Source organism: Mixta sp. Marseille-Q2659 (genome assembly GCF_940807255.1).
Lineage (GTDB): Bacteria > Pseudomonadota > Gammaproteobacteria > Enterobacterales > Enterobacteriaceae > Mixta.
The window spans coordinates 1-44,797 of record NZ_CALNWY010000031.1 but is presented as its reverse complement, the minus strand read 5'-3'; the positions used below and the strand labels follow the sequence as shown (position 1 = coordinate 44,797).

Sequence of the window (44,797 nt, the reverse complement as noted above, 5' to 3'; positions counted from 1 at the left end):
GCGCAAACCGGTCAGAATCTCCGGCAGCGCGCCGGGCAAGATCACCAGCCACAGCAGCTGCCGGAGATTCTGACCGGTTTGCGCATTGGGCTTGGCGTCGGCTGGTCAACGCTGGCGGCGGCGGAGCTGATAGCCGCCACGCGCGGACTGGGTTTTATGGTGCAGTCTGCCGGTGAGTTCCTGGCAACCGATGTGGTACTGGCAGGCATCCTGGTGATTGCGTTAATCGCCTTTGGTTTAGAACTGGGTTTGCGGATGCTACAGCGTCGGCTAACGCCCTGGCATGGAGAATCGCAATGAACGAACGTCTGGATATTACCGCTCTGGGGCCTTATATCGGCGCCCGAATTGATAACCTCGACCTTTCCCGTCCGCTGAGCGACAGTCAGTTCGAGCAGTTGTGGCACGCGCTGATCCGTCATCAGGTGCTGTTCCTGCGCGATCAGCCGCTGACGCCGCATCAGCAGCGGGCGCTGGCCGCGCGCTTCGGCGATTTACATATTCATCCGGTCTATCCGCATGCGGAAGGCGTGGAGGAAATTATCGTGCTGGATACGCATAATGATAATCCGCCCGATAACGATAACTGGCACACCGACGTCACCTTTATCGAGACGCCGCCGGCCGGCGCGATCCTGACGGCGAAACAGGTGCCAGCGCAGGGTGGCGATACGCTGTGGGCCAGCGGTATTGCCGCATTCGAGGCGCTTTCCCAGCCGCTACGCGCATTGCTAAGCGGTTTGCAGGCCGAGCATGATTTTACCAAATCCTTCCCGGAACATAAGCATCGCGCCACGCCGGAGTTACATGCGCGCTGGCGTCAGGCGGCGGCGAACCATCCACCGCTGCTGCATCCGGTGGTGCGCACTCATCCGGTTAGCGGCAGGCAGGCGCTGTTTGTTAATGAGGGATTTACTACGCGTATCGTCGATCTGGCGCCGAAAGAGAGCGATGCGCTGTTGAGTTTTCTCTTCGCACATATTACGAAGCCGGAATTTCAGGTGCGCTGGCGCTGGCGAGCCAATGATGTAGCCATCTGGGATAACCGGGTTACACAGCATTACGCTAACGCCGACTATCTGCCTGCGCGCCGTATTATGCAGCGCGCAACGATATTAGGAGATAAGCCGTTTTATCGGCCTTCCTGAGTATCAGGCAATAGTTTCAAGTCGGGCTGGCTGGCCGGTCAGCCAGCCCTGAACATAATCCACGCCCAGCTCGGTCAGCAGCGCTTTTTGCGCCTCGTTTTCCACATATTCCGCCACCACCGAGATACCTTTTTCCTGGGCAATGTCGCAGATGGATTTGATAATGATGCGATCAAGATTGTCGGTCAGGCTGTTTTTAACGAACAGACCGTCAATCTTAATGATGTCGGCGTTAAGATCTTTTACCCGCTCGTAGTTGGCAAAGCCGGAGCCAAAATCATCCAGGGCAATGCGGAAACCGGCCTGACGTAGCGCCATAATGGCCTCGTGCGCCAGCTGGTTATTGATAAACGTTTGCTCTTCGGTCACTTCAAAAATCACTGCTTCCGGCGGCACGGCAAACTGCCGGAAAAGCGCAATGAACGTGTCGGCGATATTAGGCTCGGTTAGCGTGACCGGCATCAGGTTGATCGCCAGACAAGGCGGCGGATTGTTTTCCGACCGGCGGCGGTGGATAAAGGCTACCGTCTCTTCCGTGACCAGCTTATCGAACGCCACGCCCAGCCGGAACTCAGCAATCAATGGCAGAAAGCGGTCAGGCGTCAACAGCTCGTGATCGGTGGTCAGGCGAGCCAGCACTTCGTAGTAACGCTTATCGTTTTTACAGGCGACAATGGGTTGGGCAAACAGCAAAATATCGCGCTGCGCAATCGCCTGTTTAATTTTCTGCAACAGCAATACCCGTTCGGATACCTGGCCAATTAAGCGGGCATTATCGTTATCCAGTAGCAGTACGCCACCCGCCGCCAGCGCCTGTTCCGCCAGATAGCTAAGCTGCGTGAGCAGATGATAAAGATTGCTTTTCCCGGTGATCAAGCGGCTGGCGATAAAAGCGTAATCGATATCGATCAGCTGCTGATGCCAGAAAATGGGGCGCTTTTTTAGCTCAGCGCGCAGCTGCGTCAGTCGCGCGGCGATCTCTTCTCCCTGCAGCAGCAGCATCACGCCATCGCCGGAAATTTGATAAACCCCTTCATCAGGCCCCAGATATTTTGCGATTTCATCAATGATGCAACGCTTGGTGTAAATACGCATCATTATTCCGTAGTAGTAGCCGAGGAATTTCAGCTGATGCAAATAGAGATAGCAGAGCGTGCCGGATGACTGTTTTTTAATATCCTTCACCATCGCGCGCAGATTAGGACGATGCAGCATCGGATCGGTAAGTGACAGATAAAACGCAATCTGTTGCAGACGATGGCTGTGCCAGTAGCCCGTCGCGATATAAAGCAGGCTAATGGTGAAGGCAATAAAGGTTGAAGAAAGGAAGGTGGCGGCAAAAATAGAATTTATCGGCAGCACATCAAGATTAAAGCGCATCAGCAGCAGGCAGCAGGCCGCCCAAAGCCAGAGAACCAGCTGCGGCCTGAAGCGCATAATACCGTAGGTGAAGGCGACAAAAATGAGCGGCACCAGATAGCTGGAAATCAGGTGGTAATGGAGCGGCGAGCAAAGCAATAACATTAACAACGCCAGCATATTGCACCAGAAAAGCGCGCGCAGACGATCTGCCTTTGTGCCGTTGCCACTAAAAAAACGTCGCGTATGGCGCGGGTTAGCCAGAATCCGTAGAACAAAATAAAACATGATGGTAAACAGCACGGCGGAAAGAATCAGGTTTTGCAGGCTGAGTATGCTGTACATATCCAGCTTTCCGGCAAAATAGCTGCCGGGCAATTCCGGCACCGCGGGCAAATAACGACCAAGACCGGCCAGCAGCAGCAGCGTGAGCGTCGGTGCCAGCGTGTTGAGCAGAATAAGCCTGACGCCAAGCCCCTGGTTACCGGGATCGTAGCGCCACCGGCGGCCAAGATACCGACGCGCCAGCCAACAGGCGATCAACAGCGGCGTCAGGAACGTAAAGGTAAGCGCCGATGCCAGCGACAACGCCGAAAAGCAGAACTGAAAAGTAATAAAGAACGTCAGATAAAGCGGAAGCACCGCCGAACGGCCAAAAATATAGATGGCAGCAATCGCCAGGCCATAGGGCAGGTAGCACAGATAAACGATGCGGTCGTCAATAAGACAGGTCGGCGACAAATAATGAGCGACGGGCGTGAAAAAAAGCAGCAGCAAAAAGGCCGTCAGGTTTTTTTTCAACAGGCTGATGGAAGGCTCTGACACGGTTTACCCTGGATTGAAAGGCAGGCGATACTCACACAGCGTGATAATTTACCTGAATTGAAAACAGACGGTTTTATTCAGGGCGTCATAGTAAGAACAACCTGTTCAACGCACAAGGAAATAAAAAGTAAAAAAATCGCTATAAGTTAGTGATTTATGAAGGGGGTGCTATAAAAAGGATGTGTGGCTGCTGGCTAAAAAATAGCGAAGAGATTCTTTTTATTTGAAAATCGCGTGCCTGCGGCAGAATGTTAACAGCGAGAAAACAAGCAAAAATAAACGGCCTTGTTATACGGAAAAAGCGCTCTGTCCTGACAAGGCCGCCTGTTTTATGAGGCCAGCATCGTTTCCAGCTGCTCCTGCGCATCCAGCCAGGCCATTTCCCGCTCTTCAAGCGCGGATTTGGCCGCAGCCTGCTGTTGGAGAGCGGCGGTCAGATCGGCTTTGCGGGCGGGATCGTAAATCGCCGAGTCAGCCAGTTTCGCCTCTGCTTCCGCCAGCTGGCTGTTAAACTTCTCCATCTCTTTTTCCAGCTTCGCGATCTGCTTACGCAGCGGCTGCGTTTGCGCACGCAGTTCGGCTTCGCGGCGCTTCTGATCCTTACGCGCCTGCGCGCTGTTGCCGTTTTCCGGCTTAGGATCGCTCTCCTGTGCCTGGCGTTTTTGCAGATCGCTGAGCCACTGCTGGTAATCATCCAGATCGCCGGTAAACACTTCGACTTTGCCGTCATGAACCAGATAGAGATCGTCAGTGGTGGAGCGCAACAGATGACGATCGTGCGAAACCACCACCAGCGCGCCTTCAAAATCGATTAGCGCTTCGGTGAGCGCCTGACGCATATCCAGATCGAGATGGTTGGTCGGCTCATCCAGCAGCAGCAGGTTAGGGCGCTGCCAGACAATCAGCGCCAGCACCAGACGCGCCTTCTCACCGCCGGAAAAACGCGCGGTCGGTTCGCTGACTTTATCGCCCTGAAAACCAAAGCCGCCAAGGTAGTCGCGCAGCTGCTGCTCCGGCAGTTTTGGCGCCAGGCGCGCCAGATGCTGCAACGGCGATTCATCTGCCCGTAAGAATTCCAGCTGATGCTGAGCGAAGTATCCCAGCTGTACGCCTTTTGCCAGGCCAATTTCGCCTTTCTGCGGCGCGAGTTCGCCCGCCAGCAGCTTAATCAGCGTCGATTTGCCCGCGCCGTTGCGGCCAAGCAGGCCGATACGCGAACCCGGCACCAGGTTGAGCTTAATGGAGTCGAGAATCACGCGATCGCCGTAGCCCGCCGTGACTTTTTGCATATTCAGCAGTGGATTTGGCAGGTTTTCCGGCGCGCGGAAGCTGAAGCTGAAAGGATTATCAACGTGCGCCGGCGAGATCAGTTCCATACGCTCCAGCATTTTAATGCGGCTCTGCGCCTGCTTTGCCTTACTGGCTTTAGCGCGGAAGCGATCGATATAGCTTTGCAGATGCGAGACTTTACGCTGCTGCTGCTCATACTGCGCCTGCTGCTGCGAGAGTTTGGTGGCGCGCTGCTGCTCGAAGGAGCTGTAGTTGCCGGTATATTCAAACAGGCTTTGCTGTTCGATATGCAGAATTTTATCGACCACCGGATCGAGGAAGTCACGGTCGTGCGAGATCAGGATCAGCGTGCCGTTATAGCTTTTCAGCCAGCGCTCCAGCCAGATCACCGCATCCAGATCGAGGTGGTTGGTAGGTTCATCCAGCAGTAGCAGATCGGAACGGCAGATTAGCGCCTGCGCCAGGTTAAGGCGCATTCGCCAGCCACCGGAAAAATCGCTGACCGGACGCTGCAACTGTTGCTGGCTAAAGCCCAAACCGTGAAGCAGGCTGGCGGCGCGCGCCTGTATGCTCCATGCCTGAATCGCGTCCAGCTTGCCATGCAGCAGGGCAATGGCGTTGCCATCGTTTTTTTCATTGGCGCGCTGTAATTCTGCTTCCAGCTGACGATATTCACGATCGCCGTCAATCACATAGTCGATGGCGGCAACCGGCAGCGCGGGCGTTTCCTGGTTAACCCAGGCCAGCGACCAGTTGCCGGGAAAGCTGACGCTGCCCGCGTCGGCGCTGAGTTCATTCTTTAACAGCGACAGCAGCGTTGATTTACCACAGCCGTTTTTGCCCACCAGCCCCACTTTTTGGCCTGGGTTGATGGTGGCGGTGGCATTGTCCAGCAGCACGCGGGTGCCGCGTCGGATCTGTAACGAGGAGAATACAATCATAGGCGCCGTATCGTCAGAATATGTTAATTTATTGTCATCATAATCAGTCAGGAATCACTGATTCCGTTGTGTCGTGCATGGTAGCGGAAATCCGCCATCATGACGACGATTTGGAGGGGAGAGATGTCACAGCCGCCTAAGGTTTTGCTGCTGTATGCTCACCCGGAATCACAAGATTCGATTGCCAATCGGATCTTGCTGCAACCGGCGCAGCAATTATCACACGTTACCGTACATGACCTGTACGCCCACTATCCCGATTTTTTTATTGATATTCATTATGAACAGCAGCTGCTGCGCGAGCATCAGGTCATTATTTTCCAACATCCTCTCTATACCTATAGCTGTCCGGCTCTGCTGAAAGAGTGGCTGGATCGCGTGCTGGCGCGCGGTTTCGCCAGCGGCGTCGGCGGCAATGCTTTAGAAGGAAAATACTGGCGCAGCGTGATTACCACCGGCGAGCCGGAGACCGCTTATCATCAGGACGGCCTGAACCGCTATCCGATAACGGACATCATGCGCCCCTTTGAACTGACGGCGCAGCTGTGCCGGATGCACTGGCTGACGCCAATGGTGGTCTACTGGGCGCGCCGCCAGCCGCCGGAAATTATGAAAAATTATGCTGAAGCCTATAGCGACTGGCTTTCATCACCTTTGCCTGCGGGAGCGACATAAATGGAAGGCCAAACTTTACTGACGGCGGGCGTGGTCTATCTGTTCGCCGCCGTGGTCGCAGTGCCGATCGCCGCCCGGCTGGGCATTGGCGCGGTGCTGGGCTATTTGCTGGCGGGCATTGCGATCGGCCCGTGGGGGCTTGGCTTTATCAGCGACGTCGAGGAGATTCTGCACTTTTCGGAAATCGGCGTGGTGTTTCTGATGTTCCTGATCGGGCTGGAGCTGAATCCGTCGAAGCTGTGGGCACTGCGGCGTTCGATTTTCGGGGTTGGCGCCGCGCAGGTAATTTTTAGCGCGGCGGTACTGGCCGGGCTGCTGCTGCTCACCGATTTTTCATGGCAGGCGGCGATTATCGGCGGGATCGGCCTGGCGATGTCCTCAACGGCCATGGCGTTACAGCTGATGCGCGATAAGGGCATGAATCGCAGCGAAGCGGGACAGCTGGGCTTTTCCGTTTTGCTGTTTCAGGATCTGGCAGTAATCCCGGCGCTGGCGCTGGTGCCGCTGCTGGCCGGCACCGACAGCGGGCATACTGACTGGATGAAAGTGGGCTTGAAGGTGCTGGCGTTTGCCGGCATGTTGATTGGTGGCAGGCTGCTGTTACGGCCCATTTTCCGATATATCGCCGCTTCCGGCGTGCGTGAAGTCTTTACCGCCGCCTCGCTGCTGCTGGTATTGAGTTCGGCGCTGTTTATGGACGCGCTGGGGCTGTCGATGGCGCTGGGTACCTTTATTTCCGGCATTTTGTTGGCAGAAAGCGAATATCGCCACGAGCTGGAAGTCGCTATCGACCCCTTTAAAGGGCTGCTGCTCGGTCTGTTCTTTATTTCAGTCGGCATGGCGCTGAATCTGGGCGTTCTCTATACCCATATCCTTACGATCCTGGCGGGCGTACTGGTGCTGGTGGCAGTGAAAACGTTGGTGCTTTATCTGCTGGCGCGCATTTATGGCCTGCGCAGCTCAGAGCGTTTGCAATTTGCCAGCGTGCTGAGCCAGGGCGGCGAATTCGCTTTCGTCCTCTTTTCCGCAGCCTCCTCTGTCCGGCTGTTTCAGGGCGATCAGCTGCCGCTGCTGCTGGTGACCGTTACCCTGTCGATGATGACGACGCCGCTGCTGATGCAGGGCGTGGATCGCGTTCTGGTGCGCCGCTTTAACGAGCCGGATGAGCAGGCGGAGAAGCCCTGGGTAGATGACGATCAGCCGCAAGTGATTGTCGTCGGCTTTGGCCGTTTCGGTCAGGTAATTGGACGCCTGCTGATGGCCAATAAAAAGCGTATCACGGTGCTGGAGCGCGATATCAGCGCCGTGAGTTTAATGCGTAAATATGGTTATAAAGTATACTATGGAGACGCCACGGAGCTGGAATTGCTGCGCGCCGCCGGTGCCGCCAGCGCGCAGTCGATTGTGATTACCTGCAACGATCCGCAAGATACGATGACCATTGTTCATCTCTGTCAGCACCATTTTCCCCATTTGCAGATTCTGGCGCGCGCACGTGGGCGCGTGGAGGCCCATGAACTGTTGCAGGCGGGCGTGACGCAATTTTCACGCGAGACCTTTTCCAGCGCGCTGGAACTGGGTCGCAAGACGTTAATGACGCTGGGCATGCATCCGCATCAGGCGCACCGGGCGCAGCAGCATTTTCGGCGTCTGGATATGCGCATGCTGCGTGAACTGATGCCTAACCATGCGGATAACGCGCAGATTTCACGCGTGCGCGAAGCGCGGCGCGAGCTGGAGGATATTTTCCAGCGCGAAATGCAGCAGGAAAAGCGCCAGCCAGATGGCTGGGATGAGTTTGAATCATAAAGATTTGCAGCGAAACGACGGGAAAGATAATGCGTAAACGTTTTATTGCCGATGCGACTTGCCCGCACTGCCAGCAAAAAGACACGCTGGCGATGTGGCAGGAAAATAATATTGATGTGGTGGAGTGCGTGAAATGCGGTCATCAGATGCGCGAAGCGGATAAACAAGTACGCGATCAGATTCGCAGTCAGGAGCAAGTGATCGGTATTTTTCATCCAGAGTAGCGGAACAGCGCAGCTTTTTTTAAGCTTACCCTTACAGCGACACTGAATTCCGTTACAATCGGCATCGTTAACATTGCCTGAGCGTATTGCCCCCAGGGCGCGCAACGGGTCAGCATCTGGATCTTTCTGGTTGGTGTTATTGCACGCAAAAATAGACCAATGAGTCGGGATCAAAGCTCTCAACGGTTAGGAGATATCATGAAAGTAGCAAAAGACCTGGTGGTCAGCCTGGCTTACCAGGTACGTACAGAAGACGGTGTGTTGGTCGACGAGTCTCCGGTGAGCGCGCCGTTGGACTATCTGCACGGTCATGGTTCCCTGATTTCTGGTCTGGAAAAAGCCCTGGAAGATCATGAAGTCGGCGACAAATTCGATGTGCATATCGCCGCGAATGACGCTTATGGTCAGTATGATGACAACCTGGTTCAGCGCGTACCTAAAGATGTTTTTATGGGCGTTGATGAATTACAGGTTGGTATGCGTTTCCTGGCCGAAACCGATCAGGGCCCGGTACCGGTAGAAATCACCGAAGTGGAAGACGATCACGTTGTGGTTGACGGCAACCATATGTTGGCTGGCCAGAACCTGAACTTCCACGTAGAAGTGGTTGCTATCCGTGAAGCCACGCCGGAAGAACTGGCGCATGGCCACGTACACGGCGAGCATGACCATCACCACGATCATGACCACGGTCACGAGCATGGTAAAGGCGGCTGCGGTAACGGCGGTTGTGGCTGCCACTAATCGGCCCGCGATAAAATAATGACAGGGCAGAGGGGCGTTACGTCTCTCTGCCCTTATTATTTTCTGCCGCTATTGGGGTGAATTAATAGTGGGGCGGCGGCGTCTCTTCTGACGGATGCGCAACCATAGAAGGTGCTGCAGCCTTCAGCTTATCGATTAACAGGCGCATTTGTTCGCGCATTTTAGCCATTTCTATTTCATGCTGAACAACGGTCTGATTCAGTTCTTCAATAGACTGCTCCTGAAAAGCGACTTTGCTTTCCAGCAGTTCCAGTTGTTGCTCAAATGTTTTTTGCTGCATGGGCGTTCCTCCGGTTTGCAGATGGCTGGCAGGTTGGATCGCTGTCCGTTTCAGGAAAACCGCTTGCCTTCGCTATAGATCGTCAGATTTTGCCTGTGAAGGTTGAAAAAGCATAGCCCTGGCGTCATATCCATTGAAACTTCCCGACATAAAAAGGGTCGGATGTACGCTTAAGTTTGCCGGGCGGGCATGTTAAGTTGTTCCGCACAGTTATAGTACAGGCTATGGCCTGCAACGATTGCCGGGGTGAGAGGCTTCGGTTTTGGAGATAATGGATGAAATCACTGTTTAAAATCACAATGTTAGCCGCCACGATGGCCGCCGCGCTCAATGCACCGCTGGCATTGGCAGCAGACTCCGCACCGGCTGAACAAGCTGCTCCTCAGGCACCTAAAAATGCGGCTTTCAAAAATGAAAACCAGCAGTCCGCCTACGCGCTGGGCGCTTCACTGGGCCGCTACATGGAAAACTCGCTGAAAGAGCAGGAAAAACTGGGCATTCAGCTGGATAAAGCGCAGCTGATCGCAGGCGTACAGGACGCCTTTGCCGGTAAGAGCAAATTATCCGACCAGGAAATTGAGCAAACCCTGCAGGCCTTCGAAGGCCGCGTGAAGGGAGCTGCACAGGCGAAGATGGAAAAAGACGCGAAAGAGAACGCTGAAAAAGGCGATGCTTACGCGGCGAAATTCGCTAAAGAGAAAGGCGTGAAGAAAACGGATAGCGGCCTGCTCTATCAGGTAGAGAAAGAAGGCAGCGGCGATGCGCCGAAAGATAGCGATACCGTGGTGGTTAACTACAAAGGTATGCTGATTGACGGCACCGAGTTCGACAACTCCTATACTCGCGGCGAGCCGCTCTCTTTCCGTCTTGACGGCGTTATCCCTGGCTGGACGGAAGGCCTGAAACACGTGAAGAAAGGCGGCAAGATCAAGCTGGTGATCCCACCGCAGCTGGCCTATGGTAAAAATGGCGTTCCAGGCATTCCGGCTAACTCTACGCTGGTGTTTGATGTTGAACTTCTGGATATCAAACCTGCGCCGAAAGCCGATGCGCAAGTGCAGGCTCCGGTTGCTGACGATAAGAAAGCTCAGTAATTCCTCTACCGCCGCGTTAACGCGGCGGTTTTGTTTCCGCCGCCAGTCGCTCCCGGCTGGACAAAAATCTGGCATAACCTGCAGACATTTGCCAGACTAGCGCTGCGCAAATTTGTATGATGAGTCTGCCCTGGCCGCGCTGAGACAGGCTCCAGCCAATTAGGGTAATGTCTTTCATGTCTAATCCATTCAATCCAGGCGATCTGACCGATATCGATTTACTGGAACAACATCCGTTTGAGCAAACCGACTATGATATTCTGAAATCGTACGAAGCCGTCGTTGATGGCCTTGCGATGCTAATTGGCTCGCATTGTGAAATCGTGCTGCACTCGCTGGAAGATTTAAAATGCTCTGCGGTGCGCATCGCCAATGGCGAACATACCGGGCGTAAAGTCGGCTCGCCGATTACCGATCTGGCGCTGCGTATGCTGCATGATATGACCGGCGCCGACAGTAACGTCTCACGCGCATACTTTACCCGCGCCAAAAGCGGCGTGCTGATGAAATCGGTGACTATCGCCATCCGTAATCGTCAGCAGCGCGTAATTGGACTGCTCTGCATTAACATGAACCTTGATGTGCCTTTCTCGCAAATCATGTCGACATTTATGCCGCCGGAAACGCCTGACGTCTCTTCGCAGGTCAACTTCGCTTCTTCTGTAGAAGATCTGGTGACGCAGACGCTGGAATTTACTATTGAAGAAGTTAGCGCCGACCGCAATGTAGCGAACAATATGAAGAACCGGCAGATTGTCCTCAACCTGTATGAGAAAGGGATTTTCGATATTAAAGATGCGATTAACCAGGTTGCCGATCGCCTTAATATCTCTAAACACACGGTTTATCTCTACATTCGCCAGTTTAAAAGCGAAGATACGCAGGGGCAGGAGCGCTGATGCGTTATGCGCTGTTGGTCACCGGCCCGGCTTACGGCACGCAGCAGGCGAGCAGCGCACTGCTGTTTGCGCGCGCGTTGTTGGCGGCTGGTCACCAGTTGGAGAGCGTCTTTTTCTATCGCGAAGGCGTCCTTAACGGCAACCAGCTCACGGCGCCAGCCAGCGATGAGTTTGATCTGGTGCGCGCCTGGCAAGGGTTGCAGCAGCAGGGCGTGACGTTAAACATTTGCGTCGCCGCAGCGTTAAGACGCGGCGTGACCGATGAGCAGGAGGCCGCCAGCCTGGGCCTTGCTGCCGCGAACCTCCAGCCCGGATTTCAGCTGGCGGGGCTTGGTGCGCTGGCTGAAGCAGCGCTGACCTGCGACAGAGTGGTACAGTTCTGATGAAATCGATCGCCTTTGTTTTTACCCGCGCGCCACATGGCAACAGCAGTGGACGAGAAGGGCTGGATGCCGCGCTGGCTACGGCGGCGATTTGCGATCGCGTGTCGCTATTTTTTATTGGCGATGGTGTGCTGCAGCTTACGCCCGGCCAACAGCCGGAACAGATTTTGGCGCGTAACTATATCGCGACCTTTGGCGTGCTGCCGCTGTATGACGTCGAAGCGTGTTTTATTTGCGCCGATTCCCTGCGTGAACGCGGCCTGGCGGCTGACAGCCAGCGTGTCCTGGCGGCCGAGGTGCTTGATAGCGCAGCGTTACACGCGCATCTGTCAACGGTCGACCATATCCTGACCTTTTAAGGAGCGCTTATGCTGCATACGCTGATGAGTTCGCCATTCCAGTGTGATTATGCTTTGTTGCTACGTATGCTGCAGCCCGGCGACGATCTGCTGCTTATGCAAGATGGCGTACTGGCGGGTTTAACCGACAATCTTTTACTGCCGCAGCTGCTGGATTCTCCGGCGCGCCTGTGGGTATTGGCGGAGGATGTCGCCGCGCGCGGGTTAGATGCTCAAATTTCGTCCAAAATCGCTGTGATTGACTATAATGATTTCGTCATGCTGACGGTAAAACAACAGCAGCAAATGCCCTGGTGAGCATCAGACGCCTGGTTATTTCTTGACACCTTTTCTACTCAGCCCTAAAATTCTGCGTCCTCGTATTAATACGAGGCGATTTATTACGTGTTTACGAAGCAAAAGCTAAATCCAGGAGCTATTTAATGGCAACAGTTAATCAGCTGGTTCGCAAACCGCGCGTACGCAAAGTTGCTAAAAGCAACGTGCCGGCGCTGGAAGCTTGCCCGCAGAAACGTGGTGTTTGTACTCGTGTGTACACCACTACCCCGAAAAAACCGAACTCCGCGCTGCGTAAAGTCTGCCGTGTTCGTTTAACCAACGGTTTCGAAGTGACTTCCTACATCGGTGGCGAAGGCCACAACCTGCAGGAACACTCCGTAATCCTGATCCGTGGCGGTCGTGTTAAAGACCTGCCAGGTGTGCGTTACCACACCGTTCGTGGCGCGCTTGACTGCTCTGGTGTTAAAGACCGTAAGCAGGCACGCTCCAAGTATGGCGTGAAGAAGCCAAAGGCTTAATGGTTCTCCGTTAAGTAAGGCCAAACGTTTTAACTTAAATGTCAAACTAAACTCGTAGAGTTTTGGACAATCCTGAATTAACAACGGAGTATTTCCATGCCACGTCGTCGCGTCATTGGTCAACGTAAAATTCTGCCAGATCCTAAATTCGGATCTGAGCTGCTGGCCAAATTTGTAAATATCCTGATGGTAGATGGTAAAAAATCTACCGCTGAAGCAATCGTGTATACCGCGCTGGAGACCCTGGCTCAGCGTTCTGGTAAAACCGAACTGGAAGCTTTCGAAGTAGCCCTCGACAACGTACGTCCGACTGTAGAAGTTAAGTCACGTCGCGTTGGTGGTTCTACTTATCAGGTACCGGTTGAAGTCCGTCCGGTCCGTCGTAATGCCCTGGCAATGCGCTGGATCGTAGAAGCTGCTCGTAAACGCGGTGATAAATCGATGGCTCTGCGCCTGGCGAACGAACTTTCTGATGCTGCTGAGAACAAAGGTACTGCAGTGAAGAAACGTGAAGACGTTCACCGTATGGCCGAAGCCAACAAGGCGTTCGCTCACTACCGCTGGTAATAACCGCGTAGTTATTGTTAACCCAGCGGGCGCTCAATTAGCCAACCCGCTGGGGATGACTTATTTTGAACGTCCGAGAATCAGAGGAATCAAATGGCTCGTACAACACCCATTTCACGTTACCGTAACATCGGTATCAGTGCTCACATCGACGCCGGTAAAACCACTACTACCGAGCGTATCCTGTTCTACACCGGTGTTAACCACAAAATCGGTGAAGTGCATGATGGCGCTGCGACCATGGACTGGATGGCTCAGGAGCAGGAACGTGGTATTACCATTACTTCTGCTGCGACCACTGCGTTCTGGTCAGGTATGGCTAAACAGTTTGAGCCGCACCGCATCAACATCATCGACACCCCGGGACACGTTGACTTCACCATCGAAGTTGAACGTTCCATGCGTGTTCTTGACGGTGCAGTAATGGTTTACTGTGCGGTTGGTGGTGTTCAGCCGCAGTCTGAAACCGTATGGCGTCAGGCTAACAAATATAAAGTTCCGCGCATCGCGTTCGTTAACAAAATGGACCGCATGGGCGCTAACTTCCTGAAAGTTGTTGGTCAGATCAAAACCCGTCTGGGTGCAAACCCGGTTCCTCTGCAGCTGGCTATCGGTGCAGAAGAGAAATTCACCGGCGTTGTTGACCTGATCAAAATGAAAGCCATCAACTGGAACGAAGATGATGCTGGCGTGACCTTCGAATACGAAGAGATCCCGGCTGACATGGTTGACCTGGCTGAAGAATGGCATCAGAACCTGATCGAATCTGCAGCTGAAGCTTCTGAAGAGCTGATGGAGAAATACCTCGGCGGCGAAGAGCTGACTGAAGAAGAGATTAAAAAAGCACTGCGTCTGCGCGTGCTGAACAACGAAATTATCCTGGTTACCTGTGGTTCTGCATTTAAGAACAAAGGTGTTCAGGCGATGCTGGATGCAGTTGTTGAGTTCCTGCCAGCACCGACCGACGTACCGGCTATCAAAGGTATCCTGGACGACGGTAAAGATACTCCGGCAGAGCGTCACTCTGACGATAAAGAGCCGTTCTCTGCTCTGGCGTTCAAAATTGCGAACGACCCGTTCGTTGGTAACCTGACCTTCTTCCGCGTCTATTCCGGCGTGGTTAACTCAGGCGACACCGTACTGAACTCTGTGAAATCACAGCGTGAGCGTTTTGGTCGTATCGTACAGATGCACGCCAACAAACGTGAAGAGATCAAAGAAGTTCGTGCAGGCGACATCGCAGCGGCAATCGGTCTGAAAGACGTGATCACCGGTGATACCCTGTGCGATCCGAACAACCCGATCATCCTGGAACGTATGGAGTTCCCGGAGCCGGTTATCTCTATCGCGGTTGAACCGAAAACCAAAGCTGACCAGGAAAAAATGGGTCTGGCTCTGGGCCGTCTGGCGAAAGAAGACCCGTCATTCCGCGTATGGACTGACGAAGAATCTAACCAGACCATCATCGCTGGTATGGGTGAGCTGCACCTCGACATCATCGTTGACCGTATGAAACGCGAGTTCAACGTTGAAGCTAACGTCGGTAAACCGCAGGTTGCTTACCGTGAAACTATCCGCGACACCATTAAAGATGTCGAAGGTAAACACGCGAAACAGTCTGGTGGTCGTGGTCAGTACGGTCACGTTGTGATCGACCTGTACCCGCTGGAGCCGGGCGGCAAAGGCTACGAATTTGTCAACGATATCAAAGGTGGTGTGATTCCTGGCGAATACATCCCTGCGGTTGACAAAGGTATCCAGGAGCAGCTGAAATCTGGTCCGCTGGCTGGTTATCCGGTAGTTGATCTGGGCGTTCGTCTGCACTTTGGTTCTTACCATGATGTGGACTCCTCTGAACTGGCGTTTAAACTGGCTGCGTCTCTGGCGTTTAAAGACGGCTTTAAGAAAGCGAAGCCGGTTCTGCTTGAGCCTATCATGAAGGTTGAAGTTGAAACGCCGGAAGAGAACATGGGTGACGTAATCGGTGACCTGAACCGTCGTCGCGGCATCATCGAAGGTATGGATGACACCGCTACCGGTAAAACCGTTCGCGCTCAGGTACCGCTGTCTGAAATGTTTGGTTATGCTACTGACCTGCGTTCTCAGACCCAGGGCCGTGCTTCTTACTCCATGGAGTTCCTGAAGTACGCGGAAGCGCCGAACAACGTCGCTCAGGCCGTTATTGAATCTCGTAGCAAATAAGCTACGGTTTTAGAATAGTGAACAGATGCCCTCATCAAGGATGAGGGCATAACGTAAGGAATATCGCCATGGCGAAAGAGCAATTTCAGCGTAACAAAACGCACGTCAACGTCGGTACTATCGGCCACGTTGACCACGGTAAAACTACCTTGACTGCAGCTATCACTACCGTTCTGGCGAAAACCTACGGCGGTGCAGCGCGCGCTTTCGATCAGATCGATAACGCGCCGGAAGAAAAAGCGCGTGGTATCACCATCAACACCTCTCACGTTGAATATGACACCCCGACCCGTCACTACGCACACGTTGACTGCCCGGGCCACGCCGACTACGTGAAAAACATGATCACCGGTGCTGCTCAGATGGACGGCGCTATCCTGGTTGTTGCTGCGACTGACGGCCCGATGCCGCAGACCCGTGAGCACATCCTGCTGGGTCGCCAGGTAGGCGTTCCGTACATCATCGTGTTCCTGAACAAATGTGACATGGTTGATGACGAAGAGCTGCTGGAACTGGTTGAAATGGAAGTACGTGACCTGCTGTCACAGTACGACTTCCCGGGCGACGACACCCCGATCGTTCGCGGTTCCGCGCTGAAAGCGCTGGAAGGCGAAGCTGAGTGGGAAGAGAAAATCGTTGAGCTGGCTGGTCACCTGGATACTTACATCCCTGATCCGCAGCGTGCTATCGATCTGCCGTTCCTGCTGCCGATCGAAGACGTATTCTCCATCTCTGGCCGTGGTACCGTTGTTACCGGTCGTGTTGAGCGTGGCGTGATCAAAGTTGGTGAAGAAGTTGAAATCGTTGGTATCAAAGATACCGCGAAATCTACCTGTACCGGCGTTGAAATGTTCCGTAAACTGCTGGACGAAGGCCGTGCTGGTGAGAACGTTGGTGTTCTGCTGCGTGGTATCAAACGTGAAGAGATCGAGCGTGGCCAGGTTCTGGCTAAGCCGGGCTCCATCAAGCCGCACACTCAGTTCGAATCAGAAGTTTATATTCTGTCCAAAGACGAAGGCGGCCGTCACACTCCGTTCTTCAAAGGCTACCGTCCTCAGTTCTACTTCCGTACTACTGACGTGACTGGCACCATCGAACTGCCGGAAGGCGTTGAGATGGTAATGCCGGGCGACAACATCAAAATGGTTGTTACCCTGATCCACCCGATCGCAATGGACGACGGTCTGCGTTTCGCAATCCGTGAAGGCGGCCGCACCGTTGGCGCGGGCGTTGTTGCTAAAGTTCTGGGCTAATCGCCGATAACATTTGACGCAACGTACAAGAAGAGGGCATCATTTGATGCCCTTTTTATACGCTGTAACATAGAACCTGGCTCATCAGTGATTCTTTGCTCATAATCATTGCTGAGACAGGCTCTGTAGCACGGCGTAATCGACCGAGTTACGCCTCGAAAGCTGCATTCGGTTTGGCTGCCTCGCATGCGCGGGGCAAAATTGTTTCTGATTTATGTGGCAGGTTGGTTTATGAGTGCTAATACCGAAGCTCAAGGAAGCGGGCGCGGCCTGGAAGCGATAAAGTGGGTAGTCGTCGCCATTTTGCTGATCGTGGCAATCGTAGGTAACTTCTACTATCGCGAAGTGACCTTACCGCTGCGCGCATTGGCCGTTGTTATTCTGATCGCGGCGGCAGGCGGCATTGCGCTGTTGACGACGAAAGGTAAAGCAACGTTGGCTTTCGCTCGTGAAGCCAGAACCGAAGTGCGCAAAGTTATTTGGCCTACGCGTCAGGAAACGCTGCATACCACCTTAATCGTTGCCGCGGTTACCGCCGTGATGTCACTGATTTTGTGGGGGCTGGATGGTATTCTGGTCCGTCTGGTATCGTTTATCACTGGCCTGAGGTTCTGAGATGTCTGAAGCTCCAAAAAAGCGCTGGTACGTCGTTCAGGCGTTTTCCGGTTTTGAGGCGCGCGTAGCACAGTCGCTGCGTGAGCATATCAAATTGCATAATATGGAAGAGTTGTTTGGCGATGTTATGGTTCCCACCGAAGAAGTTGTGGAGATCCGTGGCGGTCAGCGTCGTAAAAGCGAACGCAAATTCTTCCCAGGCTACGTGCTGGTGCAAATGGTAATGAATGACGCAAGCTGGCACCTGGTGCGCAGTGTTCCGCGCGTTATGGGATTCATTGGCGGTACGTCCGATCGTCCGGCACCGATTAGCGATAAAGAAGTCGATGCGATCATGAACCGTCTGCAACAGGTTGGCGACAAACCGCGTCCGAAAACGCTCTTCGAGCCGGGTGAAATGGTTCGTGTTAATGACGGTCCGTTTGCCGACTTTAATGGCGTGGTAGAAGAGGTTGATTACGAGAAGAGCCGCCTGAAGGTTTCTGTTTCGATTTTCGGCCGTGCCACACCGGTTGAGCTGGATTTCGGCCAGGTAGAAAAAGGCTAAATTACCCGTTCGGATGATCGAATAAGGGTTGCAGGAGGCGCGAAATTGCACTATAATTTCGCGCCTTTTGTTTTTATGTGGCTTTAATGCCATGTGAAAGATTAATCACGGGAAGCCTTAAACGGCGTTATACCCAAAAGAGGAAATATCATGGCTAAGAAAGTACAAGCCTATGTCAAGCTGCAGGTTGCAGCTGGTATGGCTAACCCAAGTCCGCCAGTAGGTCCGGCTCTGGGTCAGCAGGGCGTTAACATCATGGAATTCTGTAAAGCGTTTAACGCCAAAACAGACAGCCTGGAAAAAGGTCTGCCGATTCCTGTTGTTATTACCGTTTATTCTGACCGTTCTTTCACCTTCGTTACCAAAACGCCTCCGGCAGCTGTACTGCTGAAGAAAGCGGCTGGTATCAAGTCTGGTTCCGGCAAGCCGAACAAAGACAAAGTGGGTAAAGTAACCCGTGCTCAGGTACGTGAAATCGCAGAAACCAAAGCTGCGGACATGACTGGTGCTGACGTAGAAGCGATGACTCGCTCTATCGAAGGTACTGCTCGTTCCATGGGCCTGGTAGTGGAGGACTAAGAAATGGCTAAGCTGACCAAGCGCATGCGCGTGATCCGTGACAAAGTTGATTCTACCAAACAGTACGACATCAACGAAGCTGTTGCTCTGCTGAAAGAACTGGCTACCGCTAAATTTGTTGAAAGCGTTGACGTTGCTGTAAACCTCGGCATCGACGCTCGTAAATCTGACCAGAACGTGCGTGGCGCTACTGTACTGCCGCACGGTACTGGTCGCTCTGTACGCGTTGCTGTGTTTGCACAGGGCGCGAACGCTGAAGCTGCTAAAGCAGCTGGCGCAGAGCTGGTAGGTATGGACGATCTGGCTGAGCAGATCAAAAAAGGCGAAATGAACTTTGACGTTGTTATCGCATCTCCTGATGCAATGCGCGTTGTTGGCCAGCTGGGCCAGGTTCTGGGTCCGCGTGGCCTGATGCCGAACCCGAAAGTGGGTACGGTAACGCCGAACGTCGCTGAAGCGGTTAAAAACGCTAAAGCTGGCCAGGTTCGCTACCGCAACGACAAAAACGGCATCATCCATACCACTATCGGTAAGGTTGATTTCGACGCTGACAAACTGAAAGAAAACCTGGAAGCTCTGCTGGTTGCGCTGAAAAAAGCAAAACCGTCTCAGGCGAAAGGCGTGTACATCAAGAAAGTTAGCCTGTCTACCACTATGGGCGCTGGCGTTGCCATCGACCAGACTGGTCTGACTGCAGTGGCGAATTAATAATCGCTTTACGCGGGCGAAAGTTTCCTCTAGAATCTTACGCCCGTTGTTCTGTTAAACAGAACGTCGCCTGATATTTTCTTCTTGACCAGTTTTATTGCTGCGACACAAGAGACGGGCAACAGATTTTCGGTTGGAGCCTGGCCTTATCCAGGCCTCCGTCCAAGACCGCAGGTGTTTCGTAAGGAACTTAATATTCCTGCGTAGACGGTGACAGAGCCTGAAGAATATTTTTATTTTCTGGATTCTGCTCACCGTGTTTTAGCGCCTGGCTTCCTTTCGGTTGCCAGGTGAAGTGAGTTCCGGCGGGAATTTCTCCTCCGGCTAAAATCCAGGAGCAAAAGCTAATGGCATTAAATCTTCAAGACAAACAAGCGATTGTTGCTGAAGTCAGCGAAGTAGCCAAAGGCGCGCTGTCTGCGGTAGTTGCGGATTCTCGTGGCGTAACCGTAGATAAAATGACTGAACTGCGTAAAGCAGGTCGTGAAGCTGGCGTTTACATGCGTGTTGTTCGTAACACCCTGCTGCGCCGCGTCGTAGAAGGTACTCAGTTTGAGTGCCTGAAAGACACGTTTGTTGGTCCGACCCTGATTGCATACTCTATGGAACACCCGGGCGCTGCTGCTCGTCTGTTCAAAGAGTTCGCGAAAGCGAATGCAAAATTTGAGGTCAAAGCTGCAGCCTTTGAAGGTGAGCTGATCCCGGCGGCACAAATTGACCGTCTGGCAACGCTGCCGACCTACGAAGAAGCACTGGCACGTCTGATGTCGACCATGAAAGAAGCCGCTGCCGGCAAACTGGTCCGCACCCTGGCTGCCGTACGCGATGCAAAAGAAGCCGCTTAAGGCCTTCTTTTACTACGCACTTTTACGTACACACTATTTTCTGATTCTTAGGAACAATTGTCATGTCTATCACTAAAGATCAAATTCTGGAAGCAGTAGCCGCTATGTCCGTAATGGAAGTGGTTGAACTGGTTTCCGCTATGGAAGAAAAATTCGGCGTTTCTGCTGCTGCTGCTGTAGCTGTTGCTGCGGGCCCGGCTGAAGCTGCTGAAGAAAAAACTGAGTTCGACGTTGTACTGAAAGCTGTTGGCGCTAACAAAGTTGCTGTTATCAAAGCAGTACGTGGCGCAACTGGCCTGGGCCTGAAAGAAGCGAAAGATCTGGTTGAGTCTGCACCGGCTGCGCTGAAAGAAGGCATCAGCAAAGACGACGCTGAAGCTCTGAAAAAATCTCTGGAAGAAGCTGGCGCTGAAGTTGAAGTTAAATAAGCCAACCCTCCAGGTTGCAGCCTGACTTGTTAGGCTGATGGCTGGTGACTTTTTGGTCACCAGCCTTTTTGCGCTACAGGCCCTCAATGGGGTTTCGCACTGTTTGTCCATTGGGCGTCTTCAATATCTTTTTCTATCGACGACTTAATATACTGCTTCCCTGCAGGGTTCCCTGCCCATGCAAGAGCAATGAAATGATTTAAGAGTGATAGAAAGACGTATTGCGGGGAGTGTCTCGCACTTTCCGGGAAACAAAATAGTGTTGCATGAACTGTCCTTCAGGACGGACAGAGTGGGTCGACTTGTCAGCTAGCTGAGGAACCCTATGGTTTACTCCTATACCGAGAAAAAACGCATTCGTAAGGATTTTGGCAAACGTCCACAGGTTCTGGACGTACCCTATCTCCTTTCTATCCAGCTTGACTCGTTCCAGAAGTTTATCGAGCAAGATCCGGAAGGCCAATATGGTTTGGAAGCTGCTTTCCGTTCCGTATTCCCAATCCAGAGCTATAGCGGCAACTCTGAGCTGCAGTATGTCAGCTACCGCTTAGGCGAACCTGTTTTTGATGTTAAAGAATGTCAGATCCGTGGCGTGACATATTCTGCTCCGCTGCGCGTTAAGCTGCGTCTGGTGATCTACGAGCGCGAAGCGCCGGAAGGCACCGTTAAAGACATCAAAGAACAAGAAGTTTACATGGGCGAAATTCCGCTCATGACCGAAAACGGTACCTTTGTTATCAACGGTACTGAAAGGGTTATCGTTTCTCAGCTGCATCGTAGTCCTGGCGTATTCTTTGACAGCGATAAGGGTAAAACCCACTCTTCGGGTAAAGTGCTGTACAACGCACGTATTATTCCTTACCGCGGTTCATGGCTCGACTTTGAGTTTGACCCGAAAGACAACCTGTTCGTCCGTATTGACCGCCGCCGCAAACTGCCGGCCAGTATCATTCTGCGCGCACTGAACTACACCACTGAACAGATCCTTGACCTGTTCTTCGAAAAAGTGGTGTTTGAAATCCGTGACAACAAGCTGCAGATGGAGCTGGTGCCTGAGCGCCTGCGTGGCGAAACCGCCTCCTTCGATATTGAAGCGAACGGTACGGTCTACGTTGAAAAAGGTCGCCGCATCACCGCGCGTCATATTCGTCAGCTGGAAAAAGATGGCATTCAGCACATCGAAGTCCCGGTGGAATATATCGCAGGCAAAGTGGTTGCTAAAGACTACGTTGATGAAAGCACCGGTGAGCTGATTGTCTCCGCTAACATGGAGCTGTCGCTGGATCTGCTGGCTAAGCTGAGCCAGTCCGGTCACAAACGTATTGAAACGCTGTTTACCAACGATCTGGATCACGGCGCTTATATCTCCGAAACGCTGCGCGTTGACCCAACCAACGATCGCCTGAGCGCGCTGGTTGAGATCTATCGCATGATGCGTCCGGGCGAGCCGCCGACGCGTGAAGCTGCGGAAAACCTGTTCGAGAATCTGTTCTTCTCCGAAGACCGTTACGATCTTTCTGCGGTAGGCCGCATGAAGTTCAACCGTTCTCTGGGTCGCGACGAGATCGAAGGGTCCGGTATCCTGAGCAAAGAAGACATCATTGAAGTGATGAAGAAGCTCATCGGTATCCGTAACGGCCGTGGCGAAGTGGATGATATTGACCACCTCGGCAACCGTCGTATCCGTTCCGTTGGCGAAATGGCTGAAAACCAGTTCCGCGTAGGTCTGGTTCGTGTTGAGCGTGCGGTTAAAGAGCGTCTCTCTTTAGGCGACCTCGATACGCTGATGCCGCAGGATATGATTAACGCTAAGCCGATCTCTGCAGCGGTGAAAGAGTTCTTTGGTTCCAGCCAGCTTTCACAGTTTATGGACCAGAACAACCCGCTGTCTGAGATTACCCATAAGCGTCGTATCTCTGCTCTGGGCCCAGGCGGCTTGACGCGTGAGCGTGCAGGCTTCGAAGTTCGAGACGTACACCCGACGCACTACGGTCGTGTATGTCCAATCGAAACGCCGGAAGGTCCGAACATCGGTCTGATCAACTCGCTGTCCGTGTATGCGCAGACCAACGAATACGGTTTCCTGGAAACCCCGTACCGTCGCGTTATCGACGGCGTGGTAACCGATGAAATTCATTACCTCTCTGCGATTGAAGAGGGTAACTACGTTATCGCTCAGGCGAACACCAACCTCGACGACGAAGGTCACTTCGTAGACGACCTGGTGACTTGCCGTAGCAAAGGCGAATCGAGCCTGTTTAGCCGTGACCAGGTTGACTACATGGACGTTTCCACCCAGCAGGTGGTTTCCGTCGGTGCATCCCTGATCCCGTTCCTGGAACACGATGATGCTAACCGCGCCTTGATGGGTGCGAACATGCAACGTCAGGCGGTTCCGACTCTGCGTGCTGATAAGCCGCTGGTTGGTACCGGTATGGAACGTGCGGTAGCGGTTGACTCCGGTGTAACTGCGGTTGCTAAACGTGGCGGTCTGGTTCAGTACGTCGACGCGTCCCGTATCGTTATCAAAGTTAACGAAGACGAGATGTATCCGGGCGAAGCTGGCATCGACATCTACAACCTGACCAAATATACCCGTTCTAACCAGAACACCTGCATCAACCAGATGCCGTGTGTTTCTCTGGGTGAGCCGGTTGAGCGCGGCGACGTGCTGGCAGACGGTCCGTCCACCGACCTCGGTGAACTGGCGCTGGGTCAGAATATGCGCGTGGCGTTCATGCCGTGGAACGGCTACAACTTCGAAGACTCCATTCTGGTCTCCGAGCGCGTAGTACAGGAAGATCGCTTTACCACCATTCATATTCAGGAACTGGCATGCGTGTCGCGTGACACCAAGCTGGGGCCAGAAGAGATCACTGCTGATATCCCGAACGTGGGTGAAGCAGCGCTCTCCAAACTGGATGAATCCGGTATCGTTTATATCGGTGCGGAAGTGACCGGCGGCGACATTCTGGTTGGTAAGGTAACGCCGAAAGGTGAAACCCAGCTGACGCCAGAAGAAAAACTGCTGCGTGCGATCTTCGGTGAGAAAGCGTCTGACGTTAAAGACTCTTCTCTGCGTGTACCGAACGGCGTTTCCGGTACCGTTATCGACGTGCAGGTCTTTACCCGCGATGGCGTGGAAAAAGACAAGCGCGCGCTGGAAATCGAAGAGATGCAGCTGAAGCAGGCGAAGAAAGACCTGACTGAAGAATTGCAGATCCTTGAAGCTGGCCTGTTTGCCCGTATTCACTCCGTGCTGGTTTCTGGCGGTGTGGAAGCGGAAAAACTGGACAAGCTGCCGCGCGAGCGTTGGCTGGAACTGGGCCTGACCGACGAGCAGAAACAGAATCAGCTGGAGCAGCTGGCTGAGCAGTACGATGAGCTGAAGCACGAGTTTGAGAAGAAACTTGAAGCCAAGCGCCGCAAAATCACTCAGGGCGATGACCTGGCACCGGGCGTGCTGAAAATCGTTAAAGTGTATCTGGCCGTTAAACGTCAGATCCAGCCTGGTGACAAGATGGCAGGTCGTCACGGGAACAAAGGTGTTATCTCTAAGATCAACCCGATCGAAGATATGCCTTACGATGAGAACGGCACGCCGGTCGATATCGTACTGAACCCGCTGGGCGTACCGTCTCGTATGAACATCGGTCAGATTCTGGAAACGCACCTGGGCATGGCGGCCAAAGGCATTGGCGACAAGATCAATGCGATGCTGAAGAAGCAGGAAGAAGTGGCCAAGCTGCGTGAGTTTATCCAGCGTGCTTACGATCTGGGCGCCGACGTTCGTCAGCGTGTTGATCTGAACACCTTCTCTGATGATGAAGTGCTGCGTCTGGCTGAAAACCTGAAAAAAGGTATGCCGATCGCAACGCCGGTGTTTGATGGCGCGAAAGAAAGCGAAATCAAAGAGCTGTTACAGCTTGGCGATCTGCCGACTTCTGGCCAGATCACCCTGTTTGATGGTCGTACTGGCGAGCAGTTCGAGCGTCCGGTTACCGTTGGCTACATGTACATGCTGAAACTCAACCACCTGGTTGATGACAAGATGCACGCACGTTCTACCGGCTCTTACAGCCTCGTTACTCAGCAGCCGCTGGGTGGTAAGGCGCAGTTCGGTGGTCAGCGCTTCGGTGAGATGGAAGTGTGGGCGCTGGAAGCATACGGCGCAGCTTACACATTGCAGGAAATGCTCACCGTTAAGTCTGATGACGTTAACGGTCGTACCAAGATGTATAAGAACATCGTGGACGGCAACCATCAGATGGAACCGGGCATGCCGGAATCCTTCAACGTACTGTTGAAAGAGATCCGCTCGCTGGGTATCAACATCGAGCTGGAAGACGAGTAACAGCCGCAAGGTAACACTCGCATTCGTACTGGTTACAAGAGAGTTCGGCCTTTGGGCCGGGCTCTCTTGAGAAGTCTCACTCCGACGGGAGCTAATCCGTGAAAGACTTACTTAAGTTTCTGAAAGCGCAAACTAAAACCGAAGAGTTTGATGCGATCAAGATTGCGCTGGCCTCGCCAGACATGATCCGTTCCTGGTCTTTCGGTGAAGTGAAAAAGCCGGAAACCATTAACTACCGTACCTTCAAGCCAGAGCGTGATGGTCTGTTCTGCGCCCGTATCTTCGGGCCGGTAAAAGACTATGAGTGCCTGTGCGGCAAGTACAAGCGCCTGAAACACCGCGGTGTTATCTGTGAGAAGTGCGGCGTTGAAGTGACCCAGACTAAAGTACGCCGTGAGCGTATGGGCCACATCGAGCTGGCTTCCCCAACTGCGCACATTTGGTTCCTGAAATCTCTGCCGTCCCGTATCGGTCTGCTGCTGGATATGCCGCTGCGCGATATTGAACGCGTACTGTACTTCGAATCCTATGTGGTGGTTGAAGGCGGTATGACCAACCTCGAAAAGCGCCAGATCCTGACTGAAGAGCAGTATCTGGATGCGCTGGAAGAGTTTGGCGACGAATTCGACGCGAAAATGGGCGCGGAAGCGATCCAGGCGCTGCTGAAAAACATGGATCTGGAGCAGGAATGCGAACAGCTGCGCGAAGAGCTGAACGAAACCAACTCCGAGACCAAGCGTAAAAAGCTGACCAAGCGTATCAAGCTGCTGGAAGCCTTCGTTCAGTCTGGCAACAAGCCGGAGTGGATGATCCTGACCGTGCTGCCGGTACTGCCACCGGATCTGCGTCCGCTGGTTCCGCTGGACGGCGGTCGTTTTGCGACTTCTGACCTGAACGATCTCTATCGTCGCGTCATTAACCGTAACAACCGTCTGAAACGTCTGCTGGATCTGGCTGCGCCGGACATCATCGTACGTAACGAAAAACGTATGCTGCAGGAAGCGGTCGATGCGCTGCTGGATAACGGCCGTCGTGGTCGCGCCATTACTGGCTCCAACAAGCGTCCGCTGAAATCGCTGGCTGACATGATCAAAGGTAAGCAGGGTCGTTTCCGTCAGAACCTGCTGGGTAAACGCGTCGACTACTCCGGTCGTTCCGTTATTACCGTAGGTCCTTATCTGCGTCTGCATCAGTGCGGTCTGCCGAAAAAAATGGCACTGGAACTGTTCAAACCGTTCATTTACGGCAAGCTGGAACTGCGTGGTCTTGCTACCACCATCAAAGCCGCCAAGAAAATGGTTGAGCGTGAAGAAGCGGTCGTTTGGGATATTCTGGATGAAGTGATCCGCGAACACCCGGTTCTGCTGAACCGTGCGCCGACGCTGCACCGTCTGGGTATTCAGGCATTTGAACCGGTTCTGATCGAAGGTAAAGCGATCCAGCTGCATCCGCTGGTTTGTGCGGCTTATAACGCCGACTTCGATGGTGACCAGATGGCTGTTCACGTACCGCTGACGCTGGAAGCCCAGCTGGAAGCGCGTGCGCTGATGATGTCGACCAACAACATTCTGTCTCCGGCGAACGGCGAACCGATCATCGTTCCGTCTCAGGACGTTGTACTGGGTCTGTACTACATGACCCGCGACAAAGTGAACGCCAAAGGCGAAGGCATGGTGCTGACTGGCCCGAAAGAAGCTGAGCGTGTTTATCGCGCTGGCCTGGCCGAGCTGCATGCGCGCGTTAAAGTGCGTATCACTGAATACGAAAAAAATGAGCAGGGCGATTTCATCCCGAAAACCAGCCTGATCGATACGACTATCGGTCGTGCGATTCTGTGGATGATCGTGCCGCAAGGTCTGCCGTACTCCATCGTCAACCAAGCGCTGGGTAAAAAGGCGATCTCCAAAATGCTGAACACCTGTTACCGCATTCTGGGCCTGAAACCGACCGTTATCTTTGCTGACCAGACCATGTATACCGGTTTTGCCTACGCAGCCCGTTCAGGTGCTTCCGTTGGTATCGACGACATGGTTATCCCGGCGAAGAAAGTGGAAATCATCACCGAAGCGGAAGCGGAAGTGGCAGAGATCCAGGAACAGTTCCAGTCTGGTCTGGTAACCGCTGGCGAACGCTATAACAAAGTTATCGATATTTGGGCCGCGGCGAACGAACGCGTTGCTAAAGCGATGATGGAAAACCTCTCTACCGAAACGGTTATCAACCGCGACGGCGAAGAGGAAAAACAGGTTTCGTTTAACAGCATCTTTATGATGGCCGACTCTGGTGCGCGTGGTTCTGCGGCTCAGATTCGTCAGCTGGCTGGTATGCGTGGTCTGATGGCGAAGCCGGATGGCTCCATCATCGAAACGCCGATCACCGCGAACTTCCGTGAAGGTCTGAACGTACTCCAGTACTTCATCTCCACGCACGGTGCGCGTAAAGGTCTGGCGGATACCGCACTGAAAACCGCGAACTCCGGTTATCTGACTCGTCGTCTGGTTGACGTGGCGCAGGACCTGGTGGTTACCGAAGATGACTGTGGTACGCACGAAGGCATCATGATGACGCCGGTTATCGAAGGTGGCGATGTTAAAGAGCCGCTGCGTGAGCGCGTACTCGGCCGTGTAACGGCAGAAGACGTACTGAAGCCGGGCACTGCTGACATTCTGGTATCACGCAATACGCTGCTCGACGAGCATTGGTGTGACGTGCTGGAACAGAACTCTGTTGACAGCGTAAAAGTCCGCTCTGTTGTTGCCTGTGAAACCGACTTCGGTGTTTGTGCGCACTGCTACGGTCGTGACCTGGCGCGTGGCCACATCATTAACAATGGTGAAGCTATCGGCGTTATCGCGGCGCAGTCAATCGGTGAGCCGGGTACACAGCTGACCATGCGTACGTTCCACATCGGTGGTGCGGCATCGCGTGCGGCTGCTGAATCCAGCATTCAGGTTAAGAACAAAGGTACTATCAAGCTGACCAACGCGAAATCGGTAACGAACTCCGCAGGTAAGCTGGTTATTACTTCCCGTAACGTTGAACTGAAAATGATCGACGAATTCGGGCGCACCAAAGAAAGCTATAAAGTGCCTTACGGCGCGACTATGGCGAAAGGTGATGGCGAGCAGGTTAATGCCGGTGAAACGGTAGCGAACTGGGATCCACACACCATGCCAGTTATCACCGAAGTGAGCGGTTTCATTCGCTTTACTGACATGATCGACGGCCAGACCATTACCCGTCAAACTGACGAGCTGACCGGTCTGTCTTCACTGGTGGTGTTGGATACTGCAGAACGTACCTCTGGCGGTAAAGATCTGCGTCCGGCGCTGAAAATCGTTGATGCGAACGGCAATGACGTTCTGATCCCGGGCACCGACATGCCGGCACAGTACTTCCTGCCGGGCAAAGCGATTGTTCAGCTGGAAGATGGCGTGAAAATCAGCTCTGGTGATACCCTGGCGCGTGTGCCGCAGGAATCTGGCGGTACCAAGGATATTACCGGTGGTCTGCCGCGCGTTGCTGACCTGTTCGAAGCGCGTCGTCCGAAAGAGCCTGCGATCCTGGCTGAAATCAGCGGTATCGTCTCCTTCGGTAAAGAGACCAAAGGCAAACGTCGTCTGGTGATTACGCCGATCGACGGCAGCGATCCGTACGAAGAGATGATTCCGAAATGGCGTCAGCTCAACGTATTTGAAGGTGAGCGCGTAGAACGTGGTGACGTGATCTCCGACGGTCCAGAATCTCCGCATGACATTCTGCGTCTGCGTGGCGTTCAGGCTGTGACCCGTTATATCGTTAACGAAGTGCAAGACGTATACCGTCTGCAGGGCGTTAAGATTAACGATAAGCACATCGAAGTTATCGTGCGTCAGATGCTGCGTAAAGCAACCATCGCCAACGCCGGCAGCTCCGAGTTCCTGGAAGGCGAGCAGGTAGAATACTCACGCGTGAAGATTGCCAACCGCGATTTGGAAGCCAACGGCAAAGTGGGCGCAACTTACGTCCGCGACCTGTTAGGTATTACCAAATCGTCACTGGCAACCGAATCGTTCATCTCTGCCGCATCGTTCCAGGAAACCACGCGTGTCCTGACCGAAGCTGCAGTAGCGGGCAAACGCGACGAACTGCGTGGCCTGAAAGAGAACGTGATCGTGGGTCGTCTGATCCCGGCTGGTACCGGTTATGCGTACCATCAGGATCGTATGCGTCGCCGTCAGTCTGGCGAGCCGACCGTGGCGCCTCAGGTTAGCGCAGAAGAAGCAACGGCCAGCCTGGCCGAGCTGCTGAACGCTGGCCTTGGCGGTAGCGACGACGAGTAATCGTCAGGCATGCTGTAAAATCAAACCCTGCTTCGGCAGGGTTTTTTTATATCTTCCGCACAGTGAGGGAACATTCGCATGAAACTGTTGATCAAAAGCGTACTGCTGGCTGGCATCGTAATCTGGCAGCTGCCGGCTTTCGCAGCCGACGAACCGGTACAACGCCTGTTTAAAGAGTGGCAGGTCACCTGTAATAACCTGAACGACTGCGATATTCGCAACGTGGATGAAAATATGCGCATCGTTATTCGTCATCAGGCAGGCCCTGATGGTGCCGCGTCGCTTGATATCATGAGTTTTGACGCGAATAAAGCCGAAGGGATCTGGCTGGATGGGAAGCGCTGGGAACATGATATTACGCTGTCAGATGCTGATGCCAATAATGATTACGCTAACGCCCATAGCGCGGACCTGAATGATATTCAGGCGCTGGTGGCGGCGGCGAAAAATGCGATGACCATTTCCCTGACTTCCGATAATGATGTCGCTGGCTCGCTCAGCGGTCTAAACGCAGCCCTGCTGTTTGTCGATGAGCGTCAGGGGCGGATTGATAACCAAACGGCGCTGTTTAAAACCGGCGATCAACCGGCTAACAGTGTTCCGCCGCGTGCTTCTGCCGCACCTCAATTCCCGCCGGTGCCAGCAGTTGTGCCATTAGATGATGCGCAGGCACTGCTTAAAAAAGTGATTGCCAGCCAGCAGCCGGCGCTGAAACAGGAAGAGTGCGAGCCTGCGGAAGATGAGGTAGCGCGCAGCGAAGCGCAGCCGCTGGATGCGCAGCATGCGCTGGTCATGATTAACTGCGGTATGGGTGCCTATCAGTCTTCCAGCGTACTCTTTATTACGCCGCGCACCGCGCCGGAAAAGGCGCAGCAACTGGTTCTGCCGCTGCCGCTAAAAGATGATGAAGGCAAACCCAACAGCATAAGCTGGTTTACCGAAGCCAGTTATGATCCGCAAAGCGGCCAGCTGTTTCATGCCGCTCGCGGTCGCGGTATTGCTGACTGTGGCGAAAGCGCTACCTGGCGTTACGATGGGCACGATTTTCATCTGATAAGCTATAACAGCCAGCCCAGCTGCGACGGCGGCGAGCCGGGAGACTGGCCCTCCGTCTGGGCGACGCCGGGCTATACGGATAATCAGGGCAATTAATGTCGTTCCCGTGCAACGTTACGATGACGCACGTCCTAACCAGCTATCCCAGTCTTTCCAGACCGGTTGTAAGCCCGCCTGGGTGAGCGCGGCGGCCACTTCCTGCGGCGTGCGGTGATCGTCTGGCGAAAACTGTTCCAGTTCCGGTCGATTTTCCGCATAGCCGCCGGGCTGCGTTTTAGAAAAAGCGCTAACGCTATTGATCGCCAGCGGCACAACGCGATCGCGAAAAGCAGGTGATTCACGGGTCGATAGCGAAAGTTCGACTTCCGGCGCAAACAGTCGGAAAGCGCAGATGGTCTGTACCAGCTGCGCCTCGCTCATAAGCGAGGCGGGCTCGATGCCACCGGCGCAGGGACGCAGACGCGGAAAGGCGATCGAATAGCGGCTCTGCCAGTAACTCTGCTGCAGCCACAGCAAATGTTCTGCCAGCATAAAACAGTCGGTACGCCAGCTGTCTGATAAACCTATTAGCGCGCCGAGACCGATCTTATCGATCCCGGCGCGGCCCAGGCGATCCGGCGTTTCCAGGCGAAAGAAAAAGTCCTGTTTATTACCTTTCAGATGATGCTGTTGATAAATCTTCGGATGATAGGTTTCCTGATAAACCAGCACGCCATCCAACCCGATACGTTTCAGACCGGCATATTCCGCTTCCGCCAGCGGCTGCACTTCCATCATTAACGAGCTGAAATGCTGACGGATCTGCGGCAAATGCTGGTGGAAGTAATCGATGCCGACCTTTGTTTGATGTTCACCAGTCACCAGCAGCAGATGATCAAATCCCATAGCGCGGATCGCCAGGCATTCACGTTCGATCTCTTCAGCATCAAGCGTTTTCCGCTTAATGCGGTTGCTCATGGAAAAGCCGCAGTAGGTGCAGTCGTTAGCGCACAGGTTCGAAAGGTAAAGGGGCACATAAAAACTGACTGTATTGCCGAAGCGTTGCCGCGTCAGCCGCTGCGCCTTTTGCGCCATCGGCTCAAGAAAGGCGGTGGCAGCGGGCGAGAGCAGCGCCATCAGGTCTTCACGCGTCGGACGCGGTGCGTTAAGCGCCTGCTGTACGTCAGCCCCCGTTTTACTGTGGATACGCAGCCTGATGTCATCCCAGTCAAGCTGGCGCCAGCGATCGATAAAATCTTTCATGACATCGCCTCCGGTTGGCTGAGGAAAGCGGTTAGCGGGCTGGAGGGAATGGCCTGCTGCTGGCTATGGCCCAAACCGCTGCGGTAACCCAAACGACCCGCTTCTACGGCAAAGCGGAATGCCTGCGCCATCGTGACCGGATCGCCCGCGACGGCGATCGCGGTATTGACCAACACCGCGTCCGCGCCCATCTCCAGCGCTTCGCTGGCATGGCTGGGCGCGCCGATACCGGCATCAATCACCACCGGCACTTTTGCCTGCTCAATGATGATCGCCAGCAGATCGCGCGTTTTCAGTCCCTGATTGCTGCCGATAGGCGCGCCCAGCGGCATGACGGCGGCGCAGCCTGCTTCTTCCAGTCTTTTGCATAACACCGGATCGGCGCTGCAATAGGGCAGCACGGTAAAACCCTCTTTGACCAGCCGCTCTGCCGCTTTTAGCGTTTCAACCGCATCCGGCAACAGGTAGCGCGCATCGGGATGGATTTCAAGCTTCAGCCAGTGGGTGCCAAGCGCTTCACGCGCCAGACGGGCGGCGAATATCGCTTCCTCCGCCGTTTTGGCTCCCGAGGTATTGGGCAGCAGCTGGACGCCCAGCGCCTGCAGCGGCGCCAGAATGCCGTCTTCGCCGCCGCGTAAATCGAGGCGCTTCATCGCCATCGTTACCAGCTGCGAACCGGACGCGCGAATCGCTTCCAGCATCAATGCGGGCGTGGCGAATTTGCCAGTGCCGGTAAACAGGCGAGAAGAAAAGTGTTTATCTGCTATCTGTAACATATCAGCCTCCGGCAATGGCCTGAAAAATGACGATCTCGTCGCCATCCTGCAATGCATGTTGAGTCCAGCGATCGCGTGGCACGATTTGCTGATTAACCGCCAGCGCGGTGCCTGCCTGCTGACAGGCCAGCTTATCCAGCAGTCGATCCAGCGTCAGCGCTTCGTCCAGCATCAGGGCTTCGTCATTAACGATTACCTTCATCTGCCACCTCCGCAGACCGGACAGCCCGCATCAGGCGTAAGGTTTAGCGTGCGCCAGGTTTGCTGACGGCCATCAAACAGACGCAGCTGTCCATCAAGGGAAGAGGGGAGACCCGCCAGCATTTTCAGTGCTTCAAGCGCCTGTAACGTGCCAATCGTGCCGACGACCGGGCCAAGTACGCCTGCGGTGCGGCAGTTGCGCTGCGGTTCGCTGTTGTCCGGCCAGAGACAGCGGTAGCAGCCGTGTCGCCAGGGCGGCGAGATTACCAACAGCTGCCCGCCGAAACCCACTGCGCTGCCGCTGATCAGCGGTTTTCCCGCCGCGACGCAGGCGGCGTTTACCGCCTGTCGGGTCATCATGTTATCGCTGCAGTCCAGCACCAGATCCACCTGCGGCAACAGCGTCCGCAGCCGTTCTTCATCCATCCTTTCCGCCAGCGCAATCGCTTCAACCTGGGGATTAAGCGCCAGCAGCTGATGCTGAGCCAGCTGCGCTTTCGCTTTGCCACAGTCCGCGCTGCGATACAGGATCTGACGCTGCAAATTGCTGATATGTAACCGGTCGTCATCCGCCAGCAGCAGCTTGCCGACGCCTGCGGCGGCCAGCCACAGCGCTGCTGGCGCGCCCAGTCCGCCGAGGCCGACAATCAGGACGCTGGCGCGCTGAAGGCGCTGCTGGCCTTCCACGCCGAACTCCTCCAGCAGCAGCTGACGGCTGTAACGCAGAAAATCGCGATCGTTAAGCATCATCCTCATCTCCCGTACCAGCCAGTGCCAGCAACTCGCGGGTAGCTGCGCGCCAGTCAGCGGCCTGCGTGATGGCGCTGACGACCGCAATGCTGCCGACGCCGCACGCCAATACCGCCGGGGCGCGTTCAATGCTGATCCCGCCAATGGCGACGGTGGGAATATCTACCAGCCGCGCGGCATGGCGGCGCAGCTGTTCCAGCCCCTGCGGCGCCGAGGGCATCTCTTTGGTCTGCGTCGGGAAGATATGACCCAGCGCGATATACGAGGGTTGGATAGCGAGCGCCCGCTCAATCTCAAGATCGTCATGAGTGGAAACGCCAAGACGCAGACCGGCGTGGCGTATGGCTTCAATATCAGCCACGTCCAGATCTTCCTGTCCCAGATGAATGCCGTAAGCACGATGTTTTAGCGCCAGCTGCCAGTAATCATTGATAAACAGGCGCGCCTGGTGCGCATGGCCAAGGGCGATCGCCTGCTGAATAATCGGCTCCACCTCGGCGTCAGGGCGATCTTTGATACGCAGCTGTAAGGTATGGACGCCTGCAGACAGCAGACGCTCAATCCATTCAAGCGTATCAACGACCGGATAAAGACCGAGTTTATGCGGCGTTTTGGGGAAAGACTGACTCATGCTTTCTCCTCCGGCACCAGCGCATCGGCGGGATGATAAAGCTCGCCGCCGCGCTGACGGAACGCCTGTGACATGGCCGCCATACCCACCTCAACAGGCTGCGCCTCAGCCTGCTGCCTGGCAGCATAATCGCGCACTTCCTGGGTAATTTTCATCGAGCAGAATTTAGGGCCGCACATTGAGCAAAAATGTGCGACTTTGCCGGACTCCTGCGGCAGCGTTTCATCGTGATAAGCGCGCGCGGTATGCGGATCCAGCGCAAGGTTAAACTGATCTTCCCAGCGGAATTCAAAGCGCGCTTTCGACATCGCGTTATCGCGGATCTGCGCACCGGGATGACCTTTAGCCAGATCCGCGGCGTGCGCAGCGATCTTGTAGGTAATCAGCCCCTGCTTAACATCCTCTTTATTCGGCAGGCCCAGATGCTCTTTCGGCGTGACGTAACAGAGCATGGCGCAACCGAACCAGCCGATCATCGCCGCACCGATGCCCGACGTAAAATGGTCATAGCCAGGCGCGATATCGGTGGTTAGCGGGCCAAGCGTGTAAAACGGCGCTTCATGGCAGTGTTCCAGCTGTTCGGTCATATTGCGGCGGATCATCTGCATCGGCACGTGGCCAGGGCCTTCGATCATTACCTGAACGTCATATTCCCAGGCGATTTTCGTCAGCTCGCCCAGCGTATGCAGTTCGGCAAACTGCGCTTCGTCGTTAGCGTCCTGAATTGAGCCAGGACGCAGCCCGTCGCCCAGCGACAGAGAAACATCATAGGCGGCGCAGATCTCGCAGATTTCACGGAAGTGTTGATAGAGGAAACTTTCCTGATGATGGGAAAGGCACCATTTCGCCATAATCGAGCCGCCGCGCGAAACGATGCCGGTCAGGCGCTTCGCCGTCATCGGCACATAGCGCAGCAGCACGCCGGCATGGATCGTAAAGTAGTCGACGCCCTGTTCCGCCTGCTCCAGCAGCGTATCGCGGAACAGTTCCCAGGTCAGGTTTTCTGCAATGCCGTTAACCTTTTCCAGCGCCTGATAGATCGGCACCGTACCAATCGGCACTGGACTGTTACGCAGAATCCACTCGCGCGTTTCATGGATATAGCGTCCAGTCGAGAGATCCATCACGGTATCGGCGCCCCAGCGCGTTGCCCACACCAGCTTTTCGACTTCCTCTTCAATAGACGAACTGACGGCGGAGTTGCCGATATTGGCATTGACCTTGACCAGGAAATTACGGCCGATAATCATCGGCTCCGCTTCGGGATGATTAATATTCGCCGGAATAATCGCTCGTCCGGCGGCTACTTCCTCACGGACAAATTCCGGCGTGATATTTTCCGGCAGCTGGGCGCCGAAACCGTGGCCGGCATGCTGTTGGCGCAGGACTTCGCTGCGGATCCGCTCGCGGCCCATATTTTCCCGCAGCGCGATAAATTCCATTTCCGGCGTGACGATGCCCTGACGCGCATAGTGGAGCTGCGTTACGCGGCGTCCCGTTTGCGCCCGGCGCGGGCGCGGCAGATTATCAAAGCGCAGATGATCCAGTCCTTCATCTTTCAAGCGTTGCTGGCTGTAGCTGGAGCTGAGCTGTGTCGGTTCCGTATCCGCGCGCTGTTCAATCCAGGCGCTGCGCAGGCGCGGCAGGCCCTGATGAACGTCAATCGTGGCGTCTGGATCGCCGTAAGGCCCTGCGGTGTCGTAAACCGGCACTGGCTCATTAGCTTCATAAACCGGATCGTTTTTATCGCCGCCGATAAGCGTCGGGCTAAGCTGGATCTCGCGCATTGGCACGCGAATGTCGGGGCGGCTGCCCGCAATCCAGATACGTTTTGAGTTGGGAAACGCCGTTCCCTGGAGCGAGGCAATAAACTGTTGCGCCTGAGCGCGCTGTTCACGACGATTGGGTTTATCAGACATAGCAATCTCCAAAATAAGGAATGTTGCTTGTCCGGAGTTCGGAAGGAGTAACCGTACGCAACCAGCATATACTGACGGCGCAAAAAGATGTGTACTCTTGTTCCCTTCGCAGGTACTAACCTGATCAGGTTCCGCGGATCCCGAATTAACGGTCTCAGCCTAAAAGGCACTCCGACAAGAAGAAAGTGAGCTAACGCTCAACCCTGCGCGCATGATGCTGCGACAAGGCATAAAAAAGCCCCTTCAGCATAAAGGGGCGTTTTAAAAATCACAAGGATTATAACAAATTATTAACTTTTAAGCCGGGCGCGCGATCGCCTGATCGTTAGCTGCCGTCAGCGCAGCCAGATTGTTTTCAAAGGCCAGCTGAATCAGCTTATCTTCCAGCGTAAAACGCGCTTCCAGCACTTCGCCCACTTCAGAGAGCGCCTGCTGGAACTCCAGACAGTTATCGTGATCGATAGCCGCTTCCAGATGTGAATCATACAGCTGCATGATTTTTTCGGTATTGCCCTGCAGCGCGGGATAGATTTGCGCCGCCGCCAGCAGTGGGCTGTCGCCGTTCATCTCTTCAATAATACGTTCGTAAATGTTGAAATGACCGGTGGAAAGATAGTCGACCAGATTCTGACAAAAATCGTCGAGCGCTTTCTCGTCAAGGGCGGTCAGAGACTCTTTATTAGGTTTAATACCGACAACCTGATAATAAGCAACTAACAGTTGCCTGCGCGCATTCAGCCAAAAATCTACCAGTTCATTGCTGCCACCTACGCGCTCGGTCAGAACGTCTAACTGGTTAAGCATGTTTGTCTCCGTGGGTTATAGTCTTACCGCTACTTATACTTAACATCAGTACAGAGGCTGTGTCCCGTGTCCGTTCCTTTTTTAAGAATAATTACGGCCCCAGTCACAAAAGTGCTGAAGCAAAGGAACTTCTTTTATGGAACGTGCGATTACAAGCGTAGACGCTGGCTGGTGGGTTGTCAGCCATGAACAGAAAATTTGGTTACCAAACGGTGAATTACCGTTCGGTACGGCAGAAACGTTCGGGCTTGCGGGATCGCAAGGCGCGGTGATTGGCGAATGGCAGGGCGATCCGGTCTGGCTGATCCGCGAGAATCGCAGCGAACATATGGGATCGGTACGGCAAATTATCGATCTTGATAGCGGCCTGTTTCAGCTGGCGGGTCGCGGCGTACAGCTGGCCGAGTTTATTCGTTCGCACCGTTACTGCGGCTACTGCGGTCACGAGATGCATCTCAGCAAGCGTGAAAATGCCTGCCTCTGTGGGCACTGTCGTGAGCGTTATTATCCTCAGATTGCGCCCTGCATCATCGTCGCTATTCGGCGTGACGATAAGATTCTGCTGGCGCAGCATGCGCGCCATCGCAACAGCATCTATACCGTGCTGGCGGGATTCGTCGAAGTTGGCGAAACGCTGGAGCAAGCCGTTGCGCGCGAGGTGATGGAGGAGAGCAGCGTGCGGATAAAAAATCTGCGCTATATCACCTCACAGCCGTGGCCTTTTCCTCATTCGCTGATGATGGCGTTTATGGCGGAATATGATGAAGGCGAACTGCAAATTGATAATAACGAGCTGATTGACGCCGACTGGTTCCGCTATGACGCGCTGCCGCAACTGCCGCCGGCGGGCACCGTCGCTCGCCGCCTGATTGAAGATACGGTGGCGCTATGCCGCGCGGCCGATGAACAGTCGTAACGGTTGCGACAGGGCAGCAAACTTGTTTAACTGTCGGCCATAACGGCTGCCACCAGGCGCCTGTATTTGAGAGAGCCTTATGATGAGCGAATTAAAAAACGATCGTTACCTGCGTGCCCTGTTACGCCAGCCGGTAGATATGACGCCGGTATGGATGATGCGTCAGGCCGGACGCTATCTGCCGGAATATAAAGCCACGCGCGCGCAGGCCGGTGATTTTATGTCGCTGTGCAAAAATGCCGAGCTGGCTTGCGAAGTCACGCTACAGCCGCTGCGTCGTTATCCTCTGGATGCGGCAATCCTGTTCTCTGACATCTTAACCATCCCGGATGCGATGGGATTAGGGCTGTTCTTTGAAGCCGGTGAAGGCCCGCGCTTTGCTTCGCCAATTACCTGCCGGGCTGACGTCGATAAACTGCCGGTGCCCGATCCTGAGCAGGAGCTGGGCTATGTGATGAACGCGGTACGCACCATTCGCAAAAATTTGCAGGGCGCGGTGCCGCTGATCGGTTTTTCGGGCAGTCCCTGGACGCTGGCGACCTATATGGTGGAAGGCGGCAGTAGCAAAGCCTTCACCAAAATTAAAAAAATGATGTATGCCGAGCCCGCGACGCTGCATGCAATGCTCGATAAGCTGGCCGACAGCGTCACGCTCTATCTGAATGCGCAGATCCGCGCCGGCGCGCAGTCGGTAATGATTTTCGATACCTGGGGCGGCGTGCTGACCGGTCGTGATTATCAGGAATTTTCGCTGCGCTATATGCATAAAATCGTTGATGGCCTGCTGCGTGAAAATGAAGGACGCCGCGTACCGGTAACGCTGTTTACCAAAGGCGGCGGCCAGTGGCTGGAGGCGATGGCAGCGACCGGTTGTGATGCACTGGGGCTGGACTGGACCACCGATATTGCCGATGCGCGCCGTCGCGTTGGCGACAAGGTCGCTCTGCAAGGCAATATGGATCCGTCTATGCTTTATGCATCCCCTGCGCGCATTGAGCAGGAAGTGGCGACGATCCTTGAAGGCTTCGGCCAGGGCGACGGGCACGTATTTAACTTAGGACATGGCATCCATCAGGATGTACCGCCTGAACATGCAGGCGCATTTGTGGAGGCGGTGCATCGGCTGTCACGTCCTTATCACAAGGAGTAGATATGGATATACAGGCATTACGAGCCGAACAGCTACAACGCGCCGCGGAAGTGGTGCGTCATGATGATTTCGATGTGATGCCGCCGCGCCTGATTGGCGGCGCGGACGTAGGATTCGAGCAGGGCGGCGACGTTACGCGCGCCGCCATGGTCATTCTGGAATATCCTTCGCTGAAGCTTGTTGAATATAAGGTGGCGCGCATCGCCACCATCATGCCTTACATCCCCGGCTTCCTTTCTTTCCGTGAATATCCCGCGCTGCTGGCGGCCTGGGAGCTGCTGGAACAAAAACCTGACCTGCTGTTTGTTGATGGCCATGGCATTTCCCATCCGCGCAGGCTCGGCGTCGCCAGTCATTTCGGTATGCTGGTGGATGTGCCGACTATCGGCGTGGCGAAGCGCCGCCTGTGCGGACGCTTTGAACCGCTGGATGATGAGCCGGGTTCGCAACAGCCGCTAATGGATAAAGGCGAGAAAATCGGCTGGGTCTGGCGCAGTAAAAAACGCTGCAATCCGCTGTTCGTCTCTACTGGCCATCGTGTCAGCATCGATACCGCGCTGGAGTGGGTGCAAAAATGCATGGCGGGCTACCGTTTGCCGGAGCCGACACGCTGGGCCGACGCCGTTGCTTCAGAGCGCGCCGCCTTTGTACGCTGGCAGAAGGGTTAGCCGTGCCGGAAGGTTTCTTTTGCGTTACACTGCCGCCAGAATGATGCCGAAGAGACCTTATCATGTTACGTAACCCCATTCATTTACGCCTCGAAAAGCTGGAAAGCTGGCAGCACGTCACTTTTATGGCCTGCCTGTGCGAGCGCCTCTATCCCAATTACTGGGCGTTTTGTCAGCAAACGCAGTTTGCCGATGCGCAGCTTTATCGTCGTATTCTCGATCTGATCTGGGAGTCGCTGACGGTAAAGGATGCCAAAATCAATTTCGACAGCCAGCTGGAGAAGCTGGAAGAGGCGATTCCGCTGGCGGACGATTTCGATGTGTATGGCGTTTATCCCGCCATCGACGCCTGCGTTGCGTTAAGCGAGCTGGTGCATTCGCGCCTGAGCGGAGAAACACTGGAACATGCGATTGAGGTGAGCGAGACATCGATTACGACGGTCGCCATGCTGGAAATGACGCAGGCTGGTCGGGAAATGACCGATGAAGAGCTGGGCGCATTGCCGGCGATTGAAGAGGAATGGGACGCGCAGTGGGAGATTTTCCGCCTGCTGGCAGCCTGTGAAGAGCGGGACCTGGATTTGATAAAAGGACTACGTTCTGACCTGCGGGAAGTCGCAATAAGTAACATCGGTATAAAAATAGAGCAATAAGGCGATAAAACGTGACTTCACGCCTGAATTGTCGTGCCTAAAGGCTTCACATCCGCCCCCTGTCTGGTCTACATTTGGGGGGCTGAAAAATGTGGCTATCGGTGCGTGCAGGCTGAAGAGTGTCAGAATCTGGCTATTCCCTCGCACTCGATGCTTAGCAAGCGATAAATACACTGTAAGGATAACTTATGAACAAGACTCAACTGATTGATGTAATTGCAGAGAAAGCGGATCTCTCCAAGTCCCAGGCTAAAGCTGCGCTGGAATCCACCCTGGCTGCAATTACCGAGTCTCTGAAAGATGGTGATGCTGTACAACTGGTTGGTTTTGGTACTTTTAAAGTTAACCACCGTGCTGAGCGCACTGGCCGCAACCCGCAGACTGGCAAAGAAATCAAAATTGCTGCTGCTAACGTACCGGCATTCGTATCTGGTAAAGCACTGAAAGACGCCGTTAAGTAATCGCGTTGCAGTGAAAGGTTTAACGAGGGCGGCAATTATTGTCGCCCTTTTGTTTTTGTGTCGTCTATTGTGATAACGGAGCATCATGAAGCGGCTAGTGGCACTTCTGACGTTACTGCTGGCAGGCTGTAGTTCGCAGCCTTCGCTGCCTGATTTTACCGCCAGCGGCTATCTGGCCGATCGCGGCGCGGTACGCATCTGGCGCAAAAATCAGCCTCATAGCGTGCATATGCTAACGGTATTCAGACCCTTCCAGGGCGGTGCCGCCGTCTTTACGGAATACGGCTGGCAAAATGGCAACCTTACCAGCATTAAACGACATCTCAGCGGCGCGCAGCCGGATGATGTGACCTTACGTTTTGATGGTGACGGCAGCTTAAGTTTTATGCAGCGTCAGCTGGCGGGACGGCGCGAAGCCGTGAACGAACAGACCGTCGAGCTTTATAAATTCGATGCACAGCGTATGTTACGCATCAGCGATGCGCTGTTGGCCGGACGTGTCCTGTTAAAGCAGGGGCGTTGGCAGAGCGGCAACAGGCTGCAAACCTGTCAGAACGAGCAGGTCAGCCCAATGCTGGATGAGAGTGAATGGCAGAGGATACGTCAGTTTCAGCATCGTGCCGGAGAAAGGGTAAACGTGGCCTGGCTCGAAGCGCCTAATGATACGCAGTTGCTCGATATGACAACGGAAGATGATTGCCAGTGGGAGCCGCAGGAGGCGGATTTTTAGCGCAGTGTGAAATGGCGGCCCCGCCAGCTGGCGGAACCGCAGAAGGGATTATTTACGTCCGATGGCGCGATAGCCAATATCGCGGCGGCAGAAACTACCTTCCCATGAAATGTGTGTGGTCAGCTCATAAGCACGCTGTTGCGCTGCGGCAACGTCGGTACCGAGTGCGGTAACGCAAAGTACACGTCCGCCATTGGTCAGCACCTCATCATTCTCAAGGCGCGTTCCGGCATGGAAAACTTTGCCATCCGGCACTTCTTCCAGCGGCAAGCCATGAATCACGTCGCCAGTGCGATAATCGCCCGGATAGCCGCCTGCAGCCAGCACGACGCCCAGCGCTGGACGTTCATCCCAGAGGGAATCCTTCTCGTCCAGTTTGCCCTCACAGGCCGCCAGGCACAGCTCAACCAGATCGGATTGCAAACGCAGCATAATCGGCTGCGTTTCCGGGTCGCCAAAGCGGCAGTTGAATTCGATCACTTTCGGCTGGCCATCCTGACCAATCATCAGTCCGGCATAGAGAAAACCGGTATAAACATTACCTTCCGCCGCCATGCCACGCACCGTTGGCCAGATGACCTCATCCATAACGCGCTGGTGGATTTCCGGTGTGACCACCGGAGCAGGGGAGTAAGCGCCCATTCCGCCAGTATTCGGCCCGGTATCGCCATCGCCCACGCGCTTATGATCCTGGCTGGTGGCCATCGGCAGCACATGCTCGCCATCCACCATTACGATAAAGCTCGCTTCTTCGCCGTCGAGGAACTCTTCCACCACGATGCGATGACCGGCATCGCCAAAAGCATTGCCCGCCAACATATCGCGCACGGCGGCTTCCGCTTCTTCCAGCGTCATTGCGACGATCACGCCTTTACCAGCAGCCAGACCATCCGCTTTGATAACGATCGGCGCGCCTTTGGCATGCACGTATTGCAGCGCCAGCTCAACATCGGTGAAGTTCTGGTATTCCGCCGTCGGGATCTGATGACGGGCAAGGAAATCTTTGGTAAACGCCTTGGAGCCTTCCAGCTGCGCGGCCGCTTTGGTTGGGCCGAAGATTTTCAGCCCAGCTTTACGGAAAGCGTCAACCACACCTTTTACCAGCGGTGCTTCCGGGCCAACGATAGTGAGATCTATCTTTTCTTGCTGAGCGAAACTCAGCAGCGCCGGAATGTCCGTGGCGGCAATATCCACATTCTGCAGTGCGGGCTCCAGGGCAGTGCCTGCATTACCTGGTGCGACAAAAACGCGATCGGCCAGCGGAGACTGCGCCGCTTTCCATGCCAGCGCATGCTCGCGGCCGCCGTTACCAATAATTAAAATGTTCATTTATTCTCTCCGGGCGATTAATGGCGGAAATGACGCATATCGGTAAAGATCATAGCAATGCCGTGTTCATCTGCAGCGGCAATTACTTCATCATCGCGAATTGAACCGCCCGGTTGGATCACGCAGCTAACGCCAACGGCGGCGGCGGCATCGATGCCGTCACGGAACGGGAAGAACGCATCGGAAGCCATGGCGCAGCCTTTCACTTCCAGCCCTTCATCACCCGCTTTAATGCCGGCAATTTTTGCTGAGTAGACGCGGCTCATCTGACCGGCGCCGATGCCGACCGTCATATTATCGCGCGCGTAAACAATAGCGTTGGATTTAACAAACTTGGCGACCTTCCAGCAGAAGAGGGCGTCACGCAATTCCTGCTCGCTCGGCTGACGTTTGCTAACCACGCGCAGCTGGCTACGGTCAACCATACCCAGATCGCGATCCTGCACCAGCAGACCGCCGTTAACACGTTTAAAATCGAGCCCGGCAACGCGCTGCTGCCAGGCGCCGCAGGTCAGGATGCGTACGTTTTGTTTGGCGGCAGTGACTTTCAGCGCTGCATCACTGGCGGAAGGGGCGATAATGACTTCCACAAACTGACGGCTGATAATAGCCTGCGCGGTCGCTTCATCCAGCTCGCGGTTAAAAGCAATAATGCCACCGAAGGCGGAAGTAGGATCGGTTTTATAGGCGCGCTCATAGGCTTCCAGTACGGAATCGCCTACCGCCACGCCGCACGGGTTGGCATGCTTAACGATAACGCAGGCGGGTTCGCTGAATTCTTTTACGCACTCCAGCGCCGCATCGGTATCGGCAATATTGTTGTAGGAGAGCGCTTTGCCCTGAAGCTGCTGTGCCGTAGCGACGGATGCCTCTTTAATTTCTTCTTCTATATAGAAAGCCGCCTGCTGGTGGCTGTTCTCACCGTAGCGCATATCCTGCTTTTTAATAAAGTTGAGATTTAAGGTGCGCGGGAAGCGACCTGACGGAGCCGTGCTTTCGCCATGGTAGGCAGGAACCATGCTGCCAAAGTAGTTGGCGATCATGCTGTCGTAAGCGGCGGTATGTTCAAATGCCTTAATGGCCAGATCGAAACGGGTTTCTAAGGTCAGGGAATTGTCGTTAGCGTCCAGCTCGGCAACGATAGCCTGGTAGTCGCTGCTCTTAACCACAATGGCGACATCTTTATGGTTCTTCGCTGCTGAGCGCACCATCGTCGGTCCGCCAATATCAATATTTTCGACCGCATCTTCCAGTGAACAGCCTTCACGCGCGACGGTTTCTGCAAAGGGATAAAGGTTAACAACAACCATATCAATCGGCGCGATCTGATGCTGCGCCATGATTTCATCATCCTGACCGCGACGGCCAAGAATGCCGCCATGAACCTTTGGATGCAGAGTTTTAACGCGTCCATCCATCATTTCCGGGAAACCGGTGTAATCAGACACTTCAGTAACCGGCAGGCCAGCGTCAGCCAGCAGGCGCGCGGTGCCGCCAGTAGAAAGCAGTTCCACGCCTCGTTGGGAGAGCGCCTGAGCGAATTCGACGATACCGGCTTTATCAGACACGCTGAGCAGAGCGCGGCGTACAGGACGAGGTTGTTGCATGGTGGTTTTATCCCTTGGCTTTGGTTCGCAAGTAAAGAGCGTTACATCAAACTTAACGGTTATCAGCTTAAGTTTCAGGTAACGCCCCGTCAGGGGCATTATTCACATCGGCTGGCATTGTAGCGAAAACGTTTGCGCGATGCTCGCCTAAAATTGCAGTGCCCGCGGTTCGTGCATAATTCTGTGGATAACTGTGTATAAACCCCGGTTTTGCTGAGGATTGCAGCAAACAGTCAATTTATTGCAATTTAGCGGTTGCGGCCCGGCGAGAACTCCCTATAATGCGCCTCCATCGACACGGTACAACGGCTTACGCCACGCGGTGTTGAGCGGTTCAGCAGTTCTGAATCGCCGGAGAAAAACTTCTGAAAAAAGAGGTTGACTCTGAAAGAGGAAAGCGTAATATACGCCACCTCGCGGCAACGGCACGAAGCGCCGGTCGCACCGCTCTTTAACAATTTATCAGACAATCTGTGTGGGCACTCACGGACGGGATACGCAAAAAAAAACTTGCAGTATCAAGTCTTGAAGAGTGAACACGTAATTCATTACGACGTTTTTCTTTGAGCATCAGACTTTTAATTGAAGAGTTTGATCATGGCTCAGATTGAACGCTGGCGGCAGGCCTAACACATG

The 44,797-nt window shown here is 54.3% G+C and carries 42 protein-coding genes and 1 riboswitch; of the genes, 30 read left to right on the top strand and 12 right to left on the bottom strand.

Going from position 1 to position 44,797, the window contains the following annotated elements:
- Both P3C52_RS17595 and tauD read left to right on the top strand, forming a co-directional pair.
- Positions 1-300, top strand: a 300-nt coding sequence (locus P3C52_RS17595; RefSeq protein ID WP_275556226.1) for an ABC transporter permease subunit, incomplete at its 5' end; no start/stop codon positions are given.
- Entirely contained in the window at positions 297-1,148 is an 852-nt protein-coding gene (gene tauD / locus P3C52_RS17590; RefSeq protein WP_275556225.1) for a taurine dioxygenase, read from the top strand. The genes P3C52_RS17595 and tauD, both read left to right, overlap by 4 nt.
- 3 nt (positions 1,149-1,151) lie before the next feature.
- Here the strand turns inward: tauD and P3C52_RS17585 are convergent, their stop codons facing one another.
- Positions 1,152-3,332, bottom strand: a complete 2,181-nt coding sequence (locus P3C52_RS17585) for an EAL domain-containing protein (RefSeq protein ID WP_275556224.1) — start codon at positions 3,330-3,332, stop codon at positions 1,152-1,154.
- A gap of 329 nt (positions 3,333-3,661) precedes the next feature.
- Positions 3,662-5,563 (bottom strand): ABC transporter ATP-binding protein, encoded by a 1,902-nt coding sequence (locus P3C52_RS17580; RefSeq protein WP_275556223.1) that lies wholly within the window; start codon positions 5,561-5,563, stop codon positions 3,662-3,664.
- Positions 5,564-5,686: 123 nt separating this feature from the next.
- Between P3C52_RS17580 and kefG the strand changes: the two genes are divergently transcribed.
- From kefG to slyD, 4 genes are all read left to right on the top strand, one after another.
- A complete protein-coding gene (gene kefG / locus P3C52_RS17575; protein ID WP_275556222.1) occupies positions 5,687-6,238 on the top strand; it encodes a glutathione-regulated potassium-efflux system ancillary protein KefG in 552 nt (183 codons plus the stop codon).
- Positions 6,239-8,047, top strand: a complete 1,809-nt coding sequence (kefB, locus tag P3C52_RS17570; RefSeq protein WP_275556221.1) for a glutathione-regulated potassium-efflux system protein KefB — start codon at positions 6,239-6,241, stop codon at positions 8,045-8,047.
- A 29-nt stretch (positions 8,048-8,076) separates the two neighbouring features.
- The gene (locus P3C52_RS17565) at positions 8,077-8,271 is read left to right on the top strand and encodes a YheV family putative zinc ribbon protein (protein ID WP_275556220.1); all 195 of its coding nucleotides are present in this window, start codon (positions 8,077-8,079) and stop codon (positions 8,269-8,271) included.
- Positions 8,272-8,469: 198 nt separating this feature from the next.
- Entirely contained in the window at positions 8,470-9,015 is a 546-nt protein-coding gene (gene slyD / locus P3C52_RS17560; RefSeq protein ID WP_275556219.1) for a peptidylprolyl isomerase, read from the top strand.
- An 82-nt stretch (positions 9,016-9,097) separates the two neighbouring features.
- Here the strand turns inward: slyD and P3C52_RS17555 are convergent, their stop codons facing one another.
- Positions 9,098-9,316, bottom strand: a complete 219-nt coding sequence (locus P3C52_RS17555; protein ID WP_275556218.1) for a SlyX family protein — start codon at positions 9,314-9,316, stop codon at positions 9,098-9,100.
- Between the two features lie 275 nt (positions 9,317-9,591).
- Here P3C52_RS17555 and fkpA point away from each other — a divergent pair, with 275 nt between their 5' ends.
- The 18 genes from fkpA to P3C52_RS17465 all read left to right on the top strand — a co-directional run bounded on the left by fkpA (position 9,592) and on the right by P3C52_RS17465 (position 30,420).
- A complete protein-coding gene (fkpA, locus tag P3C52_RS17550; protein WP_275556217.1) occupies positions 9,592-10,410 on the top strand; it encodes an FKBP-type peptidyl-prolyl cis-trans isomerase in 819 nt (272 codons plus the stop codon).
- A gap of 176 nt (positions 10,411-10,586) precedes the next feature.
- Positions 10,587-11,309: a transcriptional regulator gene (locus P3C52_RS17545; RefSeq protein WP_275556216.1), complete on the top strand. Its 723-nt coding sequence runs from the start codon at positions 10,587-10,589 to the stop codon at positions 11,307-11,309.
- Positions 11,309-11,692 (top strand): sulfurtransferase complex subunit TusD, encoded by a 384-nt coding sequence (gene tusD, locus P3C52_RS17540; protein ID WP_275556215.1) that lies wholly within the window; start codon positions 11,309-11,311, stop codon positions 11,690-11,692. Before P3C52_RS17545 ends, tusD begins: the two co-directional genes overlap by 1 nt.
- A complete protein-coding gene (gene tusC, locus P3C52_RS17535; RefSeq protein ID WP_275556214.1) occupies positions 11,692-12,051 on the top strand; it encodes a sulfurtransferase complex subunit TusC in 360 nt (119 codons plus the stop codon). The genes tusD and tusC overlap by 1 nt, the downstream gene beginning before the upstream one ends.
- 9 nt (positions 12,052-12,060) lie before the next feature.
- Entirely contained in the window at positions 12,061-12,348 is a 288-nt protein-coding gene (gene tusB / locus P3C52_RS17530; RefSeq protein WP_275556213.1) for a sulfurtransferase complex subunit TusB, read from the top strand.
- Positions 12,349-12,473: 125 nt separating this feature from the next.
- Positions 12,474-12,848: a 30S ribosomal protein S12 gene (gene rpsL, locus P3C52_RS17525; RefSeq protein ID WP_003852912.1), complete on the top strand. Its 375-nt coding sequence runs from the start codon at positions 12,474-12,476 to the stop codon at positions 12,846-12,848.
- A 96-nt stretch (positions 12,849-12,944) separates the two neighbouring features.
- Positions 12,945-13,415, top strand: a complete 471-nt coding sequence (gene rpsG / locus P3C52_RS17520) for a 30S ribosomal protein S7 (protein ID WP_038629748.1) — start codon at positions 12,945-12,947, stop codon at positions 13,413-13,415.
- A 93-nt stretch (positions 13,416-13,508) separates the two neighbouring features.
- A complete protein-coding gene (fusA, locus tag P3C52_RS17515; RefSeq protein WP_275556212.1) occupies positions 13,509-15,617 on the top strand; it encodes an elongation factor G in 2,109 nt (702 codons plus the stop codon).
- Positions 15,618-15,685: 68 nt separating this feature from the next.
- The gene (gene tuf, locus P3C52_RS17510) at positions 15,686-16,870 is read left to right on the top strand and encodes an elongation factor Tu (RefSeq protein WP_275556211.1); all 1,185 of its coding nucleotides are present in this window, start codon (positions 15,686-15,688) and stop codon (positions 16,868-16,870) included.
- Positions 16,871-17,101: 231 nt separating this feature from the next.
- Positions 17,102-17,485 carry a preprotein translocase subunit SecE gene (gene secE / locus P3C52_RS17505; RefSeq protein ID WP_275556210.1) on the top strand — a complete coding sequence of 128 codons (384 nt, stop codon included), beginning with the start codon at positions 17,102-17,104 and terminating at the stop codon, positions 17,483-17,485.
- A 1-nt stretch (position 17,486) separates the two neighbouring features.
- Complete coding sequence (nusG, locus tag P3C52_RS17500; protein WP_038629789.1) at positions 17,487-18,032, top strand: transcription termination/antitermination protein NusG; 546 nt, start codon at positions 17,487-17,489, stop codon at positions 18,030-18,032.
- A gap of 150 nt (positions 18,033-18,182) precedes the next feature.
- Complete coding sequence (gene rplK, locus P3C52_RS17495) at positions 18,183-18,611, top strand: 50S ribosomal protein L11 (RefSeq protein ID WP_141177998.1); 429 nt, start codon at positions 18,183-18,185, stop codon at positions 18,609-18,611.
- A 3-nt stretch (positions 18,612-18,614) separates the two neighbouring features.
- Positions 18,615-19,319 carry a 50S ribosomal protein L1 gene (rplA, locus tag P3C52_RS17490; protein ID WP_275556209.1) on the top strand — a complete coding sequence of 235 codons (705 nt, stop codon included), beginning with the start codon at positions 18,615-18,617 and terminating at the stop codon, positions 19,317-19,319.
- A 347-nt stretch (positions 19,320-19,666) separates the two neighbouring features.
- The gene (gene rplJ / locus P3C52_RS17485; protein WP_012772934.1) at positions 19,667-20,164 is read left to right on the top strand and encodes a 50S ribosomal protein L10; all 498 of its coding nucleotides are present in this window, start codon (positions 19,667-19,669) and stop codon (positions 20,162-20,164) included.
- Positions 20,165-20,226: 62 nt separating this feature from the next.
- On the top strand, positions 20,227-20,592 hold the full coding sequence (gene rplL / locus P3C52_RS17480) for a 50S ribosomal protein L7/L12 (RefSeq protein WP_141178000.1): 366 nt from the start codon (positions 20,227-20,229) through the stop codon (positions 20,590-20,592).
- Positions 20,593-20,917: 325 nt separating this feature from the next.
- A complete protein-coding gene (gene rpoB, locus P3C52_RS17475; protein WP_275556208.1) occupies positions 20,918-24,946 on the top strand; it encodes a DNA-directed RNA polymerase subunit beta in 4,029 nt (1,342 codons plus the stop codon).
- A 98-nt stretch (positions 24,947-25,044) separates the two neighbouring features.
- Positions 25,045-29,268 (top strand): DNA-directed RNA polymerase subunit beta', encoded by a 4,224-nt coding sequence (gene rpoC / locus P3C52_RS17470; protein WP_275556207.1) that lies wholly within the window; start codon positions 25,045-25,047, stop codon positions 29,266-29,268.
- 78 nt (positions 29,269-29,346) lie between these two features.
- On the top strand, positions 29,347-30,420 hold the full coding sequence (locus P3C52_RS17465; RefSeq protein WP_275556206.1) for a DUF1176 domain-containing protein: 1,074 nt from the start codon (positions 29,347-29,349) through the stop codon (positions 30,418-30,420).
- A gap of 18 nt (positions 30,421-30,438) precedes the next feature.
- On the opposite strand, the gene thiH is transcribed toward P3C52_RS17465, so the two are convergent.
- The 7 genes from thiH to rsd all read right to left on the bottom strand — a co-directional run bounded on the left by thiH (position 30,439) and on the right by rsd (position 36,647).
- The gene (thiH, locus tag P3C52_RS17460) at positions 30,439-31,566 is read right to left on the bottom strand and encodes a 2-iminoacetate synthase ThiH (RefSeq protein ID WP_275556205.1); all 1,128 of its coding nucleotides are present in this window, start codon (positions 31,564-31,566) and stop codon (positions 30,439-30,441) included.
- Entirely contained in the window at positions 31,563-32,342 is a 780-nt protein-coding gene (locus P3C52_RS17455; protein ID WP_275556204.1) for a thiazole synthase, read from the bottom strand. The genes thiH and P3C52_RS17455 overlap by 4 nt, the downstream gene beginning before the upstream one ends.
- A gap of 1 nt (position 32,343) precedes the next feature.
- Positions 32,344-32,544 carry a sulfur carrier protein ThiS gene (gene thiS / locus P3C52_RS17450; protein ID WP_275556203.1) on the bottom strand — a complete coding sequence of 67 codons (201 nt, stop codon included), beginning with the start codon at positions 32,542-32,544 and terminating at the stop codon, positions 32,344-32,346.
- Complete coding sequence (locus tag P3C52_RS17445) at positions 32,541-33,290, bottom strand: HesA/MoeB/ThiF family protein (RefSeq protein WP_275556228.1); 750 nt, start codon at positions 33,288-33,290, stop codon at positions 32,541-32,543. The genes thiS and P3C52_RS17445 overlap by 4 nt, the downstream gene beginning before the upstream one ends.
- Complete coding sequence (gene thiE, locus P3C52_RS17440) at positions 33,283-33,924, bottom strand: thiamine phosphate synthase (RefSeq protein WP_275556202.1); 642 nt, start codon at positions 33,922-33,924, stop codon at positions 33,283-33,285. The genes P3C52_RS17445 and thiE overlap by 8 nt, the downstream gene beginning before the upstream one ends.
- Positions 33,921-35,843, bottom strand: coding sequence for a phosphomethylpyrimidine synthase ThiC (thiC, locus tag P3C52_RS17435; RefSeq protein ID WP_275556201.1), 1,923 nt, complete (start codon positions 35,841-35,843; stop codon positions 33,921-33,923). Before thiC ends, thiE begins: the two co-directional genes overlap by 4 nt.
- A gap of 84 nt (positions 35,844-35,927) precedes the next feature.
- Positions 35,928-36,027: riboswitch (TPP riboswitch) on the bottom strand.
- 113 nt (positions 36,028-36,140) lie between these two features.
- Positions 36,141-36,647: a sigma D regulator gene (gene rsd / locus P3C52_RS17430; RefSeq protein WP_275556200.1), complete on the bottom strand. Its 507-nt coding sequence runs from the start codon at positions 36,645-36,647 to the stop codon at positions 36,141-36,143.
- Positions 36,648-36,783: 136 nt separating this feature from the next.
- Here rsd and nudC point away from each other — a divergent pair, with 136 nt between their 5' ends.
- The 6 genes from nudC to P3C52_RS17400 all read left to right on the top strand — a co-directional run bounded on the left by nudC (position 36,784) and on the right by P3C52_RS17400 (position 41,225).
- Positions 36,784-37,563 carry an NAD(+) diphosphatase gene (gene nudC, locus P3C52_RS17425; protein WP_275556199.1) on the top strand — a complete coding sequence of 260 codons (780 nt, stop codon included), beginning with the start codon at positions 36,784-36,786 and terminating at the stop codon, positions 37,561-37,563.
- An 82-nt stretch (positions 37,564-37,645) separates the two neighbouring features.
- Positions 37,646-38,713, top strand: a complete 1,068-nt coding sequence (hemE, locus tag P3C52_RS17420) for a uroporphyrinogen decarboxylase (protein WP_275556227.1) — start codon at positions 37,646-37,648, stop codon at positions 38,711-38,713.
- 2 nt (positions 38,714-38,715) lie between these two features.
- Positions 38,716-39,381 (top strand): deoxyribonuclease V, encoded by a 666-nt coding sequence (gene nfi / locus P3C52_RS17415; RefSeq protein ID WP_275556198.1) that lies wholly within the window; start codon positions 38,716-38,718, stop codon positions 39,379-39,381.
- Between the two features lie 62 nt (positions 39,382-39,443).
- Positions 39,444-40,034, top strand: coding sequence for a YjaG family protein (locus P3C52_RS17410; RefSeq protein ID WP_275556197.1), 591 nt, complete (start codon positions 39,444-39,446; stop codon positions 40,032-40,034).
- 188 nt (positions 40,035-40,222) lie between these two features.
- On the top strand, positions 40,223-40,495 hold the full coding sequence (hupA, locus tag P3C52_RS17405; RefSeq protein WP_038629805.1) for a nucleoid-associated protein HU-alpha: 273 nt from the start codon (positions 40,223-40,225) through the stop codon (positions 40,493-40,495).
- A gap of 85 nt (positions 40,496-40,580) precedes the next feature.
- The gene (locus tag P3C52_RS17400; protein ID WP_275556196.1) at positions 40,581-41,225 is read left to right on the top strand and encodes a DUF1481 domain-containing protein; all 645 of its coding nucleotides are present in this window, start codon (positions 40,581-40,583) and stop codon (positions 41,223-41,225) included.
- 48 nt (positions 41,226-41,273) lie between these two features.
- On the opposite strand, the gene purD is transcribed toward P3C52_RS17400, so the two are convergent.
- Together purD and purH are read right to left on the bottom strand one after the other, a co-directional pair.
- Entirely contained in the window at positions 41,274-42,554 is a 1,281-nt protein-coding gene (gene purD / locus P3C52_RS17395) for a phosphoribosylamine--glycine ligase (protein ID WP_275556195.1), read from the bottom strand.
- Positions 42,555-42,571: 17 nt separating this feature from the next.
- Complete coding sequence (gene purH / locus P3C52_RS17390) at positions 42,572-44,161, bottom strand: bifunctional phosphoribosylaminoimidazolecarboxamide formyltransferase/IMP cyclohydrolase (RefSeq protein WP_275556194.1); 1,590 nt, start codon at positions 44,159-44,161, stop codon at positions 42,572-42,574.
- Positions 44,162-44,797 lie beyond the last annotated feature (636 nt).

What these genes read in the sequence shown, in the direction of transcription:
- P3C52_RS17465 (WP_275556206.1), top strand. Translation starts at nt 29,347, where the DNA reads ATGAAACTGTTGATCAAAAGCGTACTGCTGGCTGGCATCGTAATCTGG.
- hemE (WP_275556227.1), top strand. Translation starts at nt 37,646, where the DNA reads ATGAGCGAATTAAAAAACGATCGTTACCTGCGTGCCCTGTTACGCCAG.
- nusG (WP_038629789.1), top strand. Translation starts at nt 17,487, where the DNA reads ATGTCTGAAGCTCCAAAAAAGCGCTGGTACGTCGTTCAGGCGTTTTCC.
- kefB (WP_275556221.1), top strand. Translation starts at nt 6,239, where the DNA reads ATGGAAGGCCAAACTTTACTGACGGCGGGCGTGGTCTATCTGTTCGCC.
- kefG (WP_275556222.1), top strand. Translation starts at nt 5,687, where the DNA reads ATGTCACAGCCGCCTAAGGTTTTGCTGCTGTATGCTCACCCGGAATCA.
- tusC (WP_275556214.1), top strand. Translation starts at nt 11,692, where the DNA reads ATGAAATCGATCGCCTTTGTTTTTACCCGCGCGCCACATGGCAACAGC.
- tauD (WP_275556225.1), top strand. Translation starts at nt 297, where the DNA reads ATGAACGAACGTCTGGATATTACCGCTCTGGGGCCTTATATCGGCGCC.
- slyD (WP_275556219.1), top strand. Translation starts at nt 8,470, where the DNA reads ATGAAAGTAGCAAAAGACCTGGTGGTCAGCCTGGCTTACCAGGTACGT.
- P3C52_RS17445 (WP_275556228.1), bottom strand. Translation starts at nt 33,290, where the DNA reads ATGCTTAACGATCGCGATTTTCTGCGTTACAGCCGTCAGCTGCTGCTG.
- P3C52_RS17455 (WP_275556204.1), bottom strand. Translation starts at nt 32,342, where the DNA reads ATGTTACAGATAGCAGATAAACACTTTTCTTCTCGCCTGTTTACCGGC.
- nfi (WP_275556198.1), top strand. Translation starts at nt 38,716, where the DNA reads ATGGATATACAGGCATTACGAGCCGAACAGCTACAACGCGCCGCGGAA.
- tusB (WP_275556213.1), top strand. Translation starts at nt 12,061, where the DNA reads ATGCTGCATACGCTGATGAGTTCGCCATTCCAGTGTGATTATGCTTTG.
- thiE (WP_275556202.1), bottom strand. Translation starts at nt 33,924, where the DNA reads ATGAGTCAGTCTTTCCCCAAAACGCCGCATAAACTCGGTCTTTATCCG.
- thiS (WP_275556203.1), bottom strand. Translation starts at nt 32,544, where the DNA reads ATGAAGGTAATCGTTAATGACGAAGCCCTGATGCTGGACGAAGCGCTG.
- fkpA (WP_275556217.1), top strand. Translation starts at nt 9,592, where the DNA reads ATGAAATCACTGTTTAAAATCACAATGTTAGCCGCCACGATGGCCGCC.
- P3C52_RS17400 (WP_275556196.1), top strand. Translation starts at nt 40,581, where the DNA reads ATGAAGCGGCTAGTGGCACTTCTGACGTTACTGCTGGCAGGCTGTAGT.
- purH (WP_275556194.1), bottom strand. Translation starts at nt 44,161, where the DNA reads ATGCAACAACCTCGTCCTGTACGCCGCGCTCTGCTCAGCGTGTCTGAT.
- thiC (WP_275556201.1), bottom strand. Translation starts at nt 35,843, where the DNA reads ATGTCTGATAAACCCAATCGTCGTGAACAGCGCGCTCAGGCGCAACAG.
- tusD (WP_275556215.1), top strand. Translation starts at nt 11,309, where the DNA reads ATGCGTTATGCGCTGTTGGTCACCGGCCCGGCTTACGGCACGCAGCAG.
- rplL (WP_141178000.1), top strand. Translation starts at nt 20,227, where the DNA reads ATGTCTATCACTAAAGATCAAATTCTGGAAGCAGTAGCCGCTATGTCC.
- thiH (WP_275556205.1), bottom strand. Translation starts at nt 31,566, where the DNA reads ATGAAAGATTTTATCGATCGCTGGCGCCAGCTTGACTGGGATGACATC.
- P3C52_RS17555 (WP_275556218.1), bottom strand. Translation starts at nt 9,316, where the DNA reads ATGCAGCAAAAAACATTTGAGCAACAACTGGAACTGCTGGAAAGCAAA.
- hupA (WP_038629805.1), top strand. Translation starts at nt 40,223, where the DNA reads ATGAACAAGACTCAACTGATTGATGTAATTGCAGAGAAAGCGGATCTC.
- tuf (WP_275556211.1), top strand. Translation starts at nt 15,686, where the DNA reads ATGGCGAAAGAGCAATTTCAGCGTAACAAAACGCACGTCAACGTCGGT.
- P3C52_RS17545 (WP_275556216.1), top strand. Translation starts at nt 10,587, where the DNA reads ATGTCTAATCCATTCAATCCAGGCGATCTGACCGATATCGATTTACTG.
- rsd (WP_275556200.1), bottom strand. Translation starts at nt 36,647, where the DNA reads ATGCTTAACCAGTTAGACGTTCTGACCGAGCGCGTAGGTGGCAGCAAT.
- P3C52_RS17410 (WP_275556197.1), top strand. Translation starts at nt 39,444, where the DNA reads ATGTTACGTAACCCCATTCATTTACGCCTCGAAAAGCTGGAAAGCTGG.
- rpsL (WP_003852912.1), top strand. Translation starts at nt 12,474, where the DNA reads ATGGCAACAGTTAATCAGCTGGTTCGCAAACCGCGCGTACGCAAAGTT.
- secE (WP_275556210.1), top strand. Translation starts at nt 17,102, where the DNA reads ATGAGTGCTAATACCGAAGCTCAAGGAAGCGGGCGCGGCCTGGAAGCG.
- fusA (WP_275556212.1), top strand. Translation starts at nt 13,509, where the DNA reads ATGGCTCGTACAACACCCATTTCACGTTACCGTAACATCGGTATCAGT.
- P3C52_RS17580 (WP_275556223.1), bottom strand. Translation starts at nt 5,563, where the DNA reads ATGATTGTATTCTCCTCGTTACAGATCCGACGCGGCACCCGCGTGCTG.
- rplA (WP_275556209.1), top strand. Translation starts at nt 18,615, where the DNA reads ATGGCTAAGCTGACCAAGCGCATGCGCGTGATCCGTGACAAAGTTGAT.
- P3C52_RS17565 (WP_275556220.1), top strand. Translation starts at nt 8,077, where the DNA reads ATGCGTAAACGTTTTATTGCCGATGCGACTTGCCCGCACTGCCAGCAA.
- rpoB (WP_275556208.1), top strand. Translation starts at nt 20,918, where the DNA reads ATGGTTTACTCCTATACCGAGAAAAAACGCATTCGTAAGGATTTTGGC.
- rplJ (WP_012772934.1), top strand. Translation starts at nt 19,667, where the DNA reads ATGGCATTAAATCTTCAAGACAAACAAGCGATTGTTGCTGAAGTCAGC.
- nudC (WP_275556199.1), top strand. Translation starts at nt 36,784, where the DNA reads ATGGAACGTGCGATTACAAGCGTAGACGCTGGCTGGTGGGTTGTCAGC.
- purD (WP_275556195.1), bottom strand. Translation starts at nt 42,554, where the DNA reads ATGAACATTTTAATTATTGGTAACGGCGGCCGCGAGCATGCGCTGGCA.
- rplK (WP_141177998.1), top strand. Translation starts at nt 18,183, where the DNA reads ATGGCTAAGAAAGTACAAGCCTATGTCAAGCTGCAGGTTGCAGCTGGT.
- rpsG (WP_038629748.1), top strand. Translation starts at nt 12,945, where the DNA reads ATGCCACGTCGTCGCGTCATTGGTCAACGTAAAATTCTGCCAGATCCT.